Origin of the sequence: Bradyrhizobium neotropicale (assembly GCF_001641695.1) — a bacterium.
In the GTDB taxonomy this organism is placed as follows: Bacteria; Pseudomonadota; Alphaproteobacteria; order Rhizobiales; family Xanthobacteraceae; genus Bradyrhizobium; species Bradyrhizobium neotropicale.
Genome location: NZ_LSEF01000008.1, coordinates 1 through 40,384 on the forward strand (window position 1 = coordinate 1; position 40,384 = coordinate 40,384).

At 63.8% G+C, this 40,384-nt stretch carries 34 protein-coding genes and 3 pseudogenes; 17 read left to right on the forward strand and 20 right to left on the reverse strand.

Translation table 11 applies throughout. From position 1 onward, the window contains the following. Nucleotides 1-120 precede the first annotated feature (120 nt). Both AXW67_RS39980 and AXW67_RS43560 read left to right on the forward strand, forming a co-directional pair. A pseudogene (locus tag AXW67_RS39980) lies at nt 121-836 on the forward strand (IS5 family transposase). A gap of 507 nt (nt 837-1,343) precedes the next feature. After that, nucleotides 1,344-1,676: pseudogene (locus AXW67_RS43560) on the forward strand (hypothetical protein); the annotation flags it as partial. A 535-nt stretch (nt 1,677-2,211) separates the two neighbouring features. On the opposite strand, the gene AXW67_RS00795 reads toward AXW67_RS43560, so the two are convergent. The 5 genes from AXW67_RS00795 to AXW67_RS00815 form a co-directional block, all read right to left on the reverse strand. Beyond that, a complete protein-coding gene (locus AXW67_RS00795) occupies nt 2,212-3,558 on the reverse strand; it encodes an aspartate aminotransferase family protein (protein ID WP_245315323.1) in 1,347 nt (448 codons plus the stop codon). 14 nt (nt 3,559-3,572) lie between these two features. Continuing rightward, a complete protein-coding gene (locus AXW67_RS00800; protein ID WP_063675884.1) occupies nt 3,573-4,646 on the reverse strand; it encodes a phosphotransferase in 1,074 nt (357 codons plus the stop codon). Nucleotides 4,647-4,707: 61 nt separating this feature from the next. Next, complete coding sequence (locus AXW67_RS00805; protein WP_082907707.1) at nt 4,708-5,499, reverse strand: ABC transporter permease; 792 nt, start codon at nt 5,497-5,499, stop codon at nt 4,708-4,710. Then, nucleotides 5,496-6,293, reverse strand: coding sequence for an ABC transporter ATP-binding protein (locus tag AXW67_RS00810; RefSeq protein ID WP_063675886.1), 798 nt, complete (start codon nt 6,291-6,293; stop codon nt 5,496-5,498). Before AXW67_RS00810 ends, AXW67_RS00805 begins: the two co-directional genes overlap by 4 nt. Nucleotides 6,294-6,303: 10 nt before the next feature. After that, nucleotides 6,304-7,284, reverse strand: coding sequence for an ABC transporter substrate-binding protein (locus AXW67_RS00815; RefSeq protein WP_082907708.1), 981 nt, complete (start codon nt 7,282-7,284; stop codon nt 6,304-6,306). A 199-nt stretch (nt 7,285-7,483) separates the two neighbouring features. Between AXW67_RS00815 and AXW67_RS00820 the strand changes: the two genes are divergently transcribed. The 5 genes from AXW67_RS00820 to AXW67_RS00840 are packed head-to-tail and all read left to right on the forward strand — an operon-like array spanning nt 7,484 to nt 13,764. Beyond that, on the forward strand, nt 7,484-9,568 hold the full coding sequence (locus AXW67_RS00820; protein WP_063675890.1) for a hydantoinase/oxoprolinase family protein: 2,085 nt from the start codon (nt 7,484-7,486) through the stop codon (nt 9,566-9,568). 11 nt (nt 9,569-9,579) lie between these two features. Continuing rightward, nucleotides 9,580-11,316, forward strand: a complete 1,737-nt coding sequence (locus AXW67_RS00825) for a hydantoinase B/oxoprolinase family protein (protein WP_063675892.1) — start codon at nt 9,580-9,582, stop codon at nt 11,314-11,316. Beyond that, nucleotides 11,313-12,161, forward strand: coding sequence for a sugar phosphate isomerase/epimerase family protein (locus AXW67_RS00830; protein WP_063675894.1), 849 nt, complete (start codon nt 11,313-11,315; stop codon nt 12,159-12,161). The genes AXW67_RS00825 and AXW67_RS00830 overlap by 4 nt, the downstream gene beginning before the upstream one ends. 31 nt (nt 12,162-12,192) lie before the next feature. Beyond that, a complete protein-coding gene (locus AXW67_RS00835; RefSeq protein WP_051311039.1) occupies nt 12,193-12,867 on the forward strand; it encodes a TetR/AcrR family transcriptional regulator in 675 nt (224 codons plus the stop codon). Nucleotides 12,868-12,918: 51 nt separating this feature from the next. Further along, nucleotides 12,919-13,764: an EamA family transporter gene (locus AXW67_RS00840; RefSeq protein ID WP_063675896.1), complete on the forward strand. Its 846-nt coding sequence runs from the start codon at nt 12,919-12,921 to the stop codon at nt 13,762-13,764. Nucleotides 13,765-14,155: 391 nt separating this feature from the next. Here AXW67_RS00840 and AXW67_RS00845 read toward each other — a convergent pair whose 3' ends face one another. From AXW67_RS00845 to AXW67_RS00885, 10 genes and pseudogenes are all read right to left on the reverse strand, one after another. Then, the gene (locus AXW67_RS00845) at nt 14,156-14,863 is read right to left on the reverse strand and encodes an SDR family oxidoreductase (protein ID WP_063675898.1); all 708 of its coding nucleotides are present in this window, start codon (nt 14,861-14,863) and stop codon (nt 14,156-14,158) included. Further along, nucleotides 14,860-15,690 (reverse strand): sugar phosphate isomerase/epimerase family protein, encoded by an 831-nt coding sequence (locus AXW67_RS00850; RefSeq protein ID WP_063675899.1) that lies wholly within the window; start codon nt 15,688-15,690, stop codon nt 14,860-14,862. Before AXW67_RS00850 ends, AXW67_RS00845 begins: the two co-directional genes overlap by 4 nt. Before the next feature lie 10 nt (nt 15,691-15,700). Continuing rightward, nucleotides 15,701-16,315, reverse strand: coding sequence for an NIPSNAP family protein (locus AXW67_RS00855; RefSeq protein WP_063676083.1), 615 nt, complete (start codon nt 16,313-16,315; stop codon nt 15,701-15,703). Between the two features lie 17 nt (nt 16,316-16,332). After that, nucleotides 16,333-18,060 carry an FAD-dependent oxidoreductase gene (locus tag AXW67_RS00860; protein WP_063676085.1) on the reverse strand — a complete coding sequence of 576 codons (1,728 nt, stop codon included), beginning with the start codon at nt 18,058-18,060 and terminating at the stop codon, nt 16,333-16,335. Nucleotides 18,061-18,082: 22 nt separating this feature from the next. Beyond that, complete coding sequence (locus AXW67_RS00865) at nt 18,083-19,807, reverse strand: FAD-dependent oxidoreductase (RefSeq protein WP_063676087.1); 1,725 nt, start codon at nt 19,805-19,807, stop codon at nt 18,083-18,085. 5 nt (nt 19,808-19,812) lie between these two features. Beyond that, the gene (locus tag AXW67_RS00870) at nt 19,813-20,622 is read right to left on the reverse strand and encodes a shikimate dehydrogenase family protein (protein ID WP_063675900.1); all 810 of its coding nucleotides are present in this window, start codon (nt 20,620-20,622) and stop codon (nt 19,813-19,815) included. A gap of 16 nt (nt 20,623-20,638) precedes the next feature. Continuing rightward, nucleotides 20,639-21,988: ATP-binding cassette domain-containing protein (locus tag AXW67_RS43565; protein WP_245315327.1), on the reverse strand; the 1,350-nt coding region annotated here is incomplete at its 5' end. 1 nt (nt 21,989) lies between these two features. Next, nucleotides 21,990-23,174, reverse strand: a pseudogene (locus tag AXW67_RS43570) (branched-chain amino acid ABC transporter permease); the annotation flags it as partial. After that, nucleotides 23,171-24,040 (reverse strand): branched-chain amino acid ABC transporter permease, encoded by an 870-nt coding sequence (locus tag AXW67_RS00880; protein ID WP_063675901.1) that lies wholly within the window; start codon nt 24,038-24,040, stop codon nt 23,171-23,173. The gene AXW67_RS00880 and the pseudogene AXW67_RS43570, both read right to left, overlap by 4 nt. A gap of 78 nt (nt 24,041-24,118) precedes the next feature. After that, nucleotides 24,119-25,381 carry an ABC transporter substrate-binding protein gene (locus AXW67_RS00885; RefSeq protein ID WP_063675902.1) on the reverse strand — a complete coding sequence of 421 codons (1,263 nt, stop codon included), beginning with the start codon at nt 25,379-25,381 and terminating at the stop codon, nt 24,119-24,121. 190 nt (nt 25,382-25,571) lie between these two features. Between AXW67_RS00885 and AXW67_RS00890 the strand changes: the two genes are divergently transcribed. Genes AXW67_RS00890 through AXW67_RS00905 form a run of 4 tightly spaced genes read left to right on the forward strand, consistent with a single transcriptional unit; the run spans nt 25,572 to nt 29,232 of the window. Next, a complete protein-coding gene (locus tag AXW67_RS00890) occupies nt 25,572-26,627 on the forward strand; it encodes a Gfo/Idh/MocA family protein (RefSeq protein ID WP_063675904.1) in 1,056 nt (351 codons plus the stop codon). Next, on the forward strand, nt 26,624-27,490 hold the full coding sequence (locus AXW67_RS00895) for an IclR family transcriptional regulator (RefSeq protein WP_145927335.1): 867 nt from the start codon (nt 26,624-26,626) through the stop codon (nt 27,488-27,490). The genes AXW67_RS00890 and AXW67_RS00895 overlap by 4 nt, the downstream gene beginning before the upstream one ends. Before the next feature lie 21 nt (nt 27,491-27,511). Then, nucleotides 27,512-28,405: an NAD-dependent epimerase/dehydratase family protein gene (locus tag AXW67_RS00900; protein ID WP_027555284.1), complete on the forward strand. Its 894-nt coding sequence runs from the start codon at nt 27,512-27,514 to the stop codon at nt 28,403-28,405. Further along, a complete protein-coding gene (locus AXW67_RS00905; RefSeq protein ID WP_027555283.1) occupies nt 28,402-29,232 on the forward strand; it encodes a sugar phosphate isomerase/epimerase family protein in 831 nt (276 codons plus the stop codon). Before AXW67_RS00900 ends, AXW67_RS00905 begins: the two co-directional genes overlap by 4 nt. Before the next feature lie 28 nt (nt 29,233-29,260). On the opposite strand, the gene AXW67_RS00910 is transcribed toward AXW67_RS00905, so the two are convergent. Then, nucleotides 29,261-30,148 (reverse strand): helix-turn-helix domain-containing protein, encoded by an 888-nt coding sequence (locus AXW67_RS00910; protein ID WP_063675906.1) that lies wholly within the window; start codon nt 30,146-30,148, stop codon nt 29,261-29,263. 184 nt (nt 30,149-30,332) lie between these two features. Between AXW67_RS00910 and AXW67_RS00915 the strand changes: the two genes are divergently transcribed. The 6 genes from AXW67_RS00915 to dusA all read left to right on the forward strand — a co-directional run bounded on the left by AXW67_RS00915 (nt 30,333) and on the right by dusA (nt 36,794). Continuing rightward, nucleotides 30,333-32,036, forward strand: coding sequence for an FAD-dependent oxidoreductase (locus tag AXW67_RS00915; protein ID WP_063675908.1), 1,704 nt, complete (start codon nt 30,333-30,335; stop codon nt 32,034-32,036). A gap of 69 nt (nt 32,037-32,105) precedes the next feature. Then, a complete protein-coding gene (locus AXW67_RS00920) occupies nt 32,106-33,338 on the forward strand; it encodes an ABC transporter substrate-binding protein (RefSeq protein ID WP_063675910.1) in 1,233 nt (410 codons plus the stop codon). 22 nt (nt 33,339-33,360) lie between these two features. Then, nucleotides 33,361-33,699 (forward strand): NIPSNAP family protein, encoded by a 339-nt coding sequence (locus tag AXW67_RS00925; protein ID WP_027556486.1) that lies wholly within the window; start codon nt 33,361-33,363, stop codon nt 33,697-33,699. Between the two features lie 37 nt (nt 33,700-33,736). Continuing rightward, nucleotides 33,737-34,531 carry an SDR family NAD(P)-dependent oxidoreductase gene (locus AXW67_RS00930; protein ID WP_063675912.1) on the forward strand — a complete coding sequence of 265 codons (795 nt, stop codon included), beginning with the start codon at nt 33,737-33,739 and terminating at the stop codon, nt 34,529-34,531. 38 nt (nt 34,532-34,569) lie between these two features. Beyond that, nucleotides 34,570-35,313, forward strand: coding sequence for a cis-4-hydroxycyclohexanecarboxylate dehydrogenase (gene chcB2, locus AXW67_RS00935; protein ID WP_063675914.1), 744 nt, complete (start codon nt 34,570-34,572; stop codon nt 35,311-35,313). A 485-nt stretch (nt 35,314-35,798) separates the two neighbouring features. After that, a complete protein-coding gene (gene dusA, locus AXW67_RS00940) occupies nt 35,799-36,794 on the forward strand; it encodes a tRNA dihydrouridine(20/20a) synthase DusA (protein WP_082907710.1) in 996 nt (331 codons plus the stop codon). Between the two features lie 53 nt (nt 36,795-36,847). Here the strand turns inward: dusA and AXW67_RS00945 are convergent, their stop codons facing one another. From AXW67_RS00945 to AXW67_RS00960, 4 genes are all read right to left on the reverse strand, one after another. After that, nucleotides 36,848-37,510 (reverse strand): outer membrane protein, encoded by a 663-nt coding sequence (locus AXW67_RS00945; RefSeq protein ID WP_063675918.1) that lies wholly within the window; start codon nt 37,508-37,510, stop codon nt 36,848-36,850. Between the two features lie 227 nt (nt 37,511-37,737). Beyond that, entirely contained in the window at nt 37,738-38,292 is a 555-nt protein-coding gene (locus AXW67_RS00950; protein WP_063675920.1) for a TIGR02281 family clan AA aspartic protease, read from the reverse strand. A 28-nt stretch (nt 38,293-38,320) separates the two neighbouring features. Continuing rightward, entirely contained in the window at nt 38,321-38,524 is a 204-nt protein-coding gene (locus tag AXW67_RS00955) for a DUF1289 domain-containing protein (protein ID WP_063675921.1), read from the reverse strand. A 45-nt stretch (nt 38,525-38,569) separates the two neighbouring features. Then, nucleotides 38,570-40,165, reverse strand: coding sequence for a sensor histidine kinase (locus tag AXW67_RS00960; RefSeq protein WP_027555888.1), 1,596 nt, complete (start codon nt 40,163-40,165; stop codon nt 38,570-38,572). Nucleotides 40,166-40,384: the final 219 nt, after the last annotated feature.

A 40,384-nucleotide genomic window follows, 5' to 3' on the forward strand; every position in this document is an offset into this window, starting at 1 on the left:
TAGGCGGTGTGGACTCTAAGGATTCCCTTTTGAGAGCAAATCAGATTCAAGGCTTCTTTTTGGGAGGCGGCCTTGGGTGTGATGGATCGTTTGGTGTTGAGCGACGCGGCCTGGGAGCGCATGGCGCCGCTGATCATAGGCCGGCCCGACCAGAAGGGTTCGACCGGGCGGGACAACCGGATGTTCGTGGAAGGTGTGCTCTGGATCGTGCGTACAGGCTCTCCCTGGCGCGACCTTCCGGAGGCGTTCGGAGACTGGAACAGCGTATTCCGGCGCTTCAGTCGATGGAGCATCAAGGGTGTTTGGTGGCGGATCTTCGAGGCGATGTCTGATGATCCAGACTTCGAATATCTGATCGTCGATTCCACCATCGTCCGGGCGCATCAGCACGCCGCCGGGGCGAAAAAAGGGGGTCTGAAGATCAGGCGCTTGGCCGCTCGCGCGGCGGCCTGAGCACGAAGATACATATGGCCGTTCGCGGCTTGGGGTGTCCTGTACGGTTCACGCTCACCGCAGGCCAGAAGGGCGATGCACCACAGGCCGCCGCATTGATCGAGGGACTGCCGGCCGAGGTCGTCATCGCCGATACAGCCTATGACGCCGATCATTTGCGCCAAGACATCGCCGCCAAAAAGGCGCTCGCCGTCATCCCCAACAACCCGTCACGCGCCCTCAAATATCCGCTCGACAAACATCTCTATGCCCAGCGCCATCTCGTGGAATGCTGCTTCTCCAAACTCAAGCAGTTCCGCCGCGTCGCTACCCGCTTCGAAAAGACCGCCCGAAATTACCGAGCCGTCGTCACTCTCGCTGCCATCGTCCTATGGATGCGATAAGTGTCCACACCGCCTAGGGCATCAAGCCAAGAAGCATCGAAAACTAATCCCGTGTCGGATGTGGGGGGCAGAACTGTCGCTGTACGGTTCGGCTGAATATCCACGCCTCGAAGCTCCGGCCCAGCCGGCATTCAGAGGCCCCGATGCCAGCATGAACATTGATTTGAGGCATTCCAGCCTCTGGGGCAATTGGGACGTTAGCTCGGCACGAGCACCCGGATATTGAACAAAATCGTGGTCGTTTATCCAATTTGACCGCTCTGGCGCTCGGCTCGCCCGCTCTACTCCCGTTTCCTCCGGTAGGAGCAAGTCTTGCGCGCTGGCAACCAAGCACGGCCCAAGAGGCGCTCAGTACCAATCTCCAAGGCCGGGCTGTCCATTCGGATATCGCGACGGCTCTAGCGTGCGGATTTTCGGACCGGAGCCATGACCAGGATCTTCGTGCGTTCAGGGGGAACCACCGCGGGCGCTTTTCGTCGGCCTCTAAATTCTCGATGTCAACTTCCGGTAATGATCGGCGCCGACGAGCTAGGCTCTGTGGCGCATCGCCAACTTAATTCGGAGAACTGGGTCCAACTTCGCGGGCTATGTGGCATGGCGAGGCTTGATTGACGAAAATGCGCTGGTGGGCGAAACGGCCCTTCTTCTTGACCGCTTTGGTTTCTTCCTGAGTCCGGGGACACAAATGCTCCGAACCTCGCCCGGCTATTCAAGGAATCTTCGACTACCAGGCCAAACGCATGGTCGGGCCGGTCAGTCGCATTGATCGGTGATGCAGCGTTTGTCGTAAGGCCCCATACGCCGATGGGTGTAGCGAAGGCGGCCGGAGATGCCATGGCGTAGGGCAGTTGTACCGAAGAAGTTAGTTAGCTTTTGTTGGCACGGAAAGGCTGGTTTGCCTCAACTCTCGGGCGGTTCCAGTTGCCGCGTTTTGATCATCTCCAATTACCGAAAGCTAGGCCAAAGCCAATCTGCGGCGCTTGGAATGCGAGCGAGACTACGCTTGATGGGTTTGTGTCTTTTTGGCGCTAGCTAACTCAAATTGGCCGATGATGGATTGGATCGAGAGCTCAAGTTTTTCAATCGGTTAGAAGGTGGCGTGTGCACGACGTGTGTACCGGGAGATCAAGAAAAATCTATCGAGAGCAGGTGCGGATCGTCGCTCTTTCCGTGCTGTGAGACCCACGCAAATTTCGACGCGTTGGAGAGTCAGGCCGCAAGGATGGGGCGCCGAAGTACGACTTGAGGCCTAGTCGTGCTCTTCGCGGGCAGCGCTCAGTGTTCGGTTTACGCCGAAGTGTTCTGCCGATCACAGAGAAGGAATGATGTCGGGGGTTCTGCTAGCAGCTCGATTGCGCCGCTCCGTGAGAATTGGTCAGATGCTACTCAACACAGCGCGCGTTTGGGTCAACAAGCGATCGACATCGCTCTCCGAAAAGACGAGGGGAGGGCGAATTTTCAGGCAGTTCGCGTGATAGCCGGTTGCCGAGATCAGAACGCGACGTTTGCGGAGCTCGTCGACCACGGCGAGCGCGGTCGTCGCATCGGGCTCCTTCGTGGCCTTGTTCTTCACAAATTCGACCGCGATGTAGAGCCCGGCGCCGCGGACGTCACCGATCCGGTCATCGCCGGCGGCGATCTCGCGTAGGCCGTTCTGGATCAGCGCGCCGATGTGGGCGGCGTTTTGCTGCAGGCCATCGTCGCGGATGACGTCGAATGTCGCCTTTGCAGCGGCGATCGCCACGGTGTTGCCGCCGAAGGTGTTGAAATAGCGCATTTCGTTGCCGAAGCGCTCGATGACCTCTCTTCGGACAGCCACGGCCGCGACAGGAAAGCCGTTGCCCATCGGCTTGCCCATGGTGACGATATCCGGTGTCTGACCATGGCGCTGGAAACCCCACAGCCGGTCGCCCGACCGTCCGAAGCCAGCCTGGACTTCGTCGGCGATAACAACGCCACCGGCCTTGTGCACGAACTCGGTGATCGGCTGCAGGATATTTGTGGGGTTGGCGTAGATGCCGTCGGATGAGAACAGCGAGTCCGCGATGAAGGCGGCGATCCCTTCACCCCGTCGTTCAAGCTCCGCGATCTCGTGGGCGACTTGGCGAACGAGAAGCTCGGCGATCTGTGCCGGGGGCACGCGGTAGGAATCCGGCGCGGGGATCCTGCGGACCCAGGTCCCCAACGGGGAGTTTTTGCCAAGCGACGGGGACAGCCCTGCTGTCAGGAACGAATTCCCCGTGTAGGCCTCGGACGTGATGATGATGCCCTTGCGGCCGGTCTGGTGCATGGCGATGCGCAGCGCCAGATCGTTGGCTTCCGAGCCGGTGCAGGTGAACATGATGTGTTCGATCGGCGCGCCGAACGTCGGAATGATCTCGGCGGCAAACTCGAGGATACCATCCTGGACGTAGCGCGTGTGGGTGCAGAGCGTCTGCATCTGACGATGGACCGCTTCGACGACGCGCGGGTTGCAGTGGCCGACCGAGACGACGTTGTTGTAAGCGTCGAGGTATTCGTTGCCCTGCGCGTCCCACATCTTCGTGCCGAGGCCGCGGCTGATCTGGACGGGCTCGGCGTACATCAGCCGGTAGGCCGGTCCCAGCAGCTCGCGGCGCTTGCGGATCTTGTCCTGAAGCGCGGCGTCAAGACCGTCCATGTTGTTGGGGTCGAAGCCGTTGACCATCCCGACATTGACCTTGGGCTTGGTGGGCGCGTTCATGATCGTGCTTCCTTTCAGATGCTTTCCAGGCGGACCTTTTCGGGTGCCCCAGCGAATGTCTCGCTGATGTGGTCGCGCGACCGCTCGAGGAAGTAGTGCAGCTGCTTCCAACCCCGGTGGGTGTTGCGCATGATGTAGCGGGCGTTGTCGGGAAATTGTTCGGCGCGCCAGGTGGTGATCAGCGCGCGCGCGATCACGCGGGCCATGACGAGGTGAGGCAGCACTTCCAGTTCCGTGCTCGTCAGGCCGGCGACAGACAGATAGCCCGTCAGAAGGTCGCGGCACGCATCGAACATTGTGTCGTCGCCGCCAGCATCGAGCTGGTTGAGCAACGCGGTCGAGACGTCAACGGCGATATAGGTTCGCACGGCATCGCCGAAATCGATCACGCCCGTAACGAAATTGGCGTTGGCGCGATCGGCGACGATGTTCGAGCGGCTGAAATCGTTATGTAGGACCTGACGGCGGCACTGCTTGAGTAGGCCCTCGATCTCGTGAAAGCGCTGGAGGCCGCGTTCCAGCATCCTACGCTGCTCGGGATCGCGAATGCCACCTAGAAGATGGGCGAGCTTCGGCAGATGCTGGACGTCCCAGGCAATCTCGCGCTCGTCGTGTGGATGACTGAAGTCGGCCATCGCCAGACGCAGCTTCGCAAGCACCGCGCCGACCAAAGCGCGATCAGCAGCCGTCATGTCGACGCGGTCGAGCGGCGTGCCCTCCAGATACGTCAGCATGCGCACCAGACGTGGCTGGCCATGGCGATCGATGTGCGTGAAGAAGGTCACACCATCGCGATCACGCACCACGCGGGGCGTCGGAAGGCCGCCGTCGTGTCTTGCCAGGTGATCGAGTAGATCCGATTGAAGCGCCAACTCATTCGGGTCCTCATCCGGGTTCGAGAACTTTACGATGAAACGCTCTCCCGCGGGCGTTGCCAGACGGAAGGTGTCGTCCTTTTCGGTTGCCAAACGATCGAGCGTGCCGGCGGCACCGAAGTGGACATTGAGAATACCAAGCGCTTCTTCGACGGCAATCGACTTGAACGGTGTGGCCAACCCTCCAGCGGTCAGCAGATTGGGAGAGGACATCGTGGATCGCTTTCGATGGCGTGTACGAGGGAGGGACGCATGCGTCCCGCCCGTTCCGTGATCAAGTTGTCGGCTGGCGCTGCGACGTATGCCAAGGCAGAGCGATGCGTTCCATGACGTCGACGGCGTAGAACAGGATGGTGCCCATGACGCCGAGCAGCACGAGGGAGACGAAGACGCGCGTCGTGTCGAACTGGCCCTGGGCCGTCAGCACCAGGAATCCCAGGCCTCGGCCACCGGCCACGAACTCGCCCACGATCGCCCCGACCAGTGCGAACGAAATCCCGACTTTCATGCCCGAGAACAACGAGGGCAGCGCGTTGGGTATTCGGATCTTGTAAATGATGTCGAACTTTGAGGCCCGGGTTGCTTTGGCGAGATTCAGCATGTCTGGGTCGACCGAGCGCAAGCCCAGCACGGTATTGATGACGATCGGAAAGATCGCCAGCATCACCGCAACAGCCAATTGCGAGGAGGCGCCGGTACCCAGCCAGATGACGAACAGTGGTGCCAGCGCCACCTTAGGCACCGAGTTCACGGCGATCAGCAGCGTGTAGACCGTGCGCTCGAGAAACCGCGACTGGACGATGCCGACGGCGAGGATCACGCCCAGTCCGACGGAGATCGCGAAGGCGATGGCCGTCGTCGACAGGGTGTGGAGCATATTACGGACGAATATCCATGGACTTTGCAAGAACGCCGCCCAGATCGCCGAGGGCGCGGGCAGGATGATGGCGGGCGGATTGAAGATCCGCACGACCACCTCCCAGAGCAGGATCGAGCCGATCAGGACGAGGACGATGTCCAGTGATCGACTGTCGCGCATGAACTTCGCGATGAAACCGTTGGTCATTCGTGGAGCACTCCCAGTTCGGCGAAGTGGTGGCGGATACGCTGGGCATAGACACCGAATGGATCGGTCTCGCGCACGGAGAGCGGGCGGGGGCGGGGCAGATCGACATCGAACATGTCGACGATGCGGCCCGGTCCGCGGGACATCATCACCACCCGGTCGGCGAGAAACACGGCCTCCGAGATGGAATGCGTGATGAAAATCACGGTCTTGTTGGTGCCCTGCCAGATCCGCGCGAGCTCGACATTGAGATCGTCGCGGGTCATCGCGTCCAGCGCGCCGAAGGGCTCGTCCATGAGTAGCAGGTCGGGATCGCACAGCAGGGCGCGGCAGATCGAGGCGCGCTGGCGCATGCCGCCCGACAGCTCCCACGGATGCCGTTTCTCGTAGCCTTTGAGGCCAAAGCGTTCCAGGAGCTGCATGGCGCGGTCGCGGTACTGCTCGCGCGGGTGGCCGAGAAATTCGGCCTGCAGCAGCACGTTGTCCAGAATGGTGCGCCAGTCCAGCAGCACGTCACGCTGGAACACCACGCCCATGCGGTCCGGCGGACCGATCAGGGGCTTGCCCGACACGGTGATGTTGCCGGAAGTGATGTTCTCCAATCCAGCGATACACTTGAGCAAAGTGCTCTTGCCGCAGCCGCTCGGACCGACGATGCTGTTGAACTGGCCGAGGCGCACATCCAGGTTGATGTCGCTGAGCGCGACGACCGAGCCATGCTTGGAGGGGTAGGTTTTCCCCGCGCCTCTGACCTGCAGATAGGTATCGGCGATCCGATTGGCTATCATGTTCATGGCGACCTCGTTAGCGCGGGACCAGATCGTTGGTGAAATAGTCGCTGGCCTTCCAGCCCGCGGGCACGACGCCGGCGCGCTCCATGCCGTTCAGCGCGGCGTCCCAGTCCTCGGTCGCTTGCCAGCCAATCGGCTTTCCCTCGGTGGCCGGGGTATTGAAGTATTCGATGGTCAGCTTGATCTGCTCGCGCAGGACGTCGGGGTTGAGCATCGCGTCGGGACGCTCGGCGAGCATGGCCTTGACGCCCAGATCGGGGTTCTTGGCGATCTCGGCCCATGCGCGCTGTTCGACTGCGATCAGCTTCTTCAGTGTGTCGCCGCGCTTCTGGATCGTCGCGTCGGAGGCGATCAGCCCGTAACTCGGGAAATAGAGGTCCGCCATGTCGGCGGTCAGGCATTTTGACGGTCTGGCAGCCTGCGCTAGCGGCAGGGCCGAAGCGACCGTCGACATCAGCCCGTCGGCGCGTCGCGACGTGTAGGTGCCCCACAGCGCCGCGGCATCGACGAATTCGATCGTCGTGTTGTTGCGGTCGAGCCCTCCGGCGGCGAGGAACGTGTCGATATAGGGCGCCCATGGGCTGGCGGCGAAAACGACAAGCTTCTTGCCCTTGAGGTCTTCGATCTTCTGGATCGGCGCGTCCTTGTCGACGAGCACACACAGGTCGGTGCGCCTGTCGAACCCCGCGATCGCCCTGACCTTGGCGCCGCCGTGGCGGGCCGCGGGCACGAGGCCGAGCTGAATTTGTCCGACATCTGCCTGGCCCGCGTTCACGAGCTGTAGGGTGTTAGCGGAGCCCCGGCCGTCCTGAACATCGACATCAAGTCCAGCTTCTTTGAACCAGCCTTTTTGTTGCGCGAGGTGCATCGCGGCGTGACTTCCCCAGGGCGAGAAGTCTAGCCGCACCGTCAGCTTCTCGTTTGCAAGGACGGGCCCGACAAAGGCCAAAAGCATCGCAAACGCGGCCGATGACAGAAGTCGCATATTTCTCATTTGTCCTCTCCAGAAGTGGGCTGGGTTGGCCATCCGCCCTTTTTATTTCAATGGCGAATTGTACTATTAGTTAGATAACAAGCAAGAGCCGAGATCGAAAAGTCTGAATTTCAGGCATTTTCTGCTAAAAAATTACGTTGCCGGCTCTGTGTGCGCCATGATACAGAACTAACCAATTAGTTCAACAGGGATGGCTTGCATGGCGATTTCGGCGACCAGGACCGCTCGGATCGGTGTCGACATTGGGGGGACGTTCACGGATTTAGTGATGATCGAGGGCGATGGCCGCCTGCATCACGCCAAGGTTCCATCGACACCCAGCGCACCCGAGGAGGCCGTCATCACCGGCATCTCGCATCTCGTGTCGGGCGCACGGATATCCGCTAGCGACATCAGCGAGATCGTGCACGGCACGACCGTCGGATCGAACACGCTGCTTCAGAAGGTGGGCGCCAGAGCCGGCCTGATCACGACCGCCGGCTTCCGCGATGTGCTGGAGATCGGGCGGCTGCGCACGCCCAACATGTTCGATCTGCAGTGGGACAAGCCGCTGCCGCTCATCCCGCGCCGCTACCGCCTCGAGGTCAAGGAGCGAATCGCTGCCGACGGCAGCGTCATTGAGCCGCTCGACGAGGCCGGCGTCATTGCCGCGGCCGCCACGCTTGTCGAGGCGGGCGTCGAATCCATCGCGATCTGCCTGCTGAACAGCTATCGCAACCCCGCCCATGAGCAGCGCGCTGAGGCGCTGATCCGCGAGCGCTTTCCTGCGGTCCAGATCACCACATCGGTCTCGGTCCTGCCGGAAGCGAAGGAATATGAGCGAACCAGCACGACGGTTGTGAATGCCTATGTCGGCCCCGTGCTGGCCGCTTACCTCGAGCGCTTGCAGGACGGCATCAAGAGCCTCGGCATCGATGCGCCGCTCCTGGTCAGCAACTCGAACGGAGCGCTCGCTTCGGCGGAGACGGCCTGCGCCAAGCCGGTGTTCTTCATTTCCTCGGGGCGTGCCGCGGGGGCCGTCGGCGGGGCGCGTCTGGGCGAAGCGCTGGCCCAGAAAAACCTCGTCATCTTCGATATGGGAGGCACCACGGCTTCAGCGTCGCTGGTGCGTGAGGGCGAATTGAGCCGGGTCAGCGAGTATGAATTCCGGGCGGGAATTTCGACGCCCAGTCGCTTCATCAAGGCCGGTGGGTACATGATGAGCGTTCCGACCGTCGACGTTGCCGAAGTCGGCAGCGGTGCTGGGTCGATCGCGGCGCTCGACAGTGCGGGCCTGATCCGGGTAGGACCCGTTTCCGCCGGCGCCGATCCCGGTCCGGCCTGCTACGGCCTCGGTGGCGACAAGGCCACCGTGACCGATTCCAACCTGGTGTTGGGCTATCTGCCGGAAGAGCTCGCGGGTGGTGCGAGGCGGTTGTCGAAGGCGGCCGCCGAGGCAGCCATCGTCGACCAGATCGGCAGCCAGCTTGGCCTCAGCACCAGCGAGGCGGCCTATGGCGTGCGCGAAGTGGTCAACGCGAACATGGCGCGCGCCATTCGTGCGGTGACCGTGGAGCGGGGCGTCGACCCGCGCGACTTTACACTGGTGGCCATCGGAGGCTCCGGCCCCGTCCATGCCGCCGCCATCGCCTCGCTCCTGTCGATGACCAGCCTGCTGATCCCTGCGACCCCGGGGGTGTTCACGGCAATGGGCATGCTGTCGGGAGACGTCGAACGCTACTTCACGGCTCCGATCGGCGGCGTCGTGGAGACGGTCGATCTCGACAATCTCGCGGCCGTGACCGACGAGTTGCGCCGGCAGGCCGTTGCCAACCTGCGCGAGGAAGGCATCCCCGAGAAGGCGATGGAGCTCCTGCCCGAGGCCAACATGCGGTTCCGGGGGCAAGAAATGTCGCTGGCCATTCCGTTCGCGGAGCCCTTCGATCCCGAGGCGGTGCGAACCGCGTTCCTTGAGACCTATCGCTCGATCTACAGCTATGTCTCCTCGGATGCCGTCGAAGTCGTCAGCCTCCGGATGACTGGCCGGGGCCTGCGCCAGGGCCGCCTGGACTTTCGCCAACTGTCGGCGGCCGGATCTGAAGAGGCAGGGCCCGTTGCGCGCCGCAAGGTTTACTTCGGCAAGGCCGAGGGCTGGATCGATACGCCGATCTACGACCGCACCCGTTCGCCGCGCAAGCTGACCGGTCCGGTCATTCTGGAAGCCAACGACAGCACCGTCGTCGTGCCGCCCATGGCGAGCGTCGAGCGTGACGACTTCCTGAACCTCCATATTCGCCTGTCCTGAGGAACGAAGCCATGGCCGAGATTTCCGCTCACGATCCGATCACCTTCGCCGTTCTGAAAAGCGCCGTCGAATCCATTGTCGATGACATGGCCTACACGGTGATGCGAACGGCACGTTCGCCCATCGTCCGCGACGTTCTCGATTACTCGACCACGATGTGCGATGCCAAGGGTCGTATCCTCGCGCAGGCGAAGACCGTGGCGCTGCATCTCGGCGCAGTTCCGGATGCCATGGATGCGCTGCTGAAGCGCTTCGGCGGCGATCTGCACCCCGGCGATGTGATCATTTTCAACGATCCGTACGAGGGCGGCATGCATCTGCCGGACATCTTCATGTTCAAGCCGATCTTCCATGGCGACGAGCAGATCGGCTTTTCGGTGGTGATCTGCCACCACTGCGACGTCGGCGGCCGCGTGCCCGGCTCCAATGCGAGCGACTCGACGGAAATCTTCCAGGAAGGCCTGCGTCTTCCGCCGCTCAAGCTTTATGATCGTGGCGTGCGCAACGAGATCGTTTTCGAGATCATCGGGCGGAATGTTCGCCTGCCGGATCTGGTGATCGGCGATCTCGAGGCGCAACTCGCAACCTGCGCCATGGGCGAGCGGGAATTGTTGCGCATCGTCGACAAATATGGCGCACCTGCGTTCAACCGCTTCCTGGGCGATTTCCTGGACTATGGCGAGCGTCTGACCCGGAACGAAATCGCAAACTGGCCAGACGGACGCTACGAGTTCACCGACTACATCGACGGTGACGGCTTCGACGAGGCGCCGATCCCGATCAAGGTGGCGATTACGGTGAAGGGCGACCACCTCGATGTCGACTTTAGCGGCAGTTCGCCTCAGGTGAAGGGGGCGATCAACTCGACGCTGTCGTTCGTGAAGTCCGCGAGCTATCTGGCGATCCGCTGCGTTCTCGACGCCGAGGTGCCGAACAACTCCGGCGTCTACCGTGCGATCGACGTGTCGGCGCCGCTCGGTACGCTGTTGAACCCACACTTCCCGGCGCCTGTCGCGGCGCGCGCGTTGACCGGCTATCGTGTCGTCGATGCGGTGCTGGGCGCCCTGGCTCAGATCGTTCCCGAACGCGTTGCGGCGGCCGGCGAGGGTGGAAACTCGGTCGTCTGCCTTGGCGGCTATGACAAGGTGACGCGGCTGCCGTTCGTAATGGTGGACATGATCAATGGCGCGCTGGGAGCGCGCGCCACCAAGGACGGCATCGACGCGATCACCAATCCCTCGCAGAACATGTCGAACATGCCGGTCGAGCTGATGGAATCGACCTATCCCATCCGGATCGAGGAGTATGCCCTGCGCGTCGACTCCTGCGGCGCCGGCGAGCGTCGCGGCGGGCTGGGGGTCGTCCGGCAGTACCGCCTTCTGGCCGAAGATGCGGTGATGCAGCTGCGATCGGACCGCTACCAGCATCGCCCTTACGGTCTCTTCGGCGGCAACGAGGGAGCGGCTTCGCGCAACCTGCTCAGCGTGGGCGGCAGCAAGTTCGAGCTGCTGGACAGCAAGGTGACGCGCAACGTCTCGCGCGGCGACGTCATCCGGCACGAGCAGGCGGGCGGCGGCGGCTATGGCAATCCGATGAGGCGCCCGCTGGAGGCGGTGCTGGATGACGCGCTTGATGGCAAGATCACGCCGGAATTCGCCAGCGAATACTACCGCGTCGTCATCAAGGATGGTCGGATCGACAAAAAGGCCACCGCGGACCTGCGCAACCTGCAGACGGAGGTGGCATGATGGCTGACTTGCGTCGTTTCGCGATCAATCAGATCACGACACGGGATTGGACCCTCGAACAGGCTGTGAACGGCTACGCCCGGCAGGGCGTCGCCGGCATCGGTGTCTGGACGGAATATCTGGACGCTTGTGGCATCCGTCAGGGCGCAAGGCTGATCCGCGATGCGGGTCTGTTCGTACCCAGCCTTTGCACCAGCGCGTGGGTCAATATTGCGGATCGCGCCGGCTTCGACGCCGGACTTGCGGAAAACCGCAGGCGTCTCGACGCGGCCGCCGAGATTGGCGCGACGGCTCTGGTTGTCGTTCCCGGAAGTCTTGCGACCGGTGAAAAGGATCTGCCCGCGGCCCGGTCGCGTGTGCTTGGCGCGCTGGAGCACCTTTTGCCCTATGCGCGGGAGGTCGGCGTGGTGCTGGGCATCGAGCCCCTGCACCCGATGTATGCCGCGGACCGCTCCTGTCTGAACACCTTTGCTCAGTGCCTCGACATTTGCCGCAGGCTTGGCAAGGGAACAGGAATCGTCGCCGACACCTATCACTGCTGGTGGGATCCGGAGTTCGTGCCGGGGCTGCGCCAGGCGGGGCCGGAAAATATCCTGACGTTCCATCTGGGCGACTGGCTTGTGCCGACGCGCGATGTATACCATGACAGAGGCATGGTCGGCGATGGTGTAGTCGACTTTGGGGCTTACCGAGCGGTTCTCGACGACATGGGTTACGACGGGCCGTTCGAGATCGAACTGTTTTCCAAGTTCGACTGGTGGCTTCGTGATGGTGACGAAACAGTTGCCGTGGCGGTCGACCGCTGCGCGCCGCTGGTCGGTGGAAGACAGAAGGCTCCGTGCTGAGCGCATTGTCGGTTGAAATGGTGGAGGGCAGATGGCGGAAAAACCCGCTATCCGAGATTCGATCCGAACGCAGGAAAAGATCCTCGCGGCAGCGCAGGTCGAGTTCGCGCGCCGCGGATTCGATGGCGCCCGTGTCGACGCCATCGTAGAGCGGGCCAAGATCAGCAAGAATCTGCTCTACCACTATTTTCGGAGCAAAGAGGACCTCTACATCCGCATTCTTGAGCGGACCTATGAGACCTTGCGCAGGCGTCAGAGCGACGTGTCAGTCAACGGCCTCGATCCACTCAATGCTATGATCCGCTTGTGCGAGAACACTTTTCGGGTCTTCGTCGAAGAGCCTGACGTCATCGTGATCCTGAATACCGAGAACCTGCATCGCGCCAAGCACATTGTCAAATCAACGATCATCCGGACGATGTACGACAAGCTATCGGAAAACCTGCGGGAAATTCTGCAAGCCGGGGTCCAGCAGGGAATCTTTCGCCAAGGCGTCGATCCTGTCGAGTTGTACATCTCTATGTCCGCGCTGGGATATTTCTACCTGTCGAACCAGCACACGCTATCCATCCTCTTCAAGCGAAAGCTGGGGGCGCCCGAGAACATCGAGCGGCGGCAGGCCCATCTCGTCGATATGGTTATAAGCTACCTAATGCGGAAACCCGAACCGGGCGATTGGACGCCGGCCCTCGCGCGCGGGTCCTGAACGGATACGACGCCGCCTCCCGACTCGATTGTGTGAACCGCGGGGACCGGTATGACTGACCGCCAGACCGGCCGGATCGTTGCCACTGCATTCGGTCCGATGCTCTGGGGAACGACCTATATTGTCTTCAGCAGAACGCTGCCCACGGACCACCCGATCCTGATCTCAGCTCTGCGCGCGTTGCCAGCGGGGCTCATTCTGCTCGTGGCGGTTCGTTCCCTTCCGTCTGTGAAGATTCTCTTGCCAGTCACGACCCTGGCGATCACCAACATCGGGTTGTTCTTCGCGCTGTTGCTCGTTAGCGCAGCGCGACTGCCCGGCGGAATCACCGCAACACTAGCGGCTTGCCAGCCGCTGCTGGTCGCCTTCATTGCCTGGCCCGTCCTGGGGCGTCGCCCAACCCTGCGCCAGTTCATCCTTGCCTCAATCGGCGTGCTGGGTGTCGCGCTGATGTTGTTGGACGGCCGATTGTCTCTCGACGCCGTCGGAATCCTGGCCGGTATCGGAGCCGCTGTTTCGATGGCGTTCGGTATTGTGTTGATGGAGCGTTGGCGCGGCCTTGCCACACCGCTGCAAATGACGACCTGGCAACTGCTGATTTCCGGCGTTCTTCTGCTGCCGATCGCTTCGGTGATCGAAGGCGTGCCCTCGGTTTGGGGACCGCAAAGCCTGCCTGGACTCGGTTATTTGATCGTCTTTGCGACCGCGCTTTCGTACTGGCTCTGGATCGGCGGGGTCCAGTTGTACGGAAGCCGTGCCTCGGTGCTCGCCTTTCTAAGTCCGGTTGTTGCGCTCGTTCTGGGGGCAGCAATCCTGAGCGAAACGCTCGGTCTGCGTCAGATTATCGGCATAGCGCTGGTGTTTTCCTCGATTGGATTGTCGATACGCCGATCTTGATCGAAAGAAATATTTTCGTCGAAAGCAATTACTGCGGCGTGACCTAAAGACGGGACTGCGGAGCATGTTTACTCTTGGTGAGGCTAGCGGTTCAGCTCATCAGCGTGGGGCGCAGGCGACAAAGCCCTCGCGCTTTTCCTTACCTTGTCTCAAACCGTCAGCGGGAGGCTCTGACTAGCTCAAGCTTGCCCATGATGGATTGGAGTGAGAGTTTAAGCTTTTCAGTGGGTTAGAAGGCGGCGTGTGCACGACGTGTGCACCGGGAGATCAAGAAAAATCCTGTAACAGCCAGCATCAGCAGTCTTTGTCAGGTGACGTGTGATGTCCGCGTGAGATCGGGCGATGCGCACAAACAAAGAAGCCGCGACATCTCATCTCGGTGATCTCTCGCCTAATATGTTGCTCGTCCTCCGGACAGGTCGAACACGGCGCCGGTCGAGAACGAGCACTCGTCGGAGGCGAGCCAGGCGACCATGGCGGCAACCTCCTCCGGACGGCCGGCGCGGCCCAGCGGGATCTTGGCCAGCACGTTCCAGTAGGTGTCCTCGGACATCTGCTTGACGAGCTCGGTGGCGATCACGGCCGGCGCGATGGCGTTGACGCGAATGTTGGTGCTCGCAAGCTCCTTGCCGAGCGATTTCGTGAGCGCGATCACGCCGGCCTTCGCCGCGGAGTAGCCCGTCATGCCGGCATTGCCTTCCTTGCCGGCGATCGACGCCAGGTTGACGATGTGTCCGGCATTCTGCCGTCGCATCGGCGCGATGGCCGCCTTGCAGCACAGGAAGGTGCTGGTGAGGTTGACGTCGAGCACGCGTTTCCAATCGGCAAGGCTGTAATGCTCGATACTGACCGTGGGGCCGGTGATGCCCGCGGCATTGACCAGCACGTCGATCCGGCCGAAACGGTCGAGCAGGCGCGCCATTGCGCCATCGACGCCGGCCTCGCTGGTGAGATCGACGCGTTCGTCGGCCTGGTCGGCCAGGTCCCAGACGACCACGGTTCCGCCGGCAGCAGCCAGCCGGGCGCGAACCGCCTGGCCGATGCCGCCGCAGCCGCCCGCGATGACAGCGACACGCGATGAGAAATCGAAGCCGGTCATGTTGTCACTCTTCCTTCCGCTGCCTCGGCAACGATCCGGCGGGCCGCAGCAAGCGCACGCCGGCCCCATTCTTCCGCGCCGAGTTTCGGCAGCCATTCGTCATTCGGGATTTCGAGGCTGAGCGGCAGATCGCCGGGCAATGCGCGCACGATTCCGCGCAGATCGATGCCGCCGTCGCCCGGCAGCAGCCGGGCACATCGGGCGGTGTAGATCAGTTCCTCGTTGGTTGCGGGAATGCCGGCCGGCGCGTCGCAGAGCTGGGCATAACTGAGGAGCTGCCGCGGCAGGCTTGCAATGTCCTCAAGCGAGGTGGCCGAGCGTGCGGCGTGCAGCGAGTCGACGAGGATCCGGCCGTTCGGCTCACCGGCATTGCTCACGATACGCAGCGCGGCCTTTGCATTCTTCACCGCGGTCCACGGCATGAATTCGAGATCGGCGGTCAGGCCATAAGGCGCAGCGGCGCGGCAGAACGCGGCGAACGACTCCGTCAGGCGCGCTTCGTCGGGATCGTCACCGGCGACCAGAATGGCTCGCGCCTTTAGCCGGCCGGCGGTCTCGAGGAACGAAGCGAAGTGATCGGGTTTGAAATCCGCACCCAGCCGCGCGATCTCGACGTCGAACACCGGCACGCCGGTGTCGTTGATCCGGCGGAAGGTCTCGCGCAGCATCGCAGCGTCGGTTGCGAGCGGCGAGAAGTCGCCGCCCGGCGCCGCGGGCGCGATGCGAACCCCGATTGCCTGGTAACCGAGCTTGTTGGCCAGCACGACGGCGTCGGGCGGCGCCATCGGCACTGAAGTGAGATAGGCGAGCGAATAAATGTGCCTCATGGCGATCGCCTCAGGCCAGCGGCGAGATCGCTGTCGGCAGCGCCACGATCGAGCGCATGTCGCCGGTCAGCCAGTCCGGCCCGCCCTTTGGCGGCCAGATACCCTTGGCAACGGACTCGGCGCGCACCGCGGCGCGCGCGTCGAGGCTCGCGAACGGCCAGATATGGGTGAAGCGCGGCGGCCCGTCGAGCGAATACATGGCGATCGCGAGCGGCGATAGCTTGACGCGCTCGGGTATCGCAGCTTCCCAAGCGGCGATCGTCGGCGCGACACCGCCATGCTTAAGCCGATAGGTCCGGACTTCGTAGACGCTGCCGTACTTGCCCGGCACGACCGGCGGCAGAAACGGGAACGGCGCATAGGTGTCGAAATTCATCTGCTTGATGGCGTCGCCCGCGCCAAAGGGATTGGACGTACGCAGCGCCCGTTCGCGCTCGCTGCGCCAGGTCTCGTGATCCGCAAAGGAACGCAGCACCAGGAGCTGATTGAGCTCACTGATCTCGCTGGCCCAGCAGCCGAGCAACGTGCCATTGGCCTTGGATGATCCGACATACTCGCCAATTCCTGCCACGGCCTTTGCCGCTGTTCCGAGCTTCACCGTCAGCGTTGCGATCTCGTAGAGCATGTTGTCTCTCCTTGCGGTCATGCGGCTGCCGACCTGTTGTTCTTGAGCGGAATTCCACCGGCGTGGTGAGCGGCGACGTAGCCGAACGTCATGGCCGGACCGAGCGTAATGCCGCCGGAAGGGTAACGACCGGCCATGATGCTCGCCATGTCGTTGCCGACGGCATAGAGGCCGTCGATCGGCTTGTGTTCGGCATCGAGCACCCTGGCGTGCTCGTCAGTGTTAAGGCCTGCGAAAGTGCCGAGGCTGCCGGCGACGATCTTCACGGCGTAGAACGGGCCGGCTTCGATCGGGGCAACACACGGGTTTGGCTGATGCGCCATTTCGCCCTGCACGCGATTATAGGGCGTGTCGCCGCGGCCGAAGGCAGGATCCTCGCCGCGCGCCGCGAAGCTGTTGTAGTGGTCGATCGTTGCGTGCAATCCTGCAACGGAGATGCCGCAGACGCCGGCTAGCGCCTCCACGCTCGCGCCTCGCTTCAAATAGCCATTGCGCAGCCAGGGTGTGATCGGGAACGGGATCGGCCGAACGCGGCCGAGCCCATAGCGCCTGAGGAATTTCGCATCGCAGATGGCCCAGGCCTCAGCCGGCTGCCCCACGGGCGTGGCGGCAAACAGCGCTTTCATCACGTCGTGATAGGAATCGGCCTCGTTCGCGAAGCGCGTTCCGTCGGCCCGCACCATGATCAGTCCCGGCTTGGCGCGCTCGATCAGATGGGGAAAGCGTCCGACCGAACCGTCGCGATGCGGTACCAGCGACACCGGGGCCCAGGCGCCGTTGTCGGATAGGTCGGTTCGCGTTCGCCCGCCGGCGATCTCGCCGAGGCGGATGCCGTCTCCGGTGTTGCTCTCCGGCGCCGCCGACCAGTGCTCGCGGCCGGTCGGTGCGTGCGGAAACATCACCGCCTTCCGTGCGGTGTCGTGCGGGAAGCCGCCGCAGGCGAGGACGACACCGCGCCGCGCGCGGATATCGAGCGGTGCGCCGTCATGGACGATTCGGGCGCCGGCGATGCGAGGACCTTCGGACAGCAGCGTCTGTGCCGGAGCTGATGTCATGATCCTGACGCCGAGATCGTCGGCGGATTTCACCAGTCGCGCGATCAGCGCATTACCGTTGACGAGATGCATGCCGCGACCGAAGCGCAACACGTCGAGCAGATGACGCGCAAGACGGCGTGCGACGTGCAGGAACGAGGTTAGCGACGAACGCGCGTTGAGGAAGTGCCGCAAATCTGCACCGGAAGCGATTCCCATGCCGAAGGGCGAAGTCTCGTCGAGTGGCGGCTTGAGATCCCGGACGCGCGGACCGAGCGCGCGACCGTCGAACGGCGCGGCGCACACCGAGCGTCCGCCGGTTGCTGCGCCCGGTGTCTTGCCGTGAAAATCCGGAATGGCATTGCCGTCGATGAAGGCAAGCTGCGTCTCGTTACTGAAGAAATCTACCATGCGCGGGCCCTGATCGAGAAACATCTCGATGCGGGTCTGGTCATATCCCTCGGCCAGCTCGTTGTTCAGATAGCGCTTCGGCTGGTCATACGTTTCGACGATGCCGGCGCCCAGCGCGAGCGGGTTGCGCGGAATCCACATCCAGCCGCCGGACCAGGCGGTGGTGCCGCCGAGCTGCGCCTCTTTCTCGACCACCACGACGTCGAGGCCGAGCACGGCGGCGGTGACCGCCGTAGACAGGCCTCCGGCGCCCGAGCCGATGACGAGCAGATCGCAGTCGAGGCGTTGACCGTTATCCATGAAGGTCTGTCTCTCGACCCGCTTAGGCAGCGTTGCGCGCTTGTGCATCGCCGAGTGCATGGCGCACGGCGCGATAGGCGAAGGTGATGGCCGGGCCAATGGTGATACCCGGTCCGGGATAGGTCCCGCCCATGATGGAGTTCGCTTCGTTGCCGCACGCATAGAGGCCCGTGATCGGACGGCCGTCGGCCCGCATCACCTGCGCCCATTCGTCGATGACAAGCCCGGTCGCAGCACCGATATCGCCGGGGTAGAGACGCACTGCGTAGTAAGGGGGAGCCGCAATCGGGCCGAGCGTCGGATTGGGGCCGACTGCGGCGTCACCGTTGACCCGGTGATAGGGCGTGGTGCCGCGGCCGAATTCGTCATCCTTGCCGCTTGCGGCATAGCGGTTCATCGCGGCGATGGTGTCTTCGAGGTTGGCCGCGGGAACGCCGATCTTGCGGGCGAGCTCTGCAACCGTCGCGCCCTCGGTCAGGTAGCCGTCGGCGAGATAGGGGGCGATGTTGCTCGTTCCCATGCGCACCATGCCGAGGCCATACTTCTTCAGCCCGACCGCGTCGGTGATGATGAAGCAGGGGATGCAAGGCACGGTCTTGTTGTGCTCGAATATCGCGCGCGCGAACAGATGATAGGAGACGGATTCGTTGACGAAGCGCCGTCCCATCTGGTCCACACAGACGGTGCCGGGCTTGCTTCGGTCCATGACGAAGTGCGGAAAGCTCGCGGTGCTGCCATCGGCGCGGCGCCGGATCGAGACCGGAGCCCAGAAAGCGCTGTCGAGATTGCCTTCGCCGAGACGCGCGCCTAGACGCAACGCGATGTCCTGCATGGCGCCGGTGTGCCCCGGTGCCGACGGGCTGTGGCTCTCGCCCTGCGGCAGCAACTCTCCGCGTCGCTGCGGATGCCTGTTGAACCCGCCGGCAGCCAGTACGACGCCGCAAGCGGCCGACACCTGCCGCATTGTGCCGCCCGAGCTGAGCTTCACGCCGGTGACGGCGCCGTTTTCGGTCACGAGGTCCTGCACTTCGGTCCCGAGCAGAATGTCCACACCGCGGGCGTTCAACGACGCCAGGAAGCGGCCGATCAATGCATTGCCCATGACCAGCCGCGATCCGCGCCGGCCCTTCAGCCTGTCACCGGCATAGTGCGCGAGAATCTTTGCCGTGTGGGCGAAGGAGCGTGCCGACTTCCTGATAGCGAGGAGGTGGCCGATGTCGGTGCGATCGACCATCATGCCGCCGAAAATCGTGAACTCCGGAATTGGAGGGCGAATCTTGTCGAGATCGGCGCCGAGGCCGCGGCCGTCATACGGGACCGGTTCGAGTGCGCGGCCGCGCATGGTCGCGCCCTCGAACTGCTGCTCGTAGTCGGGATGGGTCGCATAGGGACGGAACTTGACCTCGCTGTTGGCCTCGAGCGTTGCGACCGCCTCAGGCGCACTGTCCAGGAATGCCTCGCGCATCGCCGCGGGCGAATGGTTGCCGACCACGCCGTCGAGGAACTTGCGGACCTTCTCCCGGCTGTCGTCGGGATTGACGGTCTTGGAATGATGCGAGTTCGGCATCCAGGTGGTCGCGGCCGACAGCGCGCTGGTGCCGCCGACATATTCGGTGCGCTCCACCACGAGGACCTTGCGGCCCTCGATCGCCGCGAACAGTGCGGCGGCCATGCCGGCGGCGCCAGAGCCGATCACGATGAGGTCGTAGCGCGCGCTTTGTGAGATTGCGTCGATAGTTTTGAACATGGCGCTCACCTTGATCCGTCGCGCGTAAGCAGGAAGTCGATCATCGAGCTTTGCAGCGCATTATACATGTCGATGCCGGTCGAGGTCGGGCAGCCCAGACCCCGCGCCGCCTCGATAAGCGGGGAGACGGCTGGGCTGGTGATGACGCAGCCGACGAACGTGCCGGGCTTGAGCTTCGACACGTCGACCGGAAGCGGATCGCCGGCCTTCATGCCAAGGGGAGTTGCATTGGCGACCAGATCGAAGCCGGATGGATCGGCAGAACCGGCATGGATCTCGGCCCGGCGCAGGGTCGTCAGCTTCGCGATCAGCTGGTCGCGGCGGGTTACGTCGTTGTCGTGAATCGCCAGCGAGCGAACGCCGGCCTCGACCAGGGCCATGGCGATGGCCGAACCGGCGCCCCCGGCGCCGACCAGAAGCGCGCGCTTGCCGGCGGGATCGCCGCCATTGGCGCGCACCGCGCCGAAGAAGCCGAGCCCGTCGACGATGTCGCCGTGCCAGCCGCCTTCGGGCCGCCGGCGCATGATGTTGACGGATCCGAGCAGGCGGGATCGTTCGGTGGAGCTGGCGCAGAACTCGAAGCAGGCGAACTTGTGCGGCACCGTCACGATGATGCCGTCGAGATTGCGGATCTCCATTGCTGCGGCCAGAAGGCCCTTCAGGTGGGCCCCGTCGACCTGCACAGGGACGAGAATTCCGTCATAACCGCGATCGACGAAGGCCTTGGTGACGCCGCCGGGCGACTTCACCTGTGCGATAGGGTCACCGACAATGATGTTGAGGCGGGTTGCCCCGGTCAGGTTCAGGCTGAGCATCTTTTTTCTCTTGTTGTTAAGCCGCTCCGCGGGCCCGAGCCGCTTCGGTCTGGACGACGCCGAGCAGCCGGGCCTGCAATTCGTGATCGCGCTCGAGGATCGCCGCATCGCCGCTGAAGGCGATCTGGCCATTCACCAGCACATAGGCGCGATCGACGATGGGAAGGACGAGCTCCGCATGGTGCTCGACAATGACCATGGCCACTTTGCCGCGCAGCTTGATAAGCGCATCCATAACCTCCTTAACCACGGCTGGCGCGAGGCCCTCGAAGGGCTCGTCGAGCAGGATGAGCTTGCTCGGAACCATCAGCGCACGCGCGATCGCGACCATCTGGCGTTCGCCGCCGGACAGGCTTTCGGCCTTGGCGGAACGACGCTCGCGCAGGCGCGGGAACAGCTCGAACACCGCATCCAGTCCGAGGCCGCCTGGACGCGCAGCGAGCTGCAGGTTTTCAGCGACAGTCAGGTTGGGGAACAGCCTGCGTCCCTCCGGCACTAGCGAAATGCCGAGCCGGTTGATCTCGTAGGGCTTGAGGCGTGCAAGCGGCCTGCCTTCGAACACGATATCGCCGTTGCTGATGGTCAGCGTCCCGCAGAGGCTGCGCAGCAGCGTCGTCTTGCCGACGCCATTGCGGCCGAGCAGGGCGACGGCTTCGCCGGCGTGCACGGTGAGGTCGACAGCCTCGAGCACCGTGCTGCCGCCGTAGCCCGCGGAGACGCTGATAGCCTCGAGCAGGACCGCGGCGCGGGCACGGGCGATTCGCTCGATCGCCGGAGGCGCGGCCTGCGCACCGTCCTTGGCGGCTCCGAGATAGGCTGCGATCACGTCGGGGTTGGCGGCGACTTCCGAAGGCTTGCCGTCGGCGATCATGCGTCCCTGGTGCAGCACCGAGATGCGGTCGGAGATCGCGAGCACGCGGTCGATGTCGTGTTCGATCAGAAGCACGCCGTGAGTCTGCGCGAGCTTCTTGATCAGGTCGGCAACGATGACGCGGTCGGATTCTGCAAGTCCCGCCAGCGGCTCGTCGAGCAGCAGCAGCTTGGAATCGATCGCAAGCGTGATGCCGATCTCGAGCAGCCGCTTGGCACCGTGCGGAAGATTGACGCATTGTTCGGCCGCGACGTCGGTGAGGCCGACGGCATCGAGGATCGACCATGTCCGGGCGTTGATCGTGTCCAGGGCGTAGGCATCGGTGAGCAGGCGGCCCGATCCCTTGCGTTGGGCCTGCACCGCGACGCGGACATTCTCGAAGACGGTCAGGTTCGGAAAGATCGACAGGATCTGGAACGAGCGGCCGATGCCGAGGCGGGCGCGCGCATGCATCGGCAGCTGCGTCACCTCGGTGTCGTCGAACACGATCCGCCCNCCCGCCGCTCGGCTTCAGCGCGCCGGACAGCATGTTGAAGAACGTGGTCTTGCCGGCGCCGTTCGGTCCGATGATGCTATGAAGCACGCCGCAGCGGACCTCGAGGTCGATGCTCTTGGCTGTCACGAGGCTGCCGAAATTCTTGCTGAGCCCGAGCGTCTGGAGCAACAGCTTGCCGCGCTCAAACCCGGCGGCGCTGCTGGCAAAAGGGGCGATCACGGCAGGGCGCGGCGGGATATCGGGCCTCACGAGCGTCCAGCGCTGGCGGCCGAACAGCCGCTGCCAGAGACCCTGCATGCCTTCCGGGGAGGTCAGTGCGAACAGCATCAGGATCGGCGCGAACACCAGCCACCAGTTCTCTGTGATGGCCGACAGGCGGTCTTCGAGCAGGATGAAGGCAATGGCACCCCACAGCGGCCCGAGGGCGTGGTGAACGCCGCCGAGCACGGTCATCAGCAGGGAATCGCCGGCATGCTGCCAGCTCAGGTTGTTGGCGTAGACGCCTTCCAGCATCAGGGTCAGCAACGCGCCGCCGAGGCCGACGAAGGTGCCGGTCAGGATCAACGCGCCGTGACGGAAGCGGTGAACGTCATAGCCGAGACTGCTCGCGCGCTGTTCATTGTCCCGGATCGCCTGCAAAACGCGGCCGAAGGGGGAGTGCGCGATCCGCCGCAGCAGCCAGATGCAGGCCACGGTGACCGCCACCACGAAGACGTGAAACGACCAGGCGCTGGTGAAGCTCGTGCGGTGAACGCTCTGCAGTCCGTTCTCGCCGCCGGTCACGGCCGTCCATTTGAACGCGATCTCGAACGCAATCTGGGAAAAGGCGAGGGTGAGCAGTGAGAAATACAGGCCCTTGCGGCGAAGGATAATGGCTCCGATCGCGAGCGCGAGCAGGGCTGAGAATACGGTTGCGAACAGCAGCGAGACGAGGTCGTTGCCGTAGCGTCCGAGGATGAAGAAGGCCGCCGCATAGCTCGCGCAGCCGAAGAACACTGATGCGCCGAACGGCACGAGGCCGGTATAGCCGACGAGCAGGTTCACGCCGGCGCCATAGAGCGTGTAGATCGCGATTTGCGTGATCAGCGAGATCGGCGAGCCGAGCAGCGACCAGAGCGCGGTCAGCGCGGCCAGAACGAGGGCGGCGACGACCGCCGGATGACGTAGCGCAGAAAGATGTATCACTCGAACCTCTCCCAGCGTTCACCGAACAGCCCGCGCGGGCGGATCAAGAGGATGGCGGCCATCAGGATGTACATGGCGGCTCCCGACCATTCCGGCTGGAACTGAATGGTCATGGCCGTGGTGATGCCGACGAGAAGGCCGGCGACGATCGCGCCGAGGAAGGAGCCGAGACCGCCGATGGTCACGATGACAAAGGCCGGCATGATGGCGCCGGCGGCCATCGACGGCGTGATGGTCCAGAGCGGCGCCGCCAGCAATCCGCCGAGACCGGCGAGCAGGCAGCCGATGCTGAACACCCCGGTGAAGACGATCGGCAGGTTGATGCCGAGCAGCCCGACCATTTCAGGGTCACGCGAGCCGGCACGGATGATCCGGCCATAGGGCGTGTAGGCGAGAAACGCCCAGAACAGCACGAGCACAAGGACTGTTGTGGCCAGCACGAACATCCGGTACTTCGTGATCAGGATCGGACCATATTCGACAAAGCCTGCGAGGAACTTTGGCGCGGCGAACGGCACGGGCGCGCCGCCGAAGACCAGCCGCAGCACGGCCTCTGCCAACAGCGCGAGCGCGAAGGTCAGGATCAGTCCGAGCAGCGGCTCCTTGCCGTAGAGATGCCGGATCAGGACCATCTCGACGACCACACCGATCAGGCCGGTCAGCAGAGGAGCCGCGAGCGCGGCCCACCAGCCGAATTCCTTGTTCAGGGCATAGGCGAGATAGGCCCCGATCGCGAAGAAGGCGCCATGGGCAAAATTGACGATGCCGAGCATCCCGAAGATGATCGACAGGCCGATCGCGATCAGCACATAGAGGAAGCCCAGCACCAGGCCGTTGACGGCCTGCGACAGGATCATATCGAGCATGGCGTCATCCGTTGTTGGGTCGCGACGCACGATGCCACGGCCATTGGCAATGACATCGTGCGCCGCTTTGAAACGACGTCAGAGCGTGTCCATCTTGCAGGCGCTGTCGGCCTGCGCGCCGAAGGCCTTGGCGATATCGTCCGGCGTCTTCGGCAGTTCGGCCTTGACGTCGAAATAGTCCCACTTGTCGGTGATCTTCGGGTGGATGCCCGCAACGAGGAGGCGGCTCGTCATCTGGTGGTCGAAGTCGCGATAGCCGATGTCCATATCGCCGCGCCGATACTTCCAGTTCTCGAGCGCCTGGACGATGGCGCCGGGCTCGGTCGATTTCGCCATCTCGATGGAATCGAGCAGGCTCTTCATGCCGAGCCAGCCCATCCAGGCCTTGTCGGCGGCGGGCCGGCCGTATTTCTTCTCGTAAGCCGCCGCCATCGCCTGCTCCCCGGGCGAATTGTTCGGGTTCTTGTACCACCAGGTGATGGTGTAGAGGCCGTCGGCTGCCTCGGGTCCGACGCCCCACAGATCAGTATTGCCGACCGAAATCTCGGCGAAGGGAATCTTGCCCTTCATGCCGAGCTCGTTCCACTGCTTCAGGAACGTGGTGAGATCGCTGGCGGCAATGCCGCCGATCACGACGTCGGGCTTGGCAGCACGGATCTTCAGGATGAACGACGAATAATCCGGCGTTCCGACCGGCACCTCGTCGGCGCCGACCACCGTGCCGCCATTGGCGGTGATGTAGTCGGTGAAGGCGCGCTTGATGTCCTGGCCGAAAGCGTAGGACGCGGTCAAGAGGTACCACTTCTTGCCGATCGACGCGCAATAAGGCGCGAGGATGCGCGCATGCACGTCCACCGGCGGCTGGAGACGGAAGGTGTATTTGTTGCAGGACTTGCCTGTGAGATCGCCGGTGGCGGCATTCGCGGCGACGTAAGGAATCTTTGCCTTCTTGGCGACCGACGAGATCGCCAGCGCGAACGAGGACAGCGCGCCGCCGACCATGCCGACGACCTTCTGCTCGCCAACCAGGCGCTCCGCGCTCTGCTGAGCGCCCTGCGGATTGGGCTCGTCCAGCCAGACGATCTCGGCCGGCCGTCCCAGCAGCGTGTTGTTGCGTTGTTCCAGCGCGAGCATGCCGCCTTGGGCGAGATATTCCGCCTGATCGACGATCGAGCCGGTCTTGGCCCAGATCATTCCGATCTTGATCGGTTCGGAGGCGGCGGCGTTGCCGATATAGGGCATGCCGAGGCGCGATGCGGCGAGCGACGTGGCGCCCAGCAGCAATCCGCGCCGGCCGATACGTAACCCTGTCGTTGCGAGCGTCTTCTTCTGTTCGGTCATTTTCGATCCTCCCCTTTCCCAAAAACCAGTCATTGCCGGTCGGCCGTACATGCGGCTCTTGCCGGAGGCCCTAACACGACTGGAATTGAATTCCAATATCCAAAATTGAAAATTGGAATCCAATTCCAATTTTGAAGGGCCCGTGCTAGAAGCCCTTCCGAAGCAATGCCGATGATGGGAGGGGCGTGGAATGTCGAAGGTCGCGGTGGCAGTTTTCGGCGCTGGCGCGATCGGGCGGGCGCACGTCGAAGCCATGCGCCGTCTGGACTCCTGCGCGCCTGCAGCAATCGCCGAACCTTCAGTTGCGGGAAGGGCTTATGCGGAGGGCCTCGGTGTTCCCTGCTATGCGGATCCGCTCGATCTGCTGCGCGAGGTGAAGCCACAGGCGGCGGTCATCGCCACGCCGAACGCGACGCATCGCGAGCTCGCCATCGCCTGCATCGAGCGCGGCATCGTGCCGCTGGTCGAGAAGCCGATCGCGAGCACGCTTGATGATGCGGCCGCAATTGCGATCGCGTCCGAGCGCGCAAACCTGCCGGTCCTGGTCGGGCATCACCGGCGGCACAATCCGATCATCCGCCGGGCGCGCGCGATGATCGCCGAGGGTGCGCTCGGCCGCCTGACCAACGCGACCGTGCTCTATACCTTCTACAAGCCCGCCGATTATTTCGAGATGGCTTGGCGGCGCGAGCCCGGCGGCGGACCGGTGCTCATCAACCTCATTCACGAGATTGACCTGATCCGCCATCTCTGCGGCGAGATCGTATCCGTTCAGGCGATCGCGTCCAACGCGGTCCGCGGCTTCGACGTCGAGGACAGTGCCGCCGTTCTGCTCCGCCTCGCCAATGGCGCGCTGGTGACGCTGAACCTCAGCGACACCGCGGCCGCGCCCTGGAGCTGGGACCTCGCGAGCGGCGAGAGTCCGAATTATCCGCCGCAGCCCGTCGCGGTGCAGACGCATTTCCTGAGCGGCACCGAGGGCTCGCTCGCGCTGCCGACGCTCGACCATTGGCACTACGCTTCGGGCAAGAGCTGGTTCGCCCCGATCACGCGTGACAGCGTGACATTCGAACGTGGGGATCCCTACCGCGCCCAGCTCGACCATCTGGCACGGGTGGTTCGCGGGGAGGAACGGCCACTGATTACCGCGCGCGACGGCGCGCTGACGCTGCGGGCCACAATGGCAGTTCACAAAGCCGCCAAAACCGGCCAGATAGTGCGCCCTGATCAGGAGATGCAATTGTGAATCAGGAAGCCCTGATGCTGAAGAATCCGGAAACCGGCGAGGCGCCGAGCGGCCTGTTGGAGCGCACCCTCGGCGTGCTCGAGCTGCTTGCGACCAACGCCCATGGCATGCTGCTGTTCGAGATCGCCGATTCCCTGCACATCCCGCGCAGCGCCACGCATCGCGTGCTGACCAGCCTGATCGAGCACGGCTACGTCAAGCAGGAGCGCGAGCAGGGCGCCTATCAGCTCACCGCCAAGATCGCGTCGCTTGCCTTCACCTTCCTCGCCGGCAGCGGCATCACCGATTTCGCCCAGCCGCTGCTCGATCGCCTGGCGCGGGAAAGCGGCGAGCTGGTGCGCCTTGCCATGATCGACGGGCGCGAGCTCGTCTGGGTCGCCAAGGCGCAAGGTTCGCCCGCCGGCCTGCGCTACGACCCTGACATGGGACAGGTCGGCCGGCTGTCCTGCTCGGCAAGCGGTCACGCCTGGCTATCCTGTCTCTCCGACGATGATGCGCGCGCTCTCGTCGAGAAGCAGGGGTATGGATTGCGCAAGGACTATGGTCCGCGCGCGCCGGAAAGCTGGCCGGCCTTGCAAAAATACCTGCGTCAGACCCGCAAGCGCGGGGTCAGCCTCTGCCTGCAGACCTATACGCCGTGGATGAACGCGTCTGCCGCACCGATCCGTCATCCCAAGACCAAGGAGGTGACAGGTGCCGTCGTCATCGCCGGTCCGCATATCCGCCTGACCGAGGAGCGGATGCTCGAGCTGGCGCCAGCGCTGGTTCAGACCGCGCAGGAGCTTTCGATGGCGACGCTCGCCTCGCCCGGCCTTCAGGGCGGGCGGCCTCACGGCAGTTTCTTCGACACGAATGCATCCTGAACAATGTGAGTCCTGAGTGCGATGCGAGTTCTGATCACGGGCGGTGGTGGCTTCATTGGCGCATGGCTGGCGCGCCGTCTCGCCGGCAGCGGGCACCAGCTTCGCGTCGTCGAGCCGGTCGAGCGCACGGCGCTGTTCGATAGAATCGCGGGAGCTGCCGCCGCGTCAGTGGATTGGCGCCTCGGCGATATCGCCGGTGCGCACGCGGTGCGCGCGGCTGCCGAGGGGTGCGACGCAATCATTCATCTGGCCGGCGTCCTGACGCCGGCGTGCAAGGCCGATCCCGTGCGCGGCGCGATGATCAATTTGGTCGGAACGTTGAACGTCTTCAATGCGGCGCAGGTGCTGGGCATCCGGCGCATCGTGTTCACGAGCAGCGCCGGTGTCTATGGCCCCGACGACGCCACGACGCCGCGTCCGATCACACATTACGGCACCTTCAAGCTGGCTTGTGAGGGTAGCGCGCGCGCCTATTGGGCGGATCACGGCATCGCCAGCGTCGGTTTCCGGCCCTACATCGTCTATGGCTTCGGCCGCGAAACCGGGTCGACCGCAGGGCCGTCGCTCGCCTGCCGCGCGGCCGCGCGGGGAGAGAGCTATGTGATCCCGTATGCCAGCACCGCAGGCCTCGTGTTTGTCGATGACGTGGTCGCGGCCTACGAGGCCGCGCTGCTGCGCGAGCCTGACGGCGCGCACGTCTTCAACCTGCCTGGCGAGGTGGTGTCGAACGACGATGTCGTTGCTGCGGTGAGGGCCGTGGTCCCGAATGCCAAGATCGGCATCGACGGACCCGAGCTTCCTTTCGCCGAGGACATCGGGGAGGGCGATCTGCGGCGCGTGTTTCCGGACCTGCCTGCGACCTCTCTGCGGGTCGGCATTCGCCGCACCATCGAGCTCTATCGGGGAAAGCCATGACGACCCCGGTGCTTGGCGCTCACACCTTCGGCTTCGCCTGGGACTGCGTCGCGGAAGAGGCGATCGCGCAACTCGCCGATGCCGGCTATCGCACGGTTCAACTGATGGCGACGCCGCCGCATTTCGATCCCTGGCGGCAGGACGCGGCGCGAACCCGGCGGATCGGCGCGCTCATCGAGCGCTACGGCCTGTCCTTGCTGGCGCTCGATCTTGCCAGCAGCGACATTAATCTCGCGAGCCCGTCGCCGCATGTGGTTGATTTCGCCGTAGCGTCCTATGAGGCGACGATCGAGCGGGCGGCCGAGCTCGGGGCGCGCTGGATCTGCGTCGGCTCCGGACGGCGGCATGCGCTGCTCGCCAAGGCCAATGACCGGCTGATGGTCAGCTTTCGCGAGGCCTTTGCCCGGATTCATGACAAGGCGACGCATGCTGGAATTCCAATTATCCTCGAGAACCATCCGCAGGGGCTTCTCGCCAGCGCCGCCGATATCGTCCGCTTCCTCGCCGATGAAGGCTACGCCGACATGCCGGTGATCTACGATGTCGCAAACGCCATTGCGATCGGCGAGGATCCGGTCGAGGGTCTCAGGACCCTATGGCCGCGTCTTGGTATCGTTCATCTGTCCGACAGTCCGAAGGGGCAATGGCGACACGATCCCATTGGCTCTGGCGAGATCGACTTTGCCGCCATTGGGGCAGAGCTGAAACAGCGTTCCTACGGGGGCAGGATCGTTCTCGAAATCCTGTCGGAGCGGCCGCTGCAGGACATCGGCGAGGGTGCTGCAGCGCTGCAGCGGCAGGGACTGGCCTTTACGCGCGATAGCTGACCACGCAAGGCAGCTTGCCGCGAGAACTTCAACCGGCGACCGCGCGGGTCTGGCCGGGCAGCAGGCGCTCGCGGAAACGGCCGGGCGACAAGCCGACATTGCGGGAGAAGAACCGGTTGAAATAGGCCGGATCGGCATAGCCGAGCGCCGCACCGATCTCGTTCACGGTCATGTCGGAATAGAGCAGGTTGCGTTTGGCCTCCGTGAGCAGCCGGTCATTGATCAGCGCCAGCGACGACTTGCCCGTGGTAGCGCGGCAACAGGCATTGAGACGCGCCGCCGTCACGCCGAGCTTGCGCGCGTAGAAATCGAGCGGCGGGTGATTGCGATAGTGCCGCTCGACCAGCTCGCGAAAGCGCATCACCGTGTCGGCGTCGCGTGCGGTGGACACGGGGCGCGCGCGCTCCTGCTCGAGCAGCCGGCGCACCGTCACCGCGAGCAGTTGCAGATAGGCCTTGATGGCCGTGCGGCGGCCCGGGGCCGACCAGACGAATTCATGCTCGAGCGAGGCGAACAGGCCGACAAGGTCGATGTCATCGCCGATTTGCTGCGGGAGAAATCGGACCGGTATGCGAAAGCCCTCGACGAGATCCGCATCATTGTCGAGCGCGGATTGCAGGAAGGGCGGTGCCACGGTGATGACGTAGCCGTCGGTATCGGGCTTGAAACGAATGGCATGAATCGTGAGCGCTGGGACGATCACCAGGGATGGCGGCGACACCTCCCAGCTCACGCCTTCGACCTCGATGGCGCCGCCGCCCTTGCTGATCACCAGGATCTGGTGGTGGTCGGGATGGGTGTGAGTCCGGATTGTCCAATCGTGGCGACCACTGCGCACCGGGATCGGCTCGATATGGAGGAACGACGGCTCGACCTTCGGAGCCGCTTCCTCGTATAAAAAGTAGTGCGGGATCATGCCGGCGGTTTCCTTGGTGGCGTCCGCCAGCGATGGCTAATCGCTGCGCCGCACCTATGAAAAGTACAATATTAAGGGAGTTTCGTCCATTGGCGGCGACCGTGTCCGCCCTTATCCAGATGCTTGCGCATGACCCGACGCAACAACGGGACGGCGGCAGAAGGCCACACGGGAGGAGGCGTCAATGCCAGGACAGCAGCGTGATCTGTCGTGCGACGTGCTGGTCGTGGGCTCGGGCGCCGGTGGATTGTCCACCGCGATCACGGCCAAGAAATCCGGCCTCGACGTCATCATCATCGAGAAGGATCAGTATTTCGGCGGCACTACAGCCTTTTCCGGTGGCGTTCTCTGGGTTCCCGGGAACAGGCATGCCTGTGACGCGGGCGTCACAGACAGCCGCGAGGCGGCGCGCACTTACCTGAAGCACGAGACCGGAAATCATTTCGACGATGCGGCGGTCGACGCCTTTCTCGATGTCGGCCCGCGCATGCTCGATTTCTTCGAGCGAGAGACCGAGGCAAAATTCGTCCTGTCCGCCTATCCCGACTATCACCCGGACGTCGAGGGCGGCGCGGCGCTGGGCCGCTCGGTCACGGCGGCGCCCTATGACGCCCGCGCGCTCGGCGAGGAGATCCGCCGGCTGCGGCCGCCGCTCGAGACCATCACCTTCATCGGGATGATGTTCAACTCGTCCAACGACGAATTGAAGCACTTCTTCCGCGTGACGAGCTCGCTGACCTCGGCGATCTATGTGGCGAAGCGGCTCGCCGGCCACATCAAGGACCTCGCGCTCTATCGCCGCGGCGTCAAGATCACCAGCGGCAACGCATTGGCGGCGCGTCTTGCCAAGACCGTGTTCGACCTCGGCATCCCGCTGCTCACGGCAACGCCGGCGCAGCGGCTGGTCAGCCAGAACGGCGCCATCACAGGCGCGGTCGTGAGCGATGACAAGGGCGAGTACCGGATTGCGGCGCGCCGCGCAGTGGTACTGGCGAGCGGCGGATTTCCTCATGATCAGGCGCGGATCGCCCGCGCCTATCCGCACCTTGCGCGCGGTGGCGAACATCTGTCGCCGACGCCCGAGGCCAACACAGGCGATGGGATCCGCATGGCAGAGGAGGTCGGCGGCAACTGCGACATCCGCTTTTCGAACGCCGCCGCCTGGATGCCGGTGTCGCGCGTACCACTGGGCAATCGCACCGGCGCATTTCCGCATCTCGTGGACCGGTACAAGCCCGGCGTGGTCGCGGTCAACCGGAAGGGGCGCCGCTTCACCAACGAGTCGGAATCCTACCACGACGTCGGCGCTGCGATGATTGCCGACGGCGCTGGCGGCAAGGAAACCGCAGCCTGGCTGATCTGCGATCACGCCACGATCCGGAAATACGGTCTTGGTTACGCCAAGCCGGCGCCGGTGCCGGTCGGTATCTTCGTGCGCAACGGCTATCTGACGCGCGGGGCGACCCTGCGCGAGCTTGCCGCTAATGCGGGGATCGATGCCGACGGCCTGGAAGGAACGGTTCACGAGTACAATCAGGGGGCGGCTCATGGTGTCGACACTGCGTTCAAGCGCGGAAGCACGGCCTTCAATCGCTATCTTGGCGATGCCGAGCATAAGCCCAATCCAAATGTCGCTCCGGTCGGCGCCGGGCCCTACTACGCGCTCAAGATCATCATGGGCGATCTCGGCACCTTCGATGGATTGACCACCGACGTGGTGGGCCGCGTGGTGCGCCACGACGGCACGGCGATCGGCGGACTATACGCCGTCGGCAACGATCGCGCCTCGATCATGGGCGGCAACTATCCCGGCGCCGGCATCACGCTCGGGCCGATCATGACCTTCGGCTACATCACCGGCCGTCATCTGGCCGGCCAGCAAGCCTGAACGCACATCGTCCATCTGGACCAACGAAAGCCCGCACCGGCGCGGTGCGGCGACTAAGGGAGAAACGACATGAATATCACGCGACGCGGTTTTGTCGGCGCAGGTCTCGCAGCAACGCTGGCGCCGCGCCTGGCGCGAGCGCAGGCCGACAACACCATCCGCATCGGCGTCATCACCGACATGTCCGGTATCTATCGCGACGTGTCGGGGCCGACCACGGTCGCATGTGCGCAGCAGGCCGCGGCCGAATTCATGGAGGCCAATCCGTCCATCAAGGTCGAGATCCTGGTGGCCGACCACCAGAACAAGGCCGATGTCGGGCTCGCGATCATCCGCAAATGGTTCGATCAGGACGGCGTCGACGTCATCGAGAATGTCGGCAACAGCTCGATCGCGCTCGGCGCGAAATACCTGATCGAGGACAAGAACAAGGTCGCGTTGATCACCACCGCCGGCTCATCCGACCTGACCGGCAAAAGCTGCAGTGCGAACCTGGTGCACTGGTCATGGGACTCCTGGTGTCTCGCTCACTCCACCGCGACCTCGCTGGTGCGCACCGGTGGCTCGAAATGGTTCTTCCTCACCGCTGACTATGCCTTCGGCCATGCCGCTGAAGCGGATGCGGCAAAATTCGTCAAGGCGGCCGGCGGCACAGTGCTGGGCTCGGTGCGCTATCCCTTCGGTTCGACGTCGGACTTCTCCTCATTCCTGCTGCAGGCACAGTCGAGCGGCGCCAATGTGATCGCCTTTGCCAATTCCGGCAACGAGCTGATCAACTGCCTGAAACAGGCGCAGGAGTTCGGGCTCGACCATGGCGGCACGCGCATGGCGGCCTTGGTCGGCTATGTCACCGACGTCATCGGCATGGGCCTGTCGACGGCGAAGGGTCTCTCGCTGACGGAGACCTTCTACTGGGATCTGAACGACCGGACTCGCGCCTTCACGAATCGGGTGAAGCCGCGCCTGGCCGCCAACGTCTATCCCAACATGAGCCAGGCTGGCGACTACGCCTGCGTGCTGCACTACCTCAAGGCGGTGAAGGAGCTTGGCGTCGAGCGGGCCAGGCGCAACGGCCGCGATGTGGTCGAACTGATGAAGAAGATGCCGACCGACGACGATTGTTTCGGTCGGGGCATGATCCGCGCTGACGGGCGCAAGATCCATCCGGCCTATCTTTTCGAGGTGAAGAAGCCTGCGGATAGCAAATCGACCGGAGACGTGTACAAGCTGGTGTCGACGCTCAGCGCAGACGAGGCGTTCCGGCCCCTCGAGGAAGGCAACTGCGGGCTGGCGCGTAGCTGATCGCTCAGTGGGGAGAGGTCCGATGACCGAGCACGCCATCGTCGATTTGCGCGTTTACACCATTGCTCTGCGGAAAATGTCGGAGTTCATCGATGTGTTCGATCGGCTCGCGATGCCGGTCCAGCTCAAATATCTGGGACGGCCGCTCGGCATGTTCACGAGCGCGGTCGGGCCGCTGAACCAGATCGTGCACCTCTGGGGCTTTTCCGACATGGGAGAGTTCGAGCGCCGCCACGCCGCGCGCGACAAGGATCCGGACTGGCCGGCCTATCTCAGGGCTTCCGAACATCTCATCATCGCGCAGGAGAACCGGCTGATCCGCAGGATCGAACTGCCGTCCCTGGCAGGCCTCTCCTCGTGATGTGCAGTCCGTCCCTTCTCAACTTGCGGAGCCCTGCATGACTTGGATCGATCTATCGTCGAACGTTGCCGTGGTCACGGGCGGCGGCGCCGGCATCGGGCGCGGCATCGCCCTTGGCCTGGCGGCAGTCGACGCAAACGTGGTCGTGCTCGATCGGGACGAGGCCGGCTTGGCCGTCGCGGCGGAGATTCGCGGCAGCGGCGGACGCGCGGAATTTTTCGCCTGCGATGTCACAAGTGACGACAGCGTCGCGCGCGTCGCCCAGCAGATCACGACAAAGGTCGGTCAGCCCGCGATCCTCGTCAACAATGCCGGCACCATGTTGCCCGGCGGCCTCGACACCTTGAGCATGACGGACTGGGACCGCATTCTGTCGCTCAACCTGACGGGCTACCTGCGCTGCGCGCGGGTGTTCGGCCAGACGATGCTGGAGATGGGCGCAGGCGCCATCGTCCATGTCGCGTCGATCTCGGCGTCGGTCCCGCAGACCTACAGCGGCGCCTACAGCGTGAGCAAGGCCGGCGTCGTCATGCTGTCCCGCCAGCTCGCCGTGGAATGGGGGGCGCGAGGCGTGCGCAGCAACGTGGTCAGCCCCGGCATGATCCGTACGCCGATGACCGAAGCGATCTATCAGGCTCCGGGCGTGCACGATGCACGGCGGGCCCTGGTGCCGGCTCAGCGGATCGGCCGGCCGGCCGACATCGCCGATGCGGTTGTTTTCCTCGCCAGTGAGCGCGCAAGCTACATCACCGGTGAGGAGATCGTCGTCGACGGCGGCTTTACCCGAACGATCATGGGCGTGATTCCGCGTCCGGGCTTCGAGAAGAACTGAAGGCGGCCAGCACGTCGCCGGCCAGGCAGGAGGGATCCTTGCTGCTAGAGGGAAAGGTTGCGGTCGTCACAGGCGCGGGCTCCGGAATCGGGGCCGCGATCGCGCGCCTGTTCGTTATCGAGGGTGCGAAAGTCGTGCTCGGCGATCTCGCGGAAAGCGGCGCAGCGCTCGCGGCCGAACTTGCCGCCAGAGGCTTTGAGACCGCGTTTCAGCGTGTCGACGTTACCGACGAGAGCAGCGTTGCCGGCTTGATGCAGGCGACGGTAACGAAATTTGGCCGGGTCGATATTCTCGTCGCCAATGCGGGAATTCCCGAGCGCAAGGCGCCGATCCATGAGCTTGATCTCGCGGACTGGCGCCGCGTGATCGACGTCGATCTCACGGGCGTGGCGATCTGCAACAAATTCGCTGCGGGCGCGATGTTGGCGACGGGCGGCGGAGCCATCGTCAATATGGCGTCGATCCTCGGCCATGTCGGCCAGGAGAACAGCAACGCCTATTCGGCTGCGAAAGCCGCGGTTGTCAATCTCACCCGTTCGGTCGCGCTGACCTATGCCAGGCAAGCCATCCGGGCCAACTGCGTCTCACCAGGCTATGTTGACACACCGCTACTGGGCCAGCTTCCTGAAGCGGTTCGGCAGGCGATGCTGGTGCGGCAGCCGATGGGGCGCCTCGGCCGACCCGAGGAGATTGCCCAGGTCGTGGCTTTTCTCGCCAGTGACAGAGCGTCGTTCATGACCGGCGCATGTATCAATGCCGATGGTGGCTATACGGCGATTTAGCCTATCAGCTTGCGCCAGCGCGAGTCAGGGCGGGAGAGCTGATAGCTCTGGATCGGCCACTTGTGTGATCCAATTTCATCATGCTCCTCACGCTGTATTGAAGCGCTTCCCCAATTGCGCTCCAGTTGCGGTGTACGGAGTTTGTCCCTTTATGGGCTGGATCTACCTTGACTGCACTGCCAAGTTGAAATCCTCATTTTGGTTGAATGTGTAAGGTTCTTGGCGTTTCGTGGGCCCCGCTCGTGTTGCGAATTAGGGATGGGTCCATCGACCAACTGTCAGAGGAGCTTGAGTACGAGCTCCGCACGTGTGCACCCTGGATTTCGTGTGCGCCATGTGTGACCGAGACATCAAGTTTGGCATTGGCTTCCAACCAAGGGACATGATTCAGGGAAGAAGCAAATGATCAAAATTCGCGCGCTCTTGATTTTTCCAATCAGTTCAATCATTTATGGACTTTGATTGGAGACAAATAGATCAGCAAGATGAATAGTTTACCTTGGAAATTCGCCACAGCTCCGATGATGGACTGGACCGACCGGCATTGCCGGGTGTTCCACCGTCACCTGACGCGGCGGGCGCTGCTCTATACGGAGATGCTGACGACGGGCGCCATCATTCACGGCGACCGGCAACGGCTGCTCGGGTTCGACGCGGTCGAGCATCCGGTGGCGCTGCAGCTTGGCGGCTCGGATGCGCGCGAGCTCGCCGAGGCCGCGCGGATCGGCGAGGAGTTTGGCTATGACGAGATCAATCTCAATGTCGGCTGTCCGTCCGATCGCGTGAAGGATGGCCGCTTCGGCGCCTGCCTGATGGCGGAGCCGGAGCTCGTGGCGTCATGCGTCGATGCGATGAAGCGCGCGGTCGCTATTCCCGTCACCGTGAAATGCCGCATCGGCATCGACGACCAGGATCCGGAAGTCGCGCTCGATACGCTTGCGCGCGCCGTCGTCGCGGCGGGCTCCGATGCCCTGATCGTGCACGCCCGCAAGGCCTGGCTCAACGGATTGTCGCCGAAGGAGAACCGCGACATCCCGCCGCTCGATTACGATCGCGTCTATCGTCTGAAACGCGCGATGCCGGATGTGCCGATCATCATCAACGGCGGCATCCCCGCCATCGACGAGGCGAGGGCGCATCTTGCCCATGTCGATGGCGTGATGCTCGGCCGCGCCGCCTATCAGGAGCCGTGGCGGCTGCTCTCGGTCGATCCCGAGATCTTCGGCGAGGCTGCGCCGCATGCGACCATGCAGGACGCGCTTGAAGCGATGATGCCCTATATCGAAGAGCAGCTTGCACGCGGCACGCGGCTGCACGCGATCACGCGGCATTTCGTCGGCGCTTTCCACGCTGTGCCCGGCGCGCGTGCTTTCCGTCGTCATCTTGCCGAGCAGGGCGTGAAGCCGGGCGCGGGCGTCAGCGTGCTGCGCGATGCCATTGCCCGCATCGGCGGTGCTGTGCCGGCCGAGGCGGCTGCGTAATGCACCTTTAGTGAAGAGCCGGCGCGCGAGCCCGGCTCTTCGCTCATCGCCGATCAGCGGAACAGGTCGAAATGATAGTTCACGCCGACGCGGAAGGTGTGGAATTTCGCCGCGTTCCAGTCCGGCAGATTGTCGTGCTTGAACTCGGTGTAGAGATATTCGGCCTTGGCCGACCATTTCGGCAGGAACGCCCACTCGACGCCGCCGCCGGCGGTCCAGCCCATCTTCATCTTGTTGAGGCTGCCGTCCTTGAGTTCGCCGGTGGCAAGACCCGCGGTCCCGAAGAACAGCAGGCGTGAATCCATCGTCGCGATGCCGGCGCGGGCGCGGCCGGTCATGTACCAGGGCAGGCTCACCGCGGCGCTGTTCACCGCGTCGTGGTTCTTCAGGTCGCCGCCCTCGAAGTCGTTCTCGATGCCGACCACGAACATCGGCGAGAGCTGATAATTGTAGCCGATCTGCACGCCGCCGAACGCACCCTTGACCTTGTCTCCGCTGGCGCCGACGAGATTGTTGAAGGCGTCGTCGGTGCTGGTGCCATAGCCAGCGTTCAAGCCTGCATAGAGGCCCGTCCAGGAATAGACCGGCTGCGGCGCCGTGTAGGCGGGCGCCGACTGACGCGGCGACAGGTCCGCGGCGCTGGCGCTGCTCGCGGCAAACGCCGCGGCAAAGGGCAGGGCGCACATCGTGCGGCGTAAGGCGGCTCTGGCGGTCATCACTCTCAATCTCCCACTTGGCCGCATTCCCTCGAGAAAGCAGCGCTGGTCCAACCCGATCCGGGATGCCTTCTCTATAAACCGACTGGGCGGTTTGTAAATAGCGGAAGAGCCACACCCGCGCCTTTTCGGCACGGTTCTGGACATCGAGGTTGATGGGCGGCTGTGCAGCCGGTGCGCGTCTGCGGGCGCAAGCCGGCGGTGGCCGCGGCGTGCTGGTATGTCGGCTAGTCGAGCGCCGTGCGCGCGCGGCGGTGGCTGCTCTGCAGCTCCGGATAGCCGGTGAGCATCAGCGTGTCGGCACGTACGCCCCAGCTCTCCAGGCGGTCGAGAAAGCTCATGCCGAGCAGATTGGTCTTCATCTGGCCGCGCTGCACGACGAGTGCCGGCACCGATTTCTCGACGAGATGGCCGACGGCGAGGCGGTCGAGCGTGAGCCGGGCCGCCTTGGTGTGACCGCCTGCGGTCTCGAGGTCGACGTCATATTCGAGCATCTCGAGCGGCAGCCCGATCGCCTTTGCGGTTTCCCAGGTCAGCACCACCGAGGTCGCCCCGGTATCGATCACCATTGGCGCGGCGATGCCGTTGATCTTCGCCCGCAGCGCAAATTCGCCGCCCTGGCCGCGTTGGATCTGCACGGCGGGAGCGGGCGCCGCGGTCTGAGCGCGAAACATGTGCGAGACCTTGTGGCTGGCGCGCGCGATCTGCGCGGGATCACCATAGGCGACGACGGCGCCGGCGGTGCCGGCCAGCATGGCGAGAACGAGCAGGAACCTGATCATCGTGCGCCTCCGACCGCGCGCACGCCGGTCAGGCGCGTCTTGGCGATGCGGCTATCGGCTGCAATCCGGCCTCGGCCATGCGCGCCGCGAGCTGCGCCATCACCGCGAGCCGCTCCGCGCGCTCCATCGCGTGCCAGCGCGCGATCTCCGGCAGCGTGCGGCCGCAGCCGAAGCACAATTTGGTCTTGGGATCGATCATACAGACGGCGACGCACGGCGTGTCTTTGCTCATTCGGACATAGTGAGGGATCGTCGGGCATGTCTGCAAGCATCTGTTTTACGAGCCCGTGCCGGCGCTCATGATCGGCTTGTGGCGCGGCCGGCGCTTCTCGTCGGATACGGCGGACGTTTCCGGCTGCAGCGGCGGCGAATCCTCCGAGAGCGGTGCCAGCGCGCTCATCACGCGCTCCGGCGGGAAGGTGACGATCACCTCGGTGCCGATGCGCAGCTTCGATTTCAGCGTGAACGTGCCGCCATGCAGGTCGATCAGGTTTTTCGCGATGGGCAGGCCGAGGCCTGCGCCCTGTTCGGCCGACTTGATCGAGTTCGAGCCCTGGCCGAACGAGGCGAGCACGACCGGAATCTCGTCCTCGGGGATGCCGGAGCCGGAATCCCTCACCGACAGATACTGTCCGCCCGAGGCGGTCCAGCCGGCCTTGAGCCAGATCTCGCCGCCCTGGGGGGTGAACTTGATCGAGTTGGAGAGCAAATTGAGCACGACCTGGCGGATCGCGCGCTCGTCGGCCCACAGCCGCGGCATGGCCTGCTCGAACACCTCGTGAATGGTGATGCCGCGGCTCGAGGCGCGCAGCTTCATCAAATGATGGCAGTCGGCGACGATACCGACCAGCGACACCGCTTCCTCGTTCAACTCGTAGCGGCCGGCTTCGATCCGCGACAGATCGAGGATCTCGTTGATGAGGTTGAGCAGGTGCACGCCGGAATTATGGATGTCGGCTGAATATTCCTTGTAGACGGCGACCTGATGCGGGCCAAAGATCTCGCTCTTCATCACCTCGGAGAAGCCGAGGATCGCGTTCAGCGGCGTGCGCAGCTCATGGCTCATCTGGGCGAGGAAACGCGATTTGGCGACGTTGGCGGACTCGGCGCGGTGACGGGCCTCGTCCGAGATCGCCTTCGCCTGCTCGAGCTCGCCGATCAGCGCATCCTTCTCGGCGCGCGCCTCGAGCGTTGCGAAGGTCGAGGAGTGCAGCCGATGCGCCAGCAGCACGAAATAACCTTCGGCCGCGAGCGCGAGCGTCGCCAGGATGTAGTTGTCGAGCGAGCCGGTCATCACGAAGCTCAAGGCCATCGCGACTGCGACGGGAGCGGTCGCGGCAACCGCTGCGATCGGCAGATTGGCGGCCAGCATGCTCGACACTGCGATCACCAGCAGCATCAGGAACATCATCAGCGTTTCCGTGACCATGTCGAGCACGGGATGGATCAGGATTGCCATCCAGCACAGGCCATAGAGCAGGTCGAGCACGACGAAGCGCGTCCGCCAGGCGCGCGTCGCGGCGGGCGTGCTCGGCTCGGCCAGGAACCGCCGGCAGCTGCGGATCATCGCCGCGTGGATGCAGATCATGCCGCAGGTCCAGGCCGCGGCCGGAATCGGCTGCATCCACAGTCCGAACAGCACGCCGGTCGCCACCACCAGCAGCAGCACGACGTAGGAGGCCGACAGCCGGGTCTGGGCATATTGGCGCAGCAGCTCGGCGTCGAAGGCCGGCCGGGTTCCGCTGGTCGACGTTAACTTGTCGCGCGCCTCGCGCACCCGCTGCAGGGCAGCCCGGCGACTGCTCGCCGATGGCACGCTGACCGGCTCGGCCGGAAGCTGCACAACCTCGGGCTTTTCAGCGGGGTTACTCATCGAACAACAACGATTCCTGCCCACACGAAGGCGGGCCTTCTGCATTGTCTATCTCTGGCAACAAATCCTTAAGAGCTGACTTAAGGAGCTAAAGAATTGCGTTAACGGGGCGTTAATTTTTGACGCGCCCGGCCGCTCAATGCAGTGCCGCATGCTGCGCGATGTAGACCGCAGCGCCGGCCAGGTATCCCGCAAGCGCGGGAGGCGCGATGCGGCGGG

Coding starts and splice junctions, on each gene's coding strand:
- AXW67_RS00795 (WP_245315323.1), bottom strand. CDS start 3,558: ATGAACGCGCCCACCAAGCCCAAGGTCAATGTCGGGATGGTCAACGGC.
- AXW67_RS00800 (WP_063675884.1), bottom strand. CDS start 4,646: ATGTCCTCTCCCAATCTGCTGACCGCTGGAGGGTTGGCCACACCGTTC.
- AXW67_RS00805 (WP_082907707.1), bottom strand. CDS start 5,499: ATGACCAACGGTTTCATCGCGAAGTTCATGCGCGACAGTCGATCACTG.
- AXW67_RS00810 (WP_063675886.1), bottom strand. CDS start 6,293: ATGAACATGATAGCCAATCGGATCGCCGATACCTATCTGCAGGTCAGA.
- AXW67_RS00815 (WP_082907708.1), bottom strand. CDS start 7,284: ATGAGAAATATGCGACTTCTGTCATCGGCCGCGTTTGCGATGCTTTTG.
- AXW67_RS00820 (WP_063675890.1), top strand. CDS start 7,484: ATGGCGATTTCGGCGACCAGGACCGCTCGGATCGGTGTCGACATTGGG.
- AXW67_RS00825 (WP_063675892.1), top strand. CDS start 9,580: ATGGCCGAGATTTCCGCTCACGATCCGATCACCTTCGCCGTTCTGAAA.
- AXW67_RS00830 (WP_063675894.1), top strand. CDS start 11,313: ATGATGGCTGACTTGCGTCGTTTCGCGATCAATCAGATCACGACACGG.
- AXW67_RS00835 (WP_051311039.1), top strand. CDS start 12,193: ATGGCGGAAAAACCCGCTATCCGAGATTCGATCCGAACGCAGGAAAAG.
- AXW67_RS00840 (WP_063675896.1), top strand. CDS start 12,919: ATGACTGACCGCCAGACCGGCCGGATCGTTGCCACTGCATTCGGTCCG.
- AXW67_RS00845 (WP_063675898.1), bottom strand. CDS start 14,863: ATGACCGGCTTCGATTTCTCATCGCGTGTCGCTGTCATCGCGGGCGGC.
- AXW67_RS00850 (WP_063675899.1), bottom strand. CDS start 15,690: ATGAGGCACATTTATTCGCTCGCCTATCTCACTTCAGTGCCGATGGCG.
- AXW67_RS00855 (WP_063676083.1), bottom strand. CDS start 16,315: ATGCTCTACGAGATCGCAACGCTGACGGTGAAGCTCGGAACAGCGGCA.
- AXW67_RS00860 (WP_063676085.1), bottom strand. CDS start 18,060: ATGGATAACGGTCAACGCCTCGACTGCGATCTGCTCGTCATCGGCTCG.
- AXW67_RS00865 (WP_063676087.1), bottom strand. CDS start 19,807: ATGTTCAAAACTATCGACGCAATCTCACAAAGCGCGCGCTACGACCTC.
- AXW67_RS00870 (WP_063675900.1), bottom strand. CDS start 20,622: ATGCTCAGCCTGAACCTGACCGGGGCAACCCGCCTCAACATCATTGTC.
- AXW67_RS00880 (WP_063675901.1), bottom strand. CDS start 24,040: ATGCTCGATATGATCCTGTCGCAGGCCGTCAACGGCCTGGTGCTGGGC.
- AXW67_RS00885 (WP_063675902.1), bottom strand. CDS start 25,381: ATGACCGAACAGAAGAAGACGCTCGCAACGACAGGGTTACGTATCGGC.
- AXW67_RS00890 (WP_063675904.1), top strand. CDS start 25,572: ATGTCGAAGGTCGCGGTGGCAGTTTTCGGCGCTGGCGCGATCGGGCGG.
- AXW67_RS00900 (WP_027555284.1), top strand. CDS start 27,512: ATGCGAGTTCTGATCACGGGCGGTGGTGGCTTCATTGGCGCATGGCTG.
- AXW67_RS00905 (WP_027555283.1), top strand. CDS start 28,402: ATGACGACCCCGGTGCTTGGCGCTCACACCTTCGGCTTCGCCTGGGAC.
- AXW67_RS00910 (WP_063675906.1), bottom strand. CDS start 30,148: ATGATCCCGCACTACTTTTTATACGAGGAAGCGGCTCCGAAGGTCGAG.
- AXW67_RS00915 (WP_063675908.1), top strand. CDS start 30,333: ATGCCAGGACAGCAGCGTGATCTGTCGTGCGACGTGCTGGTCGTGGGC.
- AXW67_RS00920 (WP_063675910.1), top strand. CDS start 32,106: ATGAATATCACGCGACGCGGTTTTGTCGGCGCAGGTCTCGCAGCAACG.
- AXW67_RS00925 (WP_027556486.1), top strand. CDS start 33,361: ATGACCGAGCACGCCATCGTCGATTTGCGCGTTTACACCATTGCTCTG.
- AXW67_RS00930 (WP_063675912.1), top strand. CDS start 33,737: ATGACTTGGATCGATCTATCGTCGAACGTTGCCGTGGTCACGGGCGGC.
- dusA (WP_082907710.1), top strand. CDS start 35,799: ATGAATAGTTTACCTTGGAAATTCGCCACAGCTCCGATGATGGACTGG.
- AXW67_RS00945 (WP_063675918.1), bottom strand. CDS start 37,510: ATGACCGCCAGAGCCGCCTTACGCCGCACGATGTGCGCCCTGCCCTTT.
- AXW67_RS00950 (WP_063675920.1), bottom strand. CDS start 38,292: ATGATCAGGTTCCTGCTCGTTCTCGCCATGCTGGCCGGCACCGCCGGC.
- AXW67_RS00955 (WP_063675921.1), bottom strand. CDS start 38,524: ATGAGCAAAGACACGCCGTGCGTCGCCGTCTGTATGATCGATCCCAAG.
- AXW67_RS00960 (WP_027555888.1), bottom strand. CDS start 40,165: ATGAGTAACCCCGCTGAAAAGCCCGAGGTTGTGCAGCTTCCGGCCGAG.